Source organism: Cypionkella sp. PAMC25878, assembly GCF_058135695.1.
Window position 1 is genome coordinate 1155302 of record NZ_CM176871.1, and the last position, 53452, is coordinate 1208753.

A 53452-nucleotide genomic window follows, 5' to 3' on the forward strand; every position below is an offset into this window, starting at 1 on the left:
TTAGCATCGGAGAGTCTCATGCCCAACCCAGACCACATCTGCGTCGGCGCCATCGCAGGCTCTTTCGGCGTGCAAGGCGAAGTGCGGCTGAAAAGCTTCTGCACTGATCCTGAATCCATCGCCACCTACGGCCCACTCTACAGCGAAGACGGCCAAACCACCTATAAAATCAAACTGACCCGCCCCGTCGCAGGCGGTCTTGGTGCGCGCATCATAGGCGTGGAAACCAAAGAACAGGCCGATGCCCTGAAAGGCATAAGCCTATATGTTGACAAGAAAAAACTCCCCCACCTGCCCGATGATGAATTTTACCACGCCGATCTGATCGGCCTCGCCGCGTTCGACACTGGCGGCAAAGAACTTGGCCGCGTGCAAGCCGTACACAACCACGGCGCGGGCGATCTGTTGGAAATTGCAGGCCCCGGCCTGAAATCCGGCTTGCTGTTGCCCTTCACGCTCAAAGCAGTCCCCACGGTAGACCTCACCGCTGGCCGCATCATCGTCGATCCGCCAGAAGGTCTTGATTAAAAACCGCTTTAGGGCAAGCGACGTGTGATCAAATCAAAAACTGCTAGACTAAAATCCGCCACCACGCCACTCTGCGCAGGGCTGTAAGGGGGCGTGATGCACAACCGTATGCGATGGCTGATGGGCGCAACCGCTCTGCTTTACATCGGGCCGCTGATGGCGGGCTTGGGCGGCTATGGCTGGCCCTTGGTGCCTGTCTTCACCCTGCTGTTCGTACTCTGGCAATTCATCATTCGCCCGCAAAACTGGCCGCGTCAGTTCCACGACTGGACCCAGTATCAGGCTTGGGCCACCCTGTTCAGCAACGCCGCCATCCAACTGCTGTTCGTGGCCCTGCTGTTCGGCGTCGGTCGCGGCATCGGCGGAGCCTTGGGTTTCGTGCCACCCTATTCCGAAATGCTGCCCGTCGCGATTTCCTTCCTGTCGATCCCTCTGGCCCGGATGATCTGGGACCCGTGGAAGATCAATGAAACCAACGCATTTCTCGATCACGCCATTGATCAGATCGCCCACCCCGGCAATCCGGTGGAACGCAGCGAGTTGAACACCGCGCGCCGCATGATCGCTCCCTTGGCCGATCTGCCCGATGACACCACCCCTGCCACCGTGGCCCAACACCTGCTGGCGCTATCTGCCCATGCCGACCCCGCTTTTATCCGCACCGCTTTGTTTGAACGCGCCCGTACAGGTGCCGCCCGCGCCGAAATCATCGCCCTGATCCTGCACAGCACCGATCCGGCCCTGATCACCGATGTGCACGGCGACGGTCCAACGCTGGCACTGGCTCTGCTGCCCGAAGACCCCGAGTTGATCGGCCTGTTCGCCACCCGCCTCCGCGATGCCATGCCGCAAGACCCGGATATCTGGGGCAAGTCCCCCAGCTCCGATCTGCTGGCGGAATGGCTGGCGAAATACCTCAATTCCGCCGCCGAAACCCCGTTGCGCGATCTGATCGCCGCGACAAATGCCGCCCAACCCGAGGATGGTTTGGCCTAGCAGGGGTGCCCGCGACAGGCTAAAAGCCAGTATGACCGACACACCCGACACGCCCGCCAGTGACACCTCCCCCAGCAAATCGCATGGCCGCATTTCGATCCGCGCCAGCCTGAAGCCGCGCGATTTGATGGAGGAGCCTTTGCACGTCAAAGATGCATGGCGCGCCAAAATCATCACCCTGATGCCCGATGCCTTCCCCGGCATTTTGGGGATTTCGCTGACCGGCAAAGCGCTGGATTTGGGGTTGTGGGCGCTCGACGTGATCAACTTGCGCAGCTTCGGGCAGGGCAAGCACCTGAACGTTGATGACACCCCCGCAGGCGGCGGCGCGGGCATGGTTTTGCGCGCCGATGTGCTGGACGCGGCCCTAACCGATGCGGCCCAGCACACCCCGCGCGACCGCAATCACTGGCCTGTGATCTACCTTTCCCCACGCGGCAAGCCGTTCAACCAAGCCATGGCCCGCCGCTTTGCCGCCTGCGATGGCGTCACGCTGCTCTGCGGTCGATTTGAAGGCGTCGATCAGCGCCTGCTCGATCACCACGACATCGAAGAAGTCTCCCTTGGCGACTTCGTGCTGACCGGGGGCGAGATCGCGGCCACCGCCCTGATCGACGCCACCGTGCGCCTGCTGCCGAAAGTGCTGGGAAATCAAGAGTCGACGGTAGAGGAATCCTTTTCCGACGGCCTGCTGGAACACCCGCAATACACCCGCCCCGCCATCTGGAATGATCTGCCGATCCCCGAAGTGCTACAATCCGGCAACCACGCCGCCATCGCCAAATGGCGCCAAGCGCAGGCCGAGGAGATCACCAAGACCCGGCGGCCTGATCTGTGGCAGGCTTATTTGCGGCGGAAAGCCTAGTGGATCGGTTGTACGCTCCGCGGGGAGTATTTCAAAAAGAGCAAATTCTTTGGGTCATCCTCTCTGCTCAAATAACCCCGCCGGAGGCTTCGCGATTTCCGCACTCCAACCGTTAACAAATCCTTATCAACCCAATGCTAACCCATTGATTTTACATACACGCCACCCTTGTCCACGCGTGGACACCCAAGGCCTCTTGACCCATCCCCCCACAAACCCTATACGCCCGTAGTCCGGGGTCAAAAGCCTATCGGGCCCGATTCCTTTTGGCCGCAATGCTTGCCTTCTTCCGCAAGTTTGGCCCGAAATTCGGACTTCAAAAGCTAGCCGCATCTCTGGCGGGGTCACAAAATTCTGTGGCGACCCGATCGAAGACCAGAAGCTCTACGGCTGCATCACGTCGGGGAAAACCCTGCAAACAAAGGAACTGCGATGAATTTGATCGCCATCATTGAAGCCGAGCAGATCGCTGCGCTCGGCAAGAAAATCCCGGATTTCAAAGCCGGTGATACCGTGAAAGTCGGCTATAAAGTGACCGAAGGCACCCGCTCGCGCGTGCAGAACTACGAAGGCGTCTGCATCGCCCGTAAAGGCGGCTCGACCATCGCGGCTTCGTTCACCGTCCGCAAAATCTCGTTTGGTGAGGGCGTGGAGCGTGTGTTCCCGCTGTATTCGACCAACATCGACAGCATCGAGGTGGTCCGTCGTGGCCGCGTGCGTCGCGCCAAGCTGTATTACCTGCGCGATCGTCGCGGCAAATCGGCCCGGATCGTCGAAGACACCAATTACAAACCCAAAGCCGAGTAAGGAGCAGAGCGATGAAAGACGGAATTCACCCCGACTATCACACCATCACAGTCAAAATGACCGATGGCACCCTGTTCCAAGCCAAAACCACTTGGGGCAAAGAGGGCGACCAAATGGCGCTGGACATCGACCCGCTGGCACACCCGGCTTGGACCGGTGGCTCGGCCAAACTGATGGACACCGGTGGCCGCGTGTCGAAGTTCAAGAACAAATACGCCGGTCTGGGTTTCTGATCCCACACCGCTGCACAGATTGGGGCGTCTCTGCGGAGGCGCCCTTTTTCATTTGATGCTCCAAGATTTCGCCGCAATTTTGCGGTAAGGGGGCAGCATGTCTCGCGTTTTAGCCGCCTTGTTGTTATGCGCCACGCCCTGCGTCGCAAAAGCAGACGCGTTTCAGCGTCTGCCCGGACTATATGGCGATCCGCACCCTGTGATGGAAAGCTGCGAAGGGACGCGGCAACGATTGACCCTCTCGCAAGATAGCCAGCGCGGTGCGATTGAGGTGTTGGTCCTCGATGTGGATGGGCAATATTTTGTTGGCTCGGATATCGCGTTCACTATCCGGCGGACGACGCCGGATGGGGCTGAAATCCAGTTCGATGATGACGATGGCCGCACCCCCAGCGGCGCGCTTGTGGTCTGGGAGTTGCGCCTCCTGATCAACCCCGGCCGCTATTGCTGGCACCGCACCGACTGGCCTGCCGATCAGTGCATCAACATGGTGCAGCGTTGCGAAGGACCTGAGCCGATTTCATAAGCAACTTCCCGCTTCCCCTTTCCGCCGCTATCCGTATAGGAAGCCTGATAGACCAAAGGGGACAAGCGGCATGGCGCATATCATCGTTGTCGGCAATGAAAAGGGCGGCTCGGGTAAATCGACCACCTGTATGCATGTCGCAACCGCATTGTGCCGGATGGGGCATCGGGTTGGGGCTTTGGACCTTGATCTGCGGCAGAAATCCTTCGGTCGCTATGTCGAGAACCGCCGCGCCTTCCTTGCCCGCGCGGGTCTTGACCTGCCCACCCCCGATTATCGCGATCTGCCCGAGATTGAGGCCGGATCGCTGGCGCAAGGCGAGAACGCTTTTGACGCGCGGCTGTCAGCGGCGGTGGCGCAACTCGAAGCAGTGTCCGATTTCATCCTGATCGACTGCCCCGGCAGCCACACCCGGTTGTCTCAGGTGGCGCACTCTCTCGCCGATACGCTGATCACGCCTTTGAACGATAGTTTTATCGACTTCGATCTGCTCGCCCGCGTCGATGCCGAAACTGGCAAAGTCAAAGGCCCCTCTATCTATTCTGAAATGGTCTGGAATGCGCGGCAGTTGCGCGCACAGGCGGGCCTGAAGCCCATCGACTGGATCGTGCTGCGCAATCGGTTGGGCGCGCAACAGATGCACAACAAGAAGAAGGTCGGGGCGGCTCTGGAGGAACTTTCCAAGCGCATCGGCTTCCGCGTCTCGCCCGGTTTTTCCGAGCGGGTGATCTTCCGCGAACTGTTCCCGCGCGGTCTGACCCTGCTGGATCTGAAGGATACCGGGGTGGATCAGCTGAACCTGTCCAACATCGCAGCCCGGCAAGAACTGCGCGACCTGATGAAAGAGCTTAAGCTTCCAGGGGTGACAGTCTCGTTCTGAACAGCATCGGCTGGGCTTCACGCCGCGCCTCACGGGTGCGGGTGCGTTCTAACCGCATCTCGAACATGTCAGGACCAGCTTCGGCCTTGCGGGCGAACAGGCCAAAGCGGGCGAACAGGGCGTATCCGAATTTCATGGTGGTCTCCTGCGGCTTTCGTTTCGATGGGCCCAATCTGGAGTTGAATCGCGGCGGGAAAATGTCCGACTAGCGTTAGTTTCGGGCCGTTTTTACAACGAGGGAAACAGTGGGTTTCTTTTCCAGACTTGGCGCGCCTCGGTTTATGCGTGCCGTAAACATCAGATTACGCGGCGCAAGCCAGCGTAGTGCCGACGTCATGCCGCGCGTCAAAAGGGGGTATCGCAGATATTCCAACGTAAAATCAAAATACTAACCCTGCGTCTCGGCTTCGGCATCCGCTTCCGCCAATTCGCCCTCCAAAAACCGCTCGAAGGCGTCCAGATCAACCGGCTCGAATTGCCCGAAGCCCTGCATCCACACCGATGCATTGCGCATCGCGTCCGGCTCTAGCTTGCACCAGATCACCCGCCCGCGTTTTTCGCGGCTGATCAATCCAGCCTCGGCCAGTATGCCAAGATGCTTGGAAATCGCTGTCAGGCTGATCTGAAACGGCTCGGCCACATCGGTGACGGCCATGTCATCTTCCAGCAACATCGCCAGAATAGCCCGCCTTGTTGGGTCGGCGAGGGCGGAGAAAACGGTATCAAGATTTGCGACCATGCAGGGACTATCACAAGCCTTCACAGGATCGTCAACCAAATGGTTGAATATGCAAGGCGCTGCAAAGGCGAGCAAATCGCAAGGAGAGTTTCCAACTCACCCCTGGAACCTCAAGTAAAATCAACAGCTTACAGCAGACTTTCCGCGCTTGACTCAAAGCCCCCCAATCCGTAGGTATCCCCCAACCCTCTGGAGGCTTTTGCCGTGGTATCCGACGCAGATCGTGAGCGCCTTGCCGCCCTCGAAAAGCGGATTGAAACCGCCAAAGCCGCCGCCGCGCCCCGGCGCTCTGCGCAAGAGGATAACCATCGTCAGGCCCAGTTGGCATGGCGCATGGTGATAGAACTTGTGGCCGGTCTTCTGATCGGTTTCGGTATCGGATACGGACTGGATACCTTGTTTGGGACCATGCCGATATTCCTCGTGCTGTTCGTGTTGGCGGGGTTTGCGGCAGGGGTCAAAACCATGCTGCGCTCGGCAAAAGAGATGCAGGATAAAGCGACCGCTGCGGCGGTTGACCGGCAACAAAACGCCGCTCCGGTGGCCGACGATGAAGAGGAAGACTGACGTGGCAGCCGAAGCGCAAGAAGGTGGTTTGTCGTTCCATCCGCTCCAGCAGTTTGAGGTTCATCCGCTGTTTGGCGATGGCCCGATCCACTGGTACACCGTCACCAACGCGACCGTCTGGCTGCTGTTGGCCGCTGTAGCCGTGGTGATTTTCTTCGTTGTGGGCTCGGCTGGTCGCAAGCTGATCCCGTCGCGGATGCAGTCGGTGGGCGAGCTAGGCTATGATTTCGTGCATAACATGGTCGTCGATGTGACCGGCCAAGATGGCGCGAAATACTTCCCGATGGTGATGACCCTGTTCCTGACCATCGTGTTCTCGAACCTGCTCGGCCTGCTGCCCGGGTCGTTCTCACCAACCTCGCATATCGCGGTCACGGCAATCATGGGCGTGGGCGTGTTCCTGTTCGTCACCCTGCTGGGCTTCTGGAAGCACGGCTTCCACTTCCTTGGCCTGTTCTGGATGAAAGACGCGCCGCTGATCCTGCGCCCGATCATCGCGGTGATCGAGTTGATTTCCTACTTCGTGCGCCCAGTCAGCCATTCCATTCGTTTGGCGGGCAACATCATGGCAGGCCACGCAGTTATGAAAGTGTTCGCCGCCTTTGCGCCGATGATCCTGATTTCAGGGATCGGCGTGCTGGTGACCCCGGTGTCGGTTCTGGCGATCACCGCAATCTATGCGCTGGAGGTTCTCGTGGCCTTCATCCAAGCCTATGTCTTTACCATCCTGACCTGCGTTTACCTGAAAGATGCGCTGCATCCGGGCCACTAACCCCGAACTTAACGCAATGTCGTAACCTCATCTAACCTATTCCATCGTAAGGAGAATATCATGGATCTCGCAACCGCAGCCGCTCTCGGCAAATTCATCGGCGCTGGTCTGGCCGCTATCGGTTCCGGCGCTGCCGCAATCGGCGTTGGCAATGTTGCTGGCAACTTCCTGGCTGGCGCTCTGCGCAACCCTTCGGCAGCTGGATCGCAAACCGCGACCCTGTTCATCGGTCTGGCCTTCGCAGAAGCTTTGGGGATCTTCTCGTTCCTCGTCGCTCTGCTGTTGATGTTCGCAGTCTGATCTGACGCTCGCATCCTTACGGTCAGGGGTGCCGCGATTGCGCGGCGCCCTTGAACTTCAAAAAGGGTCCGACGGAGGGCAAAATGGCGACCACGACTACCACTGAAGCCGCAACGGAAGTTGCGCACGAGGCCGCTAAGGCAGGGATGCCGCAGCTGGACCCGACCCATTTCGTAAACCAGATCTTCTGGCTTGTCGTCACCCTGCTGGTGATCTTCTTCGTGCTGAAGCTGGTGGCTTTGCCACGCATCGGCGGCACTTTGGCCACCCGGCGCGGCACGATCATCAACGATCTTGCGGCAGCCGAAGAGTTGAAGCAGAAGGCTGTTGCAGCCGAGAAGGCCTATAACGATGCGTTGGTTTCGGCCCGCACCGAAGCAGGCAAGATCGTTACTGCGGCGAAGGCTGATATTCAGGCTGACCTGAACAAAGCCATTGCGAAAGCTGATGCCCAGATCGCGGCGAAAGCCACGGAATCGGCGGGCCGCATCGACGAAATCCGGGCTGGCGCGCAAGATGCCATCACGGAAGTGGCAAAAGATACCGCCAAAGAACTGGTGGCAGCTTTGGGCGGCACGGCAGATGCCCGGTCGATCACGGCGGCAGTCACTGCTCGGCTGAAAGGGTAACGCGATGAAAAATGTGTTTTTGCTCATCGCTCTGCTCGGCATCGTCGCGGTATTGACCGGCAACAATCATGGCGAACCGCTGATCAGCCTGCACAACACCAACTTCGTGGTGTTGCTGGCCTTCCTTATCTTCGTGGGCATCCTGCTGTACACCGGGGTTCCGGCCAAACTGGCCACCGCGCTGGATGCGCGGGCAACCCGCATCAAGGCTGAGTTGGACGAGGCGCGCGCCCTGCGTGACGAAGCCAAGGCGCTGCTGGCGTCCTACGATGCCAAGCACAAAGAGGTGCAGGAGCAATCCGCCCGCATCATCGCCTCCGCCAAAGAAGAAGCTGAGGCAGTTGCCAAGCAAGCCAAGGCTGATCTGAAAGACTCGATCGCGCGCCGTCTGGTAGCGGCAGAGGAGCAGATCGCTTCGGCAGAAGCTTCGGCTTTGCGCCAAATCCGTGAAAGCGCGATTTCGGTGGCGGTGGCTGCGGCGGGCGAAGTTCTGGCCAAGCAGGCAACTGCGGAAACTGCCTCGGCTTCGATTGACGCGGCGATTGCCACGGTTGACGCTAAGTTCCACTAAGCATCTGGAAGTATTGGGAAAGCCCGGTCTTTGCGCCGGGCTTTTTCATTTATACCGACCTATTTCGACTGCTCATGCTGCAAGCGCTGACGGGCAATCGCCTCATTCCGGTTGGCTTTGATCTGATCGGCCATCGCAGCCTCAACAAAGCCCAGATGTGTCGCCACCGCCTCGCGCGCTACCATTGGGTCACGGGCCTGAATGGCCGTGTTGATCGCGCGGTGTTGATCCAACAGGTGATCACGGGTCAGCCGATTTTTGAACATCACCTGACGGTTGTAGAACACACCCTGCCGCAGCAAATCATACATCGATCGCATCATATGCAGCATCACCACGTTATGGCTGGCCTCGATGATTGCCATGTGAAAATTCGCGTCTAACTCTGCTTCATCCGACGGGTCGCGCTTGGCGTGGGCTGCCTCCATCTTGGCGAAAATCGCGGCGATCACCGCCAAATCGGTGTCTGACCCCAGTCGCGCTGCACGCTCTGCCGCTAACCCCTCCATGTCACGGCGAAAGTCGAGGTAATCGAACACCGCTTCCTCATGCGCGGAAAACAAGCCAACGAGCGCTGGCGAGAAGGCTGACCCCAAAACTTCGGCCACAAAAATACCAGCATTGGGGCGACTGGAGAGCAACCCCCGCGCCTGCAAATCCGCCACGGCTTCCCGCAAACTGGGCCGTGAGACGCCCATACGTTCAGACAATTCTCGCTCGGACGGTAGACGCTCGCCAGGGCGCAAGATGCCACGCAGGATCAACAGTTCGATCTGCTGCACCACCGATTGCGACAGTTTCTCCGCGTCGATTTTGAGGAAGGGCATGAACGGCTCCAGCTGATTGGTGCAAATATATGACCAATCCGGCTGCGTCTCAATCACAAAGGCCGCAATGACAAAGGGCCGAGGTTTTCCCCGGCCCTTTGCGCCATAATCCGAAGCTTACTTGGTCGGGCGAATGATGATTTCGACGCGACGGTTTTGCGCGCGGCCCGATGCCGACAGGTTCGAGGCAATCGGTTGATCTTCGCCACGGCCATAGGCGGCGACGCGACGCGCAGGCACACCCGAACCGATCAGCACATTGGCCACAGCCGAGGCGCGACGCTGCGACAGGTCTTGGTTATACGCCGCCGATGCGGTGTTGTCGGTGTGACCGATCACTTCGATGGTCGAATTCGGATAACGGTTCAGCGACGAAGCCACGGCGCGCAGGTCCGAAGTAAGGTCAGGGCGCAAGGTGGCGCTGTCGCTGGCGAACAGCACGTCTTGCGGCATGTTTACAACCAGATACTGGCCGTTGTTGGTGACCGAAACATTGGAAGAAAGCGAACCGCGCAGGTCAGCCGCTTGCGCGTCCAAGCTGGAACCAATCGCACCACCAACGGCCGCACCCAAAGCGCCACCGATCACAGCTTTCGCTAGACGGTCGTCGCCTTTGCTGGTGCCGCCCGCGACAGCGCCCAACAGGCCGCCAACGATCGCGCCGTTTTTCGCGCGGGCATTTGGGTCATTTGGATAAGCATCAGGATTGACGCAGGCGGTCAGCGCCAACAGCGCGACGGTGGAGATGATAACCGGGGATTTGAACTTCATAGCTGCCTCTAATCTGCTGGGTGGGCCGCTTCGGCCTCAATCCCGTGTATACAGCAACGCGGATCGGGGGGCATGGTTCCCGCGCGTCACTGGCAATTTATCGCGCAAATGTGAAACAATGGCGTAAGGGCGAGATCAGACCCTTGCATCCTCACGCGCGGATTCCCATGCAAGGATCGCGCGTTTGACCGGAAGGCCCCAATGATAGCCGCCCAAGCCGCCCGATTTTCGCAAAGCGCGGTGGCAGGGCACCAGAAAGCTGATTGGATTGCGCCCAACAGCCGTACCCACCGCCCGCTGCGCCGTCGGGTGGCCGACAGCCCCCGCCAGTTCGGAATAGGTGGTGACATGGCCTGAGGGCACCTGCAACAAAGCCTCCCACACCTTCAGTTGGAAGGGTGCGCCGATGAGATGCAGGCGAGCCGCGCGGCCCGCCATGGCCTCGTTGACCAGCGGCGCAATGCTTTGATCCTCGATATAGCTCGCCTGCGGCCAGCGGGCAGTCAGATCATTCATTGACCAATCGCGGCCAAATTCCTCCGTAAATCCAAGGCCGCAGATGCCGCGATCTGTAGCCATCACCAAAGCCTCGCCGAACGGAGTTTGGAAATATCCCCAGCGGATCAGCAGACCCGCACCCCCGGTGGCGTAATCGCCGGGGCTCATCGCCTCCCATGTCAGGAACAGATCATGCAGGCGACTACCCCCAGAAAGGCCTGCCGCATGGGCGGTTTCCAGCACGGTGAAGCGGTCGGCGAGTAGGCGGCGGGCATGGTCAAGCGTCAGATATTGTTGGTAGCGTTTCGGGCTGACACCGACCCATTGCGAAAACGTGCGCTGAAAATGTGCAGCACTCATGCCCATCTGGGCGGCGAGATCATCAAGGCTTTGGCCGGGACCGCCCGCGTCAATGATCTTCAAGGCGCGGGCAATGACGGCGTAGTGATAGCTGGATTGATCGGTCATAACTGTCTCCTTGCGCCCAAGATAAGGCCACGGTGAGGTATTCGCGACCCGATTCCTGCGCTTATGCTTGCTCGGCTGTTTGGCATCGGGCATATCGGGGCGATGACACGCCAGCTTGATTACCCCGCCATGCAGCGCATTTTCACCCGGTTCCAAGCCTTGGAGGCCGAGCCGAAGGGGGAATTGGAGCATACCAATGCCTTTACCCTTGTCGTAGCCGTGGCCTTGTCGGCACAGGCGACCGATGTGGGGGTGAACAAGGCTACCCGAAAGCTGTTTGCCATTGCTGACACGCCCGCCAAAATGCTGGCTTTAGGCGAAGACGGCGTGATCGAACATATCAAGACCATTGGGCTGTATCGCAACAAAGCGAAGAACGTGATCAAGCTTTCGCAGCTTTTGATCGACAATTTTGGTGGCGAAGTGCCCTCTAGCCGCGCCGCATTGATGTCTTTGCCGGGGGTTGGGCGGAAAACCGCGAACGTGGTGTTGAACATGTGGTTCGGCCAGCCCTCGCAAGCGGTGGACACGCATATCTTCCGGCTGGGCAACCGATCCGGGATTGCTCCGGGGAAAGATGAGACCGCAGTCGAGCGCGCGATTGAAGACAACGTCCCTGCCGAATTTCAGCGCCACGCGCATCACTGGCTAATCTTGCACGGGCGGTATATCTGCATCGCGCGCAAACCCAAATGCGGCATCTGCCCGATTGCTGATGACTGCCTGTTCGAGGAAAAGATCCTATGAAACGCTATCAGGTTGTCGGCATCGGCAATGCTATTGTGGATGTGTTCGCGCAGGCGGACGACAGTTTTCTTGAGATGATGGGCATCGAAAAGGGTATCATGCAACTGGTCGAGCGCGAGCGCGGCGAGCTTTTGTATGCGGCAATGGCAGGACGGGTGCAGGCGCCGGGTGGGTCTGTGGCCAATACTTTGGCGGGTCTGGGCAATCTGGGGCTGACCACGGCGTTCATTGGCCGGGTACATGATGATGCGTTGGGGCGGTTCTATGCGACCTCGATGGCGGAAGGCGGCACCGATTTCGTCAACGCTCCGGTTCCGGGGGGGGAATTGCCGACCTCACGTTCCATGATTTTTGTGGCGCCGGATGGGGAGCGGTCAATGAACACCTATCTGGGGATTTCCTCGGAACTCGGGCCAGAGGATGTTTCGGATGAGGTCGCGGGCCAAGCGGCGGTGCTGTTCCTTGAGGGCTATCTCTACGACAAACCGAAGGGGATGCAGGCGTTTGAGCGGGCGGCGAAGCTGTGTCAGGCGGCGGGGGGGCAGGCGGGGATTGCGCTATCGGACCCGTTCTGTGTCGATCGGCATCGGGGAGATTTCCGCCGGTTGGTCAAGGATCTGGATTATGTGATCGGCAACGAGCATGAGTGGTCGAGCCTGTATCAGACCGATCTGGACGCGGCCTTGAAGTTGGCGGCTGGGGATGCCGGGCTGGTGGTTTGCACGCGGTCGGGGGACGAGGTGATCGTCATTCGGGGCGAGGAGCGGGCCATGGTTCCGGTGCGCCGGGTGGTGCCGGTTGATGCGACCGGGGCGGGCGATCAGTTCGCCGCTGGGTTCTTGTATGGGATGGCGACGGGGCGGTCACTTGAGACTTCCGGGCGGATGGGTTGCGTCGCGGCAGCGGAGGTGATCGGGCATTTCGGCGCGCGACCGGAGGCGAATTTGGCGGATTTGTTTGCGGGTGAGGGGCTGATCTGAGGGTGTGTCCACGCGTGGACAGGTTTTCAGTTATGTAAAATCAATGGGTTAGCATAGGGCGATTCAGGATTTGTTAACCTTTGCGCCTTGTCTGACCTAGTTCGCTCTGCGGGGAGTATTTGCGCCAAGATGAAGCCGTTTCGGCTTTGTTTCGGCGCAGATGTTCAAGTGGGCTTGAGATTTTCGCTGTGGGTTGCGGGATGCGGCAGATTCGGGCATGACCGGGGCAACACATGTTGGATATGAGGCTTTACGATGGATTACGGCAAATCGGGCAATCCCAAGGGCGACAAGAACGTGCCGAAGCACCGGGTTGGCAAGGGCCTCGGCGCTGAGAAATCGGCGACGGGCGGCAAGGCCAGCAAGGAAGAACTGGTGGCGCGGATGAAGGCGGCTGCCGCGGAGAAGAAAGCTGACGTGAAATGAAGAAGGACGACTGTCCTTTTTCGACTGAAGCTTTTCAGGTAAATTTCCAGCCCGGAAACAAGGCGGTTTAGCGCCGCCGGGCAGAGCCCGACCGCCCCCTCGGGCGGGCGCTTTGAGCTGTACCGCTTAGAACTTCTGTGGAATTGGTTGCTCTATAAATCGCCTAGAATGACTGTTGCTCGCCCACCCGGCCGCCGCGAGCGGCCCTCTGTGTGGTGGGATCGAAGGGCGTTTTACCGCACCGCCTCCAGCCCCGCATCTTTCAGCGTGCAGTCCTTGATCGTATCTGCACCGCAGCGCCTTGGCTCTAGGTCTTTCGTCAGGCAAATCCGCAGTTCTTGAATCATGCCTTGGGTGCAGGTGACGGTCATCTGATCGCGGGCGATCTGGGGATTGGCTTCGGCGAAGGCGTCTTCGATCACTGAGGCGGGGACATGCAAGTCTTTGCTGATTTTGGCGAAGATTGGTGGGATCACCACGGTTTTGTAGGCTTTGCGCATGGTGGAATAGTAGGATTTGGCGGAGAGGCCGGAGCAGCGGCCGTGTTTTTTCCATTCGTAGAACGCGAGGCCCGCGCCGCCCATGATGTCGGCCATTTGGGCGGAATCGCTGCCGTTGGGGTCGTTCTGGGCAGTGCGGCAGTCGGAGGGATAGCCGCTCTCGTATTGCGGCCAGAGGCCGTGCAGGGTCCATGTCAGGCCGCGGCCTTTGTCACATTGCGGATCGCCTCGGCCATCGCCCGTCAGCGCGCACCAGTTGGACGACCAGCCCAGCGACATGACGTAATAGTCGAAATCGCCCGCTTTTTCGCCTTGGGCCTGCGCCATTCCTGCGCAACAAATCGCCACGATCACCAAGGCCAGTTGACGCATTACCACTTTCCCTTTGTCAAAAACCGCAGTATATGGGCGAAGATTTCCCTGAAAACGAAAACTTCGCGGCCTCGGTCGCAGCCGTTTTCCCGGCTCGGGGAAGATTTGTAAAGCCCCGCCCGTTTGCGGGCGTAAGCTTGGGAGATTTCCGATGTCGAAGCCTTTGATGTCCAAAGCGACCGCCGTTTGGCTGGTGGACAACACCACTCTGACCTTCCGTCAGGTGGCAGAGTTCTGCGGGATGCATGAATTGGAAGTGCAGGGCATTGCCGATGGCGATGTGGCGACCGGGGTGAAGGGGTTCGATCCGGTTGGCAACAACCAGTTGGATGCGATTGAGATCGAGCGGGGCCAGAAGGATCCGCTGTACAAGCTGAAGCTGAAGTTCAATGCCTCGGCTGTGGGCGAAGAAAAACGCCGTGGTCCGCGCTATACGCCTTTGTCAAAGCGGCAGGACCGTCCGGCGTCGATCCTGTGGCTGGTGAAGTTCCACCCGGAATTGTCGGATGGCGCGATTGGCAAGCTGGTCGGCACCACCAAGCCGACGATTGCGGCGATCCGTGAACGGACGCATTGGAACATCAACAACATCACTGCGATTGATCCGGTTGCACTGGGGCTGTGCAAGCAGTCTGAATTGGATGCCGCCGTGCAGATTGCGGTGCGCAAGAAGGCGGCGGAAGGCTCGGTGATGAGCGATGACGAACGGCGCAAGCTGGTGTCAACCGAGCAGTCGCTGGGGATGGATACTGAGGCGAAAATGCCTTCCGGTCTGGCGCAGTTCACCCGCGAGGAGCAGGAAGAAAAGCCAGCTGATTTCTCGGATGCCGATAGCTTCTTCAATCTGCCGCATGGCGATGATGATGACGAGGATGAAGACGACGATGTGCGTCGTTGATCTTTAGGTGATGAAAAACCCCGGTCCTTGTGGCCGGGATTTTTGTTTGGGCTAGTGCGCCATCAGCACCGGGATTTCGGCACGTTCCAGCATGTAGCGGGTGGTGCCGCCCAAGATCGCCTCGCGCAGCCGCGAATGGCCGTAGGCACCCATCACCAGCATATCGGCGTTTTGGTCGATGGCGTGGCGGGTCAGCACGTCGCAGGTTTGCGGCAGGGTGCGGGCGAGGACTGAAACCTCGGCATGGACGCCGTGGCGGGTCAAAAGCTGGCAGAGCATGCCACCGGGATCGGAGCGTTCCTCGCCTTGCGTCGGCGGGTCGATCACCGTGATGTTGACGCTGTCGGCGCATTTCAGGAAGGGCAACGCGCGCCGGGCGGCGACCATGGCCTCGGCGCTTTGGTTCCAAGCCAACACGATGCGTTTGGGCTGGGTATATTTGCCTAAACCCGCGGCGGGCAGCACTAGAACCGGGGCTTTGCCGTCAAACAGCGCGGCTTCGACCACGGCCTCGGCGTCAGAGGTGGCACCGGGACCGTAAGGGCGCGGCTGCACCACCAGATCGGCGAAACGGGCGCGGCTGGAGACCAGATCGGTGAGTGCGCCAAGCTGGGTGATCACGGTTTCCAGACTGAAGCGCAGATCGGGGCCTTCGGCGGCGAGAGCGGCGCGGGCCTCAACTTCCAGCGCTTTGGCGTCGGCCTCGGCGCGGTCAATACCGACCTGCATCAGAACTGCCCCGGTGCCAATGTAGGAATAGCCCATCTGGGTGCGATCCACGCCCAGCACCAGCACATCAAGATGAGCGTCCTGCGCGCGGGCCAGCCTTGCTGCGGCGCTGATCGCCAGTTTGGCGTCGGTGGGGTTGGTCAGCACGGTCAGAATCGTTTTGTAGTCCATCACACGGTCTCCCCTTTGGGTGGTGTCATGGCGCGACTATGCCTTGCGGCACAGCGCACCGCCTTGACCTCGATCAACTTTAGATGGGGGTTTGTTGATATGGATCAAGGCCCACATCGGTCCGGACTGCCAGAAGCGGATCAGTCAAAAGCGTTGGCCGTGGTCTGAGTCTGGCTCTAAAAGCCGGATAAAGCAGCGGACCGGACCAAAGTCGAAGGGACGCAAAATGTGGGATTACGTTAAACTGATCGTGCTTGGCACGATCGCGGTTCTGGCCGCGATCGCGGCCAATTTCGCGCATGATCTGCCGTATATGGTGAACGCAATCGTCGTCATGCTGGCCGCCTCTCTCACCTTCCTGTGGGAGATCCGGCATGTGGGCGAGGTGCGGGTGCATCCGACAAATGAATATATGGACGGCGTGGTGCGCGCCGGGGTGATTGCAACGACCTTCTGGGGCGTGGTGGGGTTTCTGGTGGGTGTGGTCATTGCATTTCAGTTGGCGTTTCCGTCGCTGAACCTGGGCAACATCACCGATGGTGTGCTGAACTTTGGTCGTCTGCGTCCGCTGCACACCTCTGCGGTGATCTTCGCCTTTGGTGGTAACGCGCTGATTATGAGTTCGTTTTACATCGTGCAACGCACCAGTGGTGTGCGGCTTTGGGGCGGCAATCTGGGCTGGTTCGTGTTCTGGGGCTGGCAGTTGATGATCGTTCTGGCGGCAACCTCTTATGTCACGGGCGGCACGCAGGGCAAGGAATATGCCGAAACCGTCTGGTATATCGACATCTGGATCACGATTGTTTGGGTGGCTTTCCTTTTGGTGTTCATGGGAACGCTGTGGAAACGCCGTGAACCGCATATCTATGTCGCCAACTGGTTCTTGCTGTCGATGATCATCACGGTGGCGATGCTGCATTTGGTCAACAACATGGCTATTCCCGTAAGTATTCTGTCCTCGCAATCGGTCCCGGTGTTCTCGGGCGTGCAGGATGCGATGACGCAGTGGTGGTATGGCCACAACGCAGTGGGCTTCTTCCTGACCGCTGGCTTCCTTGGCATGATGTATTACTTCGTGCCGAAGCAAGCCGAGCGTCCGGTCTATAGCTACAAGCTGTCGATCATCCACTTTTGGGCACTGATTTTTCTTTATATCTGGGCCGGTCCGCACCACTTGCACTACACCGCTTTGCCGGAATGGGCGGGTACCTTGGGCATGGTGTTCTCGATCATCCTGTGGATGCCAAGCTGGGGCGGCATGATCAACGGCCTGATGACGCTTTCGGGTGCTTGGGACAAGTTGCGCACCGATCCGATCATTCGGATGATGGTGGTTTCCATCGGCTTCTACGGCATGAGCACGTTTGAAGGCCCGATGATGTCGATCAAGGCCGTCAACAGCCTGTCGCACTACACCGACTGGACCATCGGTCACGTCCATTCCGGCGCTTTGGGTTGGAACGGCATGATCACCTTTGGCGCGCTGTACTTCCTGACGCCGCGCTTGTGGAACCGTGAAAGCCTTTACAGCCTGAAACTCGTGTCTTGGCACTTCTGGTTGGCGACGATTGGCATCGTGCTTTACGCATCCTCGATGTGGGTGACCGGGATCATGGAAGGCCTGATGTGGCGCGAGGTGGATGCCAATGGCTTCCTTGTGAACGCTTTTGCCGACACGGTGGCCGCGAAGTTCCCGATGTATGTAGTGCGGGGTCTGGGCGGCGGGATGTTCCTGACCGGGGCGCTGATCATGGCCTTTAACCTGTGGATGACGGTGCGCGCACAGCCTGCAAGGGCAGTGATCAACGCGAACAACGCCGTTCCTGCTGAATAACCGGAGGGCATGGATATGGCTTTTCTCGACAAACACAAAAAGATCGAAACCCATGCGACCTTGCTGCTGGTGCTCAGCCTGTTGGTTGTGACCATCGGCGGCATCGTAGAGATCGCACCGCTGTTCTACTTGCAGAACACCATTGAAAAGGTGGAAGGGGTGCGCCCCTACACGCCCTTAGAACTCGCGGGGCGGGATATCTACATCCGCGAGGGTTGCTACAACTGCCACAGCCAGATGATCCGCCCGATGCGCGACGAGGTGGAGCGTTATGGACATTATAGTCTGGCTGCAGAGTCGATGTATGATCATCCGTTCCAATGGGGCAGCAAGCGCACCGGGCCGGATTTGGCGCGGGTGGGCGGCAAATACTCGGACGCTTGGCATGTCGATCACCTGATCGACCCGCAGGCGGTGGTGCCGGAATCGGTGATGCCGAAATACAGCTTCCTGATGGATGCCGAAATCGACGGCAAATATATCGGCGATATCATGGCGACGCATCGGATGGTGGGCGTGCCTTACACCGATGATGAGATGACCAACGCCAAGGCCGATTTCGCAGCCCAAGCCGATCCGAACGCGGATACGTCCGGCATCGAGGCGCGCTATGGCAAGGTGACGGTCGCGAACTTCGATGGTCAGCCTGCATTGACCGAGATGGATGCGCTGGTGGCCTATTTGCAGGTGTTGGGCACGATGGTCGATTTCTCGACCTTCATTCCTGACCCGAAACGCTAGGGGGGCGCGATGGAACTATATAGTCTCTTGCGCGAATTCGCCGACAGTTGGGTGCTGTTGTTCCTGACGATCTTCTTTCTGGGGGTGTTTCTCTGGGCGTGGCGTCCGGGCTCTCGCAAGACCCATGAGGATATTGCGAATTCGATCTTCCGCCATGATCAGAAACCTGCGGCCCCCGCGCCGCAAACCGAGGAGGCGTAAACCATGTGCGCCAAGCAAGTGAAGCAAGCCCCGCGTGAGGTGCCGACGACCGGGCACGTTTGGGACGGGATTCAGGAATATGACAACCCGATGCCGCGTTGGTGGCTGTGGGTTTTGTATCTGACGATCATCTGGGGGATCGGTTATACGATTGCCTATCCGGCGTGGCCACTGATCTCGGGCCATACGCAGGGGGTGATCGGATCGAACCAGAGGGCGGATGTTGAGGCCGATATCAAACGGTTTGACGATGCCAATGCGCCGATCAAGGCCAAGTTGGTGGCGGCGGATTTAGCGTCGATTCCCGCCAATGACGAATTGAAAACCTTTGCGGTGTCTGCCGGGGCGTCTTTGTTTAAAAACAACTGCGCGCAGTGCCATGGATCGGGTGCCGCGGGGGTTCAGGGCAAGGGCTATCCGAACCTCTTGGACAACGACTGGCTGTGGGGCGGCGATATGGCGGCGATCCACACCACGGTGACGCATGGTATCCGTAACACCACCGATGAGGATGCCCGGCTGTCGCAGATGCCTGCCTTTGGGGTGGATGGTATTCTGGAGAAACCGCAGATCGACCAAGTGGTGCAATATGTGCTGCAAATTTCGGGTCAGGATCATGATGCGGCGCTGGCAACAGCGGGGGCCACGGTGTTTGCCGAGAATTGCGTGGCCTGTCATGGCGAAGACGGCAAGGGCATGCGCGATTTCGGCGCGCCTAACTTGACGGATGCGATTTGGCTCTACGGTGGTGACGTGGCGACCTTGACCGATACTGTGACGAAAGCGCGCTATGGCGTGATGCCGGCTTGGACGGGCAAGCTGTCTGAGGATGAGATCCGCGCTGTGGCGACTTATGTTCATAGTCTGGGTGGCGGCGAGTAATTCCTCGACTGGCAGCCAAAACCGCCCTCGGTTCACGCCGGGGGCGGTTTCATTTCAGGCGGAGCATTTAGCGACCATGGCCATCGCCGGGGGTGCCGTTGCGGCCTTGCCAGAAGTACTCATCATCCCAGCGGCGCTGTGCCACTAGCTTTTCGCGGCTGGTGCGGTGGTCGAACTGCGGGGCGCTGGGGTGATCGGTACGGGTGGCGACGCCAAAGGCGGCTGCAAGAATTCCTAACATGGTGAGCCTCATAGGGGTTGCTTGATGTAAGTAATATCGCTCAAAGTGGCGCATGTTTCCACGCAGCAACAATGTTTCCATGTAAGGCAGGCTTTCATGACGGACTGGCGACATATGCCGCCCTTGTCGGCGTTGCGGGCGTTTTCGGCGTTTGCGCAGGCGAGCGGGTTGGAGGAGGCGGGCGCGCGGATTGGGGTGACCCATGCCGCGATCAGCCAGCAGATCAGGGCGTTGGAGGCGCATTTGGGGCTGGCGTTGGTCGAACGCGGTGGGCGGCGGTTGGGGTTGACGGTTGAGGGGCGCAGACTGGCCGAGACGCTGCAGACCAGCTTTGCCGCGATTGCCAGCACGATTGAAGACCTGACTGGGGCGGATGCGGCGCGGGTGTTGCGGATCACCACCACCTCAACCTTCGCGGGGGGATGGCTGTTGCCGCGGTTGGCGGATTTTCGAGCCAAGCATCCGGGGATTGATCTGGTGATCGACCCGACCGCCGAGGCGCGGGACATCGGGCGCGAGGCGGATTTGGGCATCCGCTATGGCAATGGCGGTTGGGCGGGGTTGGTGTCTAAGCTGGTGCTGCGGTCGGGCGTGGTGGTGGTGGCTTCGCCCAAGCTGGTGCCAGAGGGGGCGGCATCGACGCTGGCTGATTTGGCGAAACTGCCGTGGTTGCAGGAGTTGGGCACCTCAGAGGCGACGGCGTTTCTGGAGAAGCATGGGCTTCAGCGGGCGATGGGGGCGGGGATGACCTCGATGCCGGGCACGCTGCTGCTGGATGCGGCACGGGATGGGCAGGGGGTGGCGATCTCGGTTCGCGCGTTCATGGAGGCTGATCTGGCGGCGGGGCGGTTGCGGTTGTTGTATGAGGATCATGGCCGCGAGGGCTATTTTCTGGTGACGCGACCGGGAATTTTGCGGCCATCCTTGCAGGTGTTTTGCGATTGGGTGTTAAAGCAAGCAGCGGGTGGACGGGGACAAACGGTCGCAGGCTGAAGTTGTATTTCGGATGCGGGATTGATTCAGGTCAAAGTCCAGCGCGGCACCGGGGCGCATAGAGGGGCCAGCCTTAGCCACCGGAGAGTTCCGTGACAAATCCTGATACCCAGCCTCCCAGCCTTTATGCCGCGCGTGAGCCGATCTTTCCGCGCCGGGTCAAAGGTACCTTTCGCACGCTGAAATGGTGGCTGCTGGGGCTGATGCTGGGGGTTTACTACGTCACGCCTTGGTTGCGCTGGGATCGCGGGCCAAGTCTGCCGGACCAGGCGGTGCTGGTCGATATCGCCAACCGTCGGTTTTTCTTCTTCATGATCGAGATTTGGCCCTACGAGTTTTATTTCGTAGCCGGTCTGCTGATCATGGCGGGGCTGGGGTTGTTCCTGTTCACCAGCGCCGCAGGGCGGGTCTGGTGCGGCTATGCCTGCCCGCAAACGGTGTGGACGGATCTTTATATTTTGGTTGAGCGTTGGATTGAGGGCGACCGCAACGCGCGGCTGCGCTTGCATCGGCAAAACTGGAACCTGGAAAAGCTGCGCAAACGGCTGGTGAAGTGGAGCGTCTGGCTGCTGATCGGCCTCGCCACGGGGGGGGCTTGGGTGTTCTATTTCACCGACGCGCCGACGTTGTTGCAGAACCTGATCCATGGCACCGCGCATCCGGTGGCTTATACCACGATGGCGATCCTGACCGCGACGACCTTTGTGTTTGGCGGCTTCGCGCGGGAACAGATTTGCATCTATGCCTGCCCTTGGCCGCGGATTCAGGCGGCGATGGTGGATGAGGATACGCTGACCATTGGCTACCGCGACTGGCGGGGCGAGCCGCGCGGCAAGGCGAGCGTCGAGGGCAACGGCGATTGCATAGACTGCATGGCGTGTGTGAACGTCTGCCCGATGGGGATTGATATTCGCGATGGTCAGCAGATGGCCTGCATCACCTGCGGTCTGTGCATCGACGCCTGCAACGATACGATGGCGAAGATTGGCAAGCCGTTGAACCTGATCAGCTATATGGCTCTGACGGATGAGGTCCGCGAACGCGCGGGGCAACCGGCGAAGTCGGTCTGGAGCCATGTGTTTCGGCCCAGAACAATGATGTATACCGTACTTTGGGCAGGAATTGGCATTGCCTTGGTGGTGGCGTTGTTCCTGCGGGCGTCGATTGATGTCAGCGTGACCCCGGTGCGCAATCCGATGTTCGTGACGCTATCGGATGGTGCGATCCGCAACACTTACGATCTGCGGCTGCGCAATAAGCATGGCGAAGACCGTTGGTTCACCTTTGCCGCGACCTCGGATGCCGGGTTTCTGCTGACGTTGGATGGCGCGCCGGGCTTGAAGGTTCTGGTGCCCGCCAATGCCACCAAGACTCAACGGCTTTTTGTGACGGCTCCGGCACATTCGCTGGGGGCGGAGGCTGCACGGACTGATCTGCGGTTCTGGATTCAGGATTTGGGGACCGAGGCCGCGCCGGGCAATGATCGGGTGCATCATGACACCGTGTTCAACGGAAAGGGCGAATAAGATGGCCGAGGCGGGTGTACGCGAAATCAAGGGCTGGCATGTGCTGGCGTTTACCGTGGCGGCGTTTGGCGTGATCATCGCGGTCAATCTGGTGATGGCCTACAAGGCGATCAGCACGTTTCCGGGGCTGGAGGTGGAGAATTCCTACGTCGCTAGTCAGACGTTTGACGCGGATCGGCGGGCGCAGGAGGCGTTGGGTTGGACGGTTGCGCCCGGTTATGATAGCGCGAAGGGGGAGTTGGTGCTGGCCTTTACCGATGCTGCGGGCAAGCCGGTGGTGGTCGAGGGCTTGGATGTTCTGCTGGGCCGGGTGACCGAGGCGCGTGAGGATTCGACGCCTCGGTTTGTCTATGAGGGCGGGGTTTATGTGGCGAAAGCCGCTTTGCATCCGGGCAAATGGATGCTGCATGTCACGGCGCGCTCGGGCGATGGCGTGCTGTTTCAGCAGCGGCTGAACCTGTTTGTGAAAGGCTAGGCGGTGAGCGTGGTTGAGTTTGAGCAGGGCGGGATGGCGGCTTGTCCGGCCTGTGTTGTGGTGCCATTGGCGCAACAGCAGGCGCAGGTGGCGGCGCGGGGACGGCTGATGTTGTCGCTGCCGTCGGCGCATTGTGCGGCTTGTATTTCGACGGTGGAAACTGCGTTGGCGGCGGTGCCGGGGGTGGACTCGTCTCGGGTGAATCTGACGATGAAGCGGGTGTCGGTGGATGCTATGGCTGACGTGACCGCAGAGGCTTTGGTTGCGGTGCTGGCGGGCGTGGGGTTTGAGGCGCATGAGCTGGACGCGGGGCTGCTGAGCGCCACGGAGACGGATCGGCAGGGGCGCGAGTTGCTGATGCGGCTGGGGGTGGCGTTCTTTTCAATGATGAACGTGATGCTGTTGTCGGTGGCGGTGTGGTCGGGGGCCGAAGGGGCGACGCGCGACATGTTCCACTGGATCTCGGCAGCGATTGCGGTGCCGACGGTGATTTTCTGCGGCCAGCCGTTTTTCCGTTCGGCCTGGGCGGGAGTTAGGGTTGGGCGGCTTGGGATGGATTTCCCGATCTCGCTGGCCTTGGTGCTGGCGTCGTCGATTTCACTGTTTGAGACGATTAAATCCGGCCATCACGCTTATTTTGATGCGGCGGTGATGCTGTGCTTCTTCCTTTTGCTGGGGCGCTATCTGGATCATCGCACCCGGGCGGTGGCGCGTTCGGCTGCCGAGGAATTGGCGGCGTTGGAGGTGCCTCGGGCCTCGGTGCTGGAGGATGGCGTTGAGGTGGTGCGGGTGATTTCCGAGGTAGTGGTCGGTGATCTGGTGCGGGTGCGTCCGGGGGGGCGGATGCCGGTGGATGGGGTGGTGGAAAGCGGCGCGTCGGAGGTGGATCGCAGTTTGCTGACCGGGGAAAGCCTGCCGGTGTTTGTCGGGCCGGGGATGGTGGTGGCGGCGGGGGAGGTCAATCTGACCGGGCCTTTGACGTTGCGGGTGACGGCGGCGGGGCGGGATTCGAGCCTGCACCGGATGGCGGATTTGGTCGCAGTGGCGGAAAGTGCGAAGACAAAATACACCACTTTGGCCGAGAGGGCGGCGCGGTTTTACTCGCCCTTGGTGCATATCCTGTCGTTCTCGGCCTTTAGCTACTGGATGTGGGCGACGGGGGGGGATCTGCGGTTTGCGATCAACATCTCGGCAGCGGTGTTGATCATCACTTGCCCCTGTGCCTTGGGCCTCGCGGTGCCTGCGGTGGTGACGGCTGCCTCTGGCAAGCTGTTCCGTAAGGGACTGTTGATCAAGCATGGCACGGCGCTGGAGCGTTTGGCGCAGGTCGATACCGTGGTATTTGACAAGACCGGCACACTGACGATGGGCGCGCCGGAAATGGTGGATTTAGGCTCGCATCCGGCTGTCGCGCTGGAAGTGGCGGCGGCTTTGGCGGCAGGGTCATCGCATCCTTTGGCGCAGGCTTTGGCGGCGGCAGTGCGGGCGCAGGGGCTTACGGCGACGGAGGTTTCTGATCTGCGCGAGGTGCCGGGATATGGCGTGGAGGGCGTTTGGCAGGGCCAGCCCGTGCGGCTGGGCCGTGCGGATTGGTGCGGGGCGGCGGCACTGGCGGTGACGGCGACTTACCTGCGTGCGGGAGGCGAGACGCAGGCCTTTGCCTTTGCAGATCGGCTACGTCCGGGGGCAGAGGCGGCGATTGCGCAGCTTAAGGCGCAAGGGATGCGGATCAAGCTGATCTCGGGCGATGTGCCGGGGGCGGTCGCGGAACTCGCGGGGCGGTTGGGGATTGAGGACTGGGTGGCGGGGGCTTTGCCTGCTGAGAAGGTGGCGCTGGTGCGCGCTTTGACGGCGGAGGGGCGGCGGGTGTTGATGGTGGGGGATGGGCTGAACGACACGGCAGCGCTGGCTGTGGCGCATGTGTCGATCTCACCCGCGACGGCGCTGGATGCGGCGCGCACGGCTTCGGATATTGTGCTGCTTGGGCAGGATATGGCACCGATTGGCGATGCCACGCGGATTGCAAGGCAAGCAACGCGGCGGATGCTGGAGAATTTCGGGATTTCGGCGGCGTATAATGTGATCGCGGTGCCTTTGGCGTTGGTGGGGTTGGCGACACCTTTGGCGGCGGCCTTGGCGATGTCTTTGTCGTCGATTACCGTCTCTCTGAACGCGATGAGGCTGAAGTAGGGGGAGGTTGAAGTCATGGAAATCCTGTCGATCCTGATTCCGGTGTCATTGCTGCTGGGGGGAGTGGGTTTGCTGGCGTTTATTTGGGCGATGAAGACCAAGCAGTTTGATGATCCTTCGGGTGATGCCAATCGGATTTTGATGAAGGATTGGGACGACAAGCCGAAGCAGTAAGCCGAATTCCGAAACGGAATTCGTGCACGATTTTCGCGGCGAAAATCGGTTAGGCGCGGCCTGAAGTTGCCGATAAGCTAAGCGGTTCGATGCCCATGCCGCGCAAGGCGCCTGCCCATTTGGAGGCGTCGTTTTCGGCGAAGATCAGCGCTTCGGAGGGCTCTACCGTCAGCCAGTCATTGCGGGTGATTTCAGTCTCGAGCTGGCCCGGACCCCAGCCGGAATATCCCAATGCCAGCAGGGCTTTGTCGGGGCCTTGGCCTTGTGCCATCGCTTCCAGTACATCCAGCGTCGCGGTCATGCCAAAGCCGCCTTCGATCTTCAACGTCGCTGGGCCGCCGATGTAATCGGGAGAGTGCAGCACGAAGCCGCGCCCGCGTTCGACCGGGCCGCCGAAATGCACGGCGATCTTGCGGCTTTCCTCGCCCAGCGGGATTTTCAGATGTTCGAGCAGGCCAGAGAACGACATATCGGGCAGGGTTTTGTTGATGATCAGACCCATGGCACCTTCAGGTGTGTGGGCGCAGACGAGGATCACCGCATGTTCAAACCGAGGGTCGCCCATGCCGGGCATTGCAACCAATAGCTTTCCGCAGAGATCCATCGAATCGCGCCCCTATGTCTGGTTGGACTCAAGATGGGCAAAGCCGGATTTGGTTACAAGTCTCTCGCCGGATCGTGATTTCCCCGAAGGCGGCGCTTTGCTTATGACAGTCTCATGCTGAAAGTCCTGACATTCGCGCTCTGCGCCGCTTCGCCTGCCCTTGCGCTTTGTGCAGCGACGGCTGTTTTTGCCACCACGCAGGACGATGTCTTGCAGGCTGATCTTCTGCCGGGTTGGCAGATGCAGAATGGCCATCACATGGCGGGGTTGCGGCTGCGGCTTGCGCCGGATTGGAAGACCTATTGGCGCAGCCCCGGTGAGGCTGGGATTCCGCCATTGTTCAACTGGTCGGGTTCGGTGAACGTCAAATCGGTGCTTGTGCATTGGCCGAGCCCGGTGGTGTTTCACACCAATGGCATGCAGACGATTGGCTATCACGAAGGCGTGGTGCTGCCGCTGGAGGTGGTGCCGCTGGATGCGTCCAAGCCCGTGGAGTTGCGGGCCGGGGTTGATCTGGGGGTGTGCAATCAGATTTGCATGCCAGCGGAGGTGCAGCTTACCGCCGTTTTGGATGCGGGTGCGCCTGATGCGGCGATCAACGCGGCTTTGCGGGCGCAGCCTGTGGGCGGCAAGGCGGCGGGGTTGCGGGCGATTTCTTGCGAGGTGGCCCCGATTGTCGACGGGTTGCGGTTGACCGCAGTGCTGGATTTGCCGCAGCGTGGGGCCGAGACGGTGGTCTTTGAAACCTCGGATGCAAGCGTCTGGGTGGGTGAGGCGGAAAGCACGCGGGCTGGCGGGCGGTTGACGGCAGGCGTCGATCTGGTGGCCAGCAGCGGAGCACCCTTTGCGCTGGATCGCTCGGGCGTGGTGGTGACTGTGTTGGGGCCCGGTGGGTCAGTCGAGATCGCAGGTTGCCCCGCGCCGTGAGGGTCAAGGCGGAGGGGGCCTCCTGCGGGCATATTTGAGCAGAGAGGACGACCTTGGGGGCCATTTTCATCCGAGCGGGGCGGCTTTTTACCTGCGTAGTTTGGTCTGCAGCGACAGAAGGTCGGCCCAAGCTTCGCGTTTGGCGATGGGGTTGCGCAGCAGGTAAGCGGGGTGGGTCATCGGCAGCACGGGTTTGCCTAGTGCTTCGGTCCAGTTGCCCCGCGCGCGCAGGATGCCTTTGGTGTTCAGGAGGGTTTGCAGCGGCGTGTTGCCGACCAGCACGATGACATCGGGATTGATCAAGGCGATGTGACGTTCCACGAAGGGGCGCATCATGGCGATTTCATCCAGCGAGGGGTCGCGGTTTTGCGGCGGGCGCCATGGCAGGGTGTTGGTGATATAGAGCGCGGTTTCGGGGTCGGGCGAGGTGCGGGCAAGGCCGATGGCGGCGAACATGCGGTCGAGCAGTTGTCCGGCGCGGCCGACGAAGGGGCGGCCTTCGCGGTCTTCTTCCACACCGGGGGCTTCGCCGAGGATCAGCACGCGGGCCTTTGGGTTGCCGTCGGCGAAGACGAGGTTGCGCGCGCCGCGTTTGAGTTCGCAATGCTCGAAGGCGGCGACGGCTTCGCGCAGAGACTCTAGCGTTTCGCAATGGCTGGCCGCCGCGCGCGCCTCAAAGATCGCAGCCTCGGGGTTGGGGGCTTCTGGTTCTGGCGGCGGCGCTGGTTTGGGCGCGGCGACGATGGGCCCGGGAGGCGGGGCTTTGATCGGCTCGGGCAAGTCGTAGCGGTTCAGCGGGGATTCGACGCTGATGTCGGTCAGGCCGAGATCGACCTGCCAAGCCAAGGCTGCCAAGGCGGCGTGCCAGTCGCCTGCAATGTTGGAGTCGATTCCCATTGTGGCAAAGTAGGGGGCTTGCGACTGGGGAACAAGCCTTGCCGGGGGCGCTTGGGGTTTCTATAAGCGGCAAAACATGCCCTGGAGATGCCGATGAGCTTTCGCGCCCGCCACCTGCTTGGGATCGAGCAACTTTCGCCTTTGGAAATCACCACGATCTTGGATTTGGCGGATCGCTATGTCGATCTGAACCGCCGCACGGTGAAATCGTCGGATGCTTTGGCGGGGCTGACGCAGATCAACATGTTCTTTGAGAACTCCACCCGCACGCAGGCCAGTTTTGAGTTGGCCGGGAAACGGCTGGGCGCGGATGTGATGAATATGTCGGTTGGCTCGTCTTCGGTGAAGAAAGGCGAGACGCTGATTGATACCGCGATGACGCTGAACGCGATGCACCCGGATTTGCTGGTGGTGCGGCATGGTGCGTCTGGGGCGGTGAATTTGCTGGCCTCGAAGGTCAACTGCGCGGTGCTGAACGCGGGCGATGGGCGGCATGAGCATCCGACGCAGGCACTGCTCGATGCGCTGACCATCCGGCGGGCGAAGGGGCGGATTCAGCGGCTGACGATTGCGATTTGCGGCGATATTGCGCATTCGCGCGTCGCCCGCAGCAATTTGATTTTGCTGGGCAAGATGGAGAACCGGCTGCGGTTGATTGCGCCGCCAACCTTGATGCCAGCGGGGGTGGAGCATTTCGGCTGTGAGTTATACGACGACATGCGCAAGGGGCTTGAGGGCGCGGATGTGGTGATGATGCTGCGGCTTCAGAAGGAACGGATGGATGGCGGGTTTATTCCGTCCGAGCGGGAATATTACCACCGCTATGGGCTGGACGCCGAGAAGCTGTCGTTTGCAAAGCCGGATGCGATTGTGATGCATCCGGGGCCGATGAACCGGGGCGTCGAGATTGACGGCGAGTTGGCGGATGACATCAACCGCTCGGTGATCCAGGATCAGGTGGAGATGGGCGTGGCGGTGCGGATGGCCTGCATGGACCTCCTGGCGCGCAATCTGCGGGCGGAACGCGGGCGGGTGGCTGTGGGGGTGCTGGTATGAGCGAGAAGCCCAAGCGGAAATGGTCGGATGCCCGGATGAGCGGGATGGTGGCAACCGGGGTGCTGGTGTTTCTGGCGGTGTTTACAGTGGCGTTTGTTTGGATGGCGGGGTGAGGGGGATGATTGCTTCTCAGGCTTTGACTGCCACTGAATATCCGGATTTCTGGCGAGCTTTCGCCGCCAAGCTAGAACGGGAATCCATTTTTCCTCCCGCTCATCGGTCGACAAAGAAAAACTGGATTGGGTTTCCCATTGGCACCGCTGGAACTCACCTCCATGTTGCTGTCATTTCGCAGGAAGCGAAATTTCGTGTTGGCCTTACGCTGCAAAATCCAATGGCGACCGAGTGGTTCTTGGAACTCAAGCGCAGCAGAACTGCAATAGAGCGCGCGTTTGGCGAGCCACTGTTTTGGGACGAAAAGCCACTCGTGCAGCGATGCGCAATAACTTCTTCGATTTCTGCCCCAAATCTGGCTGATCGCTGCACTTGGGATGCGGCATTTGACTGGGCAGCGCCTCGCATAGCGAGGCTTGATCTCGTGTTCCGAGATCGGCTCGCAACAATTTCCAGTGAAACGAAAGGGGCAAAATGACCCTCCACTTCACCAACGCCCGCCTGATCAACCCGGAGTCCGGCACGGATGAGATCGGCTCTTTGACCATCGACAACGGTGTGATTGTGGCCCTCGATGGCGAGGCTCCGCTGGGGGCAGCGGAGGTGGATTGCGGCGGGCATTGTCTGGCTCCGGGGATCGTCGATATCGGCGTCAAGATCGGTGAACCCGGCGAGCGGCATAAGGAATCGTTCCGCTCGGCGGGGTTGGCGGCTTCGGCGGGCGGGATCACCACGATGGTGGTGCGGCCCGATACCACGCCGTCGATCGACACGCCGGAGGTGTTGGAATTTGTGACCCGGCGCGCGGGGGAGGCGCGGGTGCGGATCAGGCATATGGCGGCGCTGACCAAGGGCCGTTTGGGCCATGAGATGACCGAGATCGGGTTTCTGCTCGATGCGGGGGCTGTGGCGTTTACCGATGTGTTCAAGGTTTCCAGCGATACCAAGGCGTTAAGCCGGGCGTTCACCTATGCGCGATCCTTGGGGGCCTTGGTGATCGGACATCCGCAGGAACCGGGGTTGTCGGCGGGGGCGGCGGCGACTTCTGGGAAGTTTGCGTCTTTGCGCGGGTTGCCGGGGGTTTCGGCGATGGCGGAGCGGATTGGGCTCGACCGTGATCTGGGCTTGGTTGAGATGACCGGGGTGCGGTATCACGTCGATCAGATCACCACGGCGCGCAGTTTGCCTGCGTTGGAGCGCGCAAAAGCGAATGGGTTTGATGTGACGGCGGGGGTGTCGATCCATCATCTGACGCTGAATGAGATTGATGTCGGCGATTACCGGACGTTCTTCAAGTTCACCCCGCCGCTGCGCTCGGAAGAAGACCGGATGGCGATGGTGCAGGCGGTGGCGGAGGGGCTGATCGACGTGATCGGGTCATTTCATACTCCGGCGGATGAGGAGAGCAAGCGGCTGCCGTTTGAGGAAGCGGCTTCGGGGGCGGTGGGGTTGGAGACGTTGCTGCCTGCGGCGTTGCGGCTGTATCATGCGGGGCAGTTGGATTTGCCGACACTGTTCCGGGCGTTGTCTTTGAACCCCTCGAAACGGCTGGGGTTGCCGCAGGGGCGGCTTTCGGTGGGGGCTCCGGCGGATTTGGTGCTGTTCGACCCCTACGCGCCTTACCTGCTAGATCGGTTCAAATTGCACTCGAAATCCAAGAACACACCGTTTGACGGCTGCCGGATGGAGGGTAAGGTGCTGGCAACTTATGTCGCGGGCCAAGCGGTTTATCAGGGGTAAGATATGCCAGAGATTGTTTCTTCGCCGTTGGTTTTGGTAGCGGTCGCGGTGCTGGCCTATCTGCTTGGGTCGGTGCCGTTTGGCGTGGTGATCACGCGGGCGCTGGGTCTGGGGGATTTGCGTTCTATCGGCTCGGGGAACATTGGCGCGACCAATGTGCTGCGGACGGGGAACAAGGGTGCGGCCTTGGCGACACTGATCCTGGATGCGGCGAAGGGCGGTATCGCGGTGCTGATCGCGCGCTATGCGGTGGGAGAGGATGCGGCGCAACTGGCCGGGTTAGCGGCCTTTCTCGGGCATCTGTTCCCGGTTTGGCTGGGGTTTAAAGGCGGCAAAGGGGTGGCGACATTCCTTGGCACGTTGTTGGCTTTGGCTTGGCCGGTGGGGCTGGCGGCCTGTGCGACTTGGGCGTTGGCGGCGGCTGTGTGGCGGATATCGTCGCTGGCGGCACTGGTGGCGGCGGCCTTGTCCGGGCTGTGGCTGTTCATGTTCGATCAGGGCCAGATGCTGGCTCTGGTGTTCATTCTCACCGTGCTGGTCTACATCCGGCACTGGCCAAATTTGCAGCGCCTTAAAGCGGGAACGGAGCCGAGGATCGGGGCGAAGAAGGCCTAAAGGATTTGCTCTTTTTGAAATACTCCCGCCGGAGGCTTCTGGCATAAATGCAGTTAGCCTACGGCGGGGATATTTAGGCCAGAGTGAAACCTAGAGGCTCGACGCCTCATAGATCGGCGTCAGGCTTTTGCCCCATGCGCCGTTATAGAGATCCAGCCAGCGGTCGGCTTGGGTCTTCTCGGTGGCGAGGTTTTGCACGAGGGGGGCGAGGTAGCGCTGCTCATCAAGGCCACGGGCAGCGAGGCCTGCGTGCGACAGGCCGACGGCGGCGCGGGCGAGGTCTAGCAGTTTGATGCCGTTGGCTTCGGCTTGCAGGGCGCTGACAGACGCGTTGACGCGCAGGGCTTCGCGGGTCTCGGTGTCAAAACCTTTGACCAGATCCCATGCGGCGTCCAATGCAGCGTCGTCATACATTAGGCCGACCCAGAAAGCGGGTAGCGCGTCGATATGGGCTTGGTCGCCGCAATCTGCCCCGCGCATTTCGATGTATTTCTTCACGCGGGCTTCGGGGAACACGGTGGTCATATGGTCGGCCCAGTCGGACAGGGTGGGCTTTTCACCGGGCAAAGCGGGCAGGTTTCCAGCGAGGAAGTCGCGGAAGGATTGACCCAAAGCGTTGATATATTTGCCGTCGCGGTAGACGAAATACATCGGGGCGTCCAAGACCCAGTCTACATATTGTTGGAAGCCGAAACCTTGATCGAAGGCGAAGGGCAGCATTCCGGTGCGGGCATTGTCCAAGCCGCGCCAGATGCGGCTGCGCCATGATTTATGGGCATTGGGTTTTCCATCGAAGAACGGCGAGGAGGCGAACAGGGCGGTGGCGACGGGTTGTAAGGCGAGGGCGACGCGGAGTTTTTTCACCATATCGGCCTCCGACGCGTAGTCGAGGTTCACCTGCACGGTGCAGGTGCGATACATCATCTGGGTGCCATGAGTGCCGACGCGGCCCATATAATCGGTCATCAGACGGTAACGGCCTTTTGGCATCACCGGCATGGTCTGGGCCGACCATTCCGGCGCGGCCCCGATCCCCATGAATTTGATGCCCAGAGGATCGGCGATGGCGCGGACCTCGTCGAGGTGATTTTGCAATTCAGCCGCGCCTTGGTGCAAGTTTTCCAAGGGCGCACCGGAGAGTTCAAACTGGCCACCCGGCTCAAGGCTGATGTTCGCGCCGTTGCGCGTCATGCCGATGATGTTCTCGGCTTCCAGCACCGGGGTCCAGCCGAAGCCTTGCAGGCCCGCGAATAGGGCGGATACTGAACGGTCGCCAGCATAGGGCAGCGGCGCGCGGCTGTCGGTCAGCCAGCCGAATTTCTCATGCTCGGTGCCGATGCGCCAATCGGCTTTCGGTTTACTGCCGGACTCCATCAACTCGGCCAGTTGCGCGAAGTCTTCGATGGGGCCGCCGCCGGATTGAGGAATCGACATGGGGCAGAGCCCTTTCGCTTTGGAAATTTCAGGATGCAACTGGTGAAGCGGCGGCGTTGCTAAGTCAAGAGTGGCCGCACGCGCGTTACAATAGGTTCACTCGCGGGAAAGTGCGCCGATAGCGGGGCGGTGCCAGATGGTTTTGGTTTCCGCCGCCAGCGCCAGATGGCTGGAGCCGGTGCTGGGTTTGGCATCTAGGGCGGCGACAAGGGCGAGGGTGTTCATGCCGGGCAGACTGGCGAAGGCATCGAACAGTTTGTCGGCTCCGGTGGCGTCAACCGGGATCAGCAGGGCTTGGCCATCGGCTTGTTTGAGCCGCCAGACGCGGCGACCGCGCAGAGAGAGCAGGCGCAGCTCGGTCAGCTCGGGGATTGAGACATAGCCGCCGGTTTGTGGCCCGAGATAGCCGATCTGGCCTTCATCGACCTCGACAATGCCGGGGGCCTCGACGGTTTGGGCAAAGCGCTGGCGGCGCAGCGCAAGGATGGCCCAAGCCACGCCGAATGCACCGATGGCGGTGCCAACAGGGGTGAGCAGGTAGCCACCTAATAGGATCAGCCAGAGGCCGAAGCCTATGATGGCAGATGCCCAGATCACTTCGGAGAAGCGCCGCAGCATGGCGAGGAACTCGGGGCGGATCATGCCCAGTCGCCTAAGGTCGCTTGCCACAGGGTGAGGGCTGCGACGGCGGCGGTGTCAGCGCGCAGGATGCGGGGGCCGAGGGCGGTGGGGTGGATTTGCGGCAGCGCGCGCAGGCGGGTTTGTTCGTCTGCCGAGAAGCCGCCTTCGGGGCCGATCAGGATGGCCCATTTTCCGCCGCGTGGGCCACTTAGGGCCGGGGCTTGGCCGACCATCGCCTCATCACACCACAGCAGCTTGCGGTCTGCGGGGAGAGTGGTGAGGAATTTATCCAAGCTGGTCAGGTCGCTGACTTCGGGGACAAAGGTGGCGCCGCATTGCTCGGCCGCCTCCAAAGCGTGGGCTTGCAGGCGGTCTTGGCGGATGCGTTCGGCGTTGGTGTGGCGGGTTTGCACCGGGATGATGCGGGCGGCCCCGAGTTCGGTGGCTTTCTCGACGATGAAATCGGTGCGGGCTTTTTTGATCGGCGCGAAGGCGAGCCAGAGATCGGGGGGCAGGCGCAAAGGCGCGGTTTGATCGGTGCAGATCAGGATGCCGCCGCGTTTGCCAGCCTCGGCAATTTCCGCGCGCCATTCACCGTCGCGGCCATTGAACAGGGCCACAGGCGCGCCGCGCGCAAGCCGCATCACGTTGAAAAGATAGTGGGCCTGATCGGCGTTGACGGCCACGGCTTGCCCATGCGCCAGTGCCTGATCTACATAGAGGCGGATTTTTGCATCTGTCATGCTGGGGAATCTATGTCTGAGTTTGCGGAAAAACCAGAGGCCACGGTGGCGGATGCGCCGAAAGACAACTGGGTGGATCGCTTTGCGCCACAGGCGGCCCGGCCCTATCTGCGATTGAGCCGTGCGGATCGCCCAATTGGGACGTGGCTTTTACTGATCCCGTGCTGGTGGGGCATTGCGCTGGCGGGCTTGAGCGATGGCTTCAGTCGCTGGGATCTGTGGTTGGCGGTGTCTTCGGCCTTGGGCGCGTTTCTGATGCGCGGGGCGGGGTGCACCTGGAACGACATTGCGGATCGTGAGATTGACGCAAGCGTGGCGCGGACGCGCAGCAGGCCGCTGCCCTCGGGGGCGGTGACGGTTCGGGGCGCGCTGCTGTGGATGGCGGTGCAGGCGGCGCTCGCGGCGCTTATTTTGTTCACTTACAACTGGTTGGCGATTGGGTTGGGGGTGGCGTCGCTGGGGTTGGTGCTGATTTATCCGTTCGCCAAGCGATTTACCTGGTGGCCGCAGGCGTTTCTGGGGCTGGCGTTCAACTGGGGGGCGGTGCTGGTGTATGCCGCCCATGCCGGCGAGGTGCGGCTGCCTGCGGTGCTGTTGTATGGCGCGGGCATCGCTTGGACATTGTTCTATGACACGATTTATGCGCATCAGGACCGCGAGGATGACGCGCTGATCGGGGTGAAATCGACGGCGCGGCTGTTTGGTGACAACTCGCGGGCGTGGCTGCGCGGGTTTATGGTGGTGGCGGTGGTTTTGATGGCGGGCGCGGTGATCAGCATCCCGATTCCCCCCGGCAAAATGCTTGCGTTGATCCTTGCTTTGGCGGGGGTCTGGGGCTTTGGTTGGCATATGGCGTGGCAGCTGCGTGGCTTAAATATCGACGATCCGGCGCAATGTCGGCGATTGTTTCTATCCAACCGCGATGCTGGCCTCATTCCTGCGCTGTTTCTTGCCGTTGCGGTGTTCCTTTGATTGATCCGGGGGGACGCGCGCTTTATGCAGACCGGGACCGGGTGGCCTGCTGTCCTCCGGCGGCGTTTCTGACAGACCGAGTTGAATGACCCCGTGGTAACATTGCCGAAACTCAGCCTTACCCAGCTTCCTGCGAAGTATCTTGCCCCCTGCGCATTTATCGCGGCGGGGATGGTTTCGGTGCTGGTGGCCTGGGGTGCGGCTGTGCTGGTTGAGAATATTTCCGCCCGGGCGGTGAAATCCATGCTGCTGACCGAGGGCATCACCTTTGCCAGCGTCACCCCGGATGGCTTGCAAATTCACCTAAACGGGACAGCTCCGAATGAGGCCATGCGGTACAAAGTGGTCAATCTTGTGGGCGGCCTGATCGATTCGTCCCGCATACGCGACCGGCTGGAGGTGACTCCGGTGAAGGCGATTGAAGCGCCCCGGTTTTCGGTGGAAATGCTGCGCAACGATGATGGGATTCAGTTGATCGGTTTGTTGCCGGAAAGCGATGAGCTGCAGGGCGTCAAAGACACGGCGCAGGCGCTTTCCCCGGATATTCCACTGTCGGATATGTTGGAGACGGCGGCCTATCCGGCGCCGGAAGGCTGGGATGCGGCGCTGACCTATGGGTTGAACGCGCTGAGCATGTTGCCGCGATCAAAGATTTCGGTGGCGGCGGATCAGGTGGCGATCACCGCGATTGCTGGATCTGAGGCCGAAAAGCGCAGTTTTGAGAAGCAGTTGAACAGCGCGAAGCCTGCGGGGCTGGCGGTGAAGATTGAGATTTCGGCGCCGCGTCCGGTGCTGACGCCGTTCACGCTGCGCTTTGTGAAAGACGCCGAGGGCGCGCGGTTTGATGCCTGTTCGGCGGATACCGAGGTGGCGCGCGCGAAGATTTTGGCGGCGGCGGGGGCTGCGGGTGCCGTGGGACGCAATGCTTGCACCATCGGGCTGGGCGTGCCAACGCCGCGCTGGGCTGATGCCACCATCGCCGGGATCAAAGCGGTGGCGCAGTTGCAAAGCGCGACGCTGACCTTCGCGGATGCCGATGTGACGCTGTTGGCGGGTGCCGATGTGCCGCAGGCGGATTTTGACCGGGTGGTTGGAGAATTGGGTGCAGCGCTGCCGGATGTGTTCTCGCTGAAAGCAACGCTGGAGAAGAAGGCCACAGGTGGAGTTGCAGGCCCGGCTGAGTTCACCGCCAAGCTCGCGCCTGAGACGCATCGGTTGGAGATGCGCGGTCGTCTGACTGATGAGGTGTTGCGCAAAGCCGTTGACAGCTTTGCCAAGGCCGAGTTTGGCAGCAACACTTACCTTGCGACCCGGATGGACCCCGAACTGCCGACCGGCTGGCCGTTGCGGGTGCTGGCTGGGCTGCAGGCTTTGGGAGAGTTGGACAACGGCACCCTGCTGGTGCGGGCTGATACGGTGGAACTGAAGGGTATCACTGGGTCGCAATCCGCCAAGGTCCGAATCTCGCAGATTCTTTCCGAGAAACTCGGACAGGGCCAGACCTTTAAGGTCGATGTGAAATACGACAAGGCGCTTGATCCGTTGGCGGGGATCCCGACCTCGGAAGAATGTGCGCAGGACGTTGATGACGTGGTGGCGCGGCAGAAGATCACCTTCACGCCGGGGTCGGCCGAAATCGCCTCGGCTGCCAGTGGCGTGATGAAGGCGTTGGCGGATGTGCTGAAAGCCTGTCCGGGCGTCAAACTGGAAGTCGCTGGCTATACCGATTCGCAAGGCTCGGACGGCGGCAACCTTGCGCTGTCGCAAGCCCGGGCGGAAACCGTGGTGTTGGCTTTGCAGGGGCGGCAGATTGATGTTTCTGGCATGGTGGCGCGCGGCTATGGCGAGGCCGATCCCTTGGCCGACAATGGCACCGAAGCCGGGCGGGAGGCCAATCGGCGGATTGAATTCCGGTTGATCGGGGCGCCAAAGCCCGCCTCTCCCGATGCTGGTAAGGCGGCAGCGACAGCGGCGCAGGGTTCGGATGCGGCGCAGAGTACGGTCAAAGCCGCGCAGGAGGGCCCGGATTTTTCGGGCGATACCAGCCCTTCGGTGGCACCACATAAAAAAACCATCGCGCCAAAGCCGCGACCGAAGAAGTCAGAATGATGTTGGGGATGCAGCTATGAACCGCACCGAATTTATCGCGGCCACTGCCGTCATCCTGCTGTTGGCCTTCGCGGCGGGCTGGTTCACCTATTGGTTGCTGCACCGCTTTACCCGTGTGGCGGGCGGCGATATGGCGGAAATGGACCGGATGGCGCAATCTTTGCATGAAGCGGAGGAGATGCGCGATCAGGCGATTGTTTACCTCGAAAGCCGTGAGGGCGAGTTGATGAACCAGATCGCCCAGTCTGAGGCCGAATTGCGCGCTGCGATGGAAGGGTTGCGCGATGCGCGGCACGAGGCGGAAGAAATGCGCGCCTATATTGAGCGGATGCACGCGAATAGTTAGGCGGCTGCTATTTTTGGGAAAAATCAGGGGCATTCTGCCCCTCGGCGCGGCGCGCCTCACCCCTGAGGATATTTGAGCGCAGAGGATGGGCTTAGAGGCCTTTGAGGCAGGTTTGTATCAACGGTGAGTTCGGGTCTTCCAGTGCGTCAATCACGTTGTAGTGGTGGGTGCCGGGATCGACCGTCCACGGGCAGTTCCAGTTTTCCGACAGGGTGCGGGCTTGCCATAGGAAGGCGGGACGTTCTGCGCCTCCGACCCAGATATGGGCTTGGGTGGTCAGGGCGTGGCGGGCGGGGCTTTCGGCTTCGATTTCTTCGGGGTCGAGGAGCAGGTTGGTTTGCATGTCGGTTTGCGAGAGCGGCTCTAGGTCGGCGAGGGGCGAGATTGGTACGATGCGGGTGAGCCGGGCTTGTAGGGTGCCACTGCGGTCGGGGTTGCCCATCCGGGCGGTGAGATGACCGCCTGCGGAATGGCCGGTGATGACGAGCGGGCCTTCGACAAGCGCGCAGGCGGCGGTGATAGCGACGTCAACCTCGGCGGTGATTTGGGCGATGCGGCCTTCAGGAGCGAGGGTGTAGCCGGGCAGCGCACATGCCCAGCCTTGAGCGATGGCACCTGCGGCGAGGTGGGACCAGAGGCTTTTGTCGGTTTCCAGCCAGTAGCCGCCGTGGATGAACACCATCAGGCCTTTCGGTGTGGCTTCGGGCAGGTACAGATCGAAGCGGTTGCGCGGGGCGGGGCCGTAGGCGATGTCAAGGCGCGCGCGGGGGCCGAGGCTTTCGCGGAAAGCGGCGGCCTTGGCGGTCCACAGCGCAGGCAGCGCCTCGGACCCCGGAATGAAGGCGCCGTTCAGATATTCGCGGGTCATGTCCATCGGTATCACTCCAGTTTGACGCCAGCTTTAGGTCCAGCATTGGTGGAGGATGTGGACTTTTAAGTCCAGAGCGGGCAAGCAGGGGCAACCCGTGCTAATGGAGGCCCCCATGCTCGATTCCGTGACCGATCTGCGTTCGTTGTTGAAAGACCCCAGCTTGCTTCCGAACAAGGCCTATGTGGCGGGGCAATGGATTGAGGCCGCCGATGGTGCGACCTTTGCCGTCACCAACCCGGCGCGCGGCGATGTGATTGCCCATGTGCCTGACCTGACCCGTGCCGATGCCGCGCGCGCGATTGCCGCCGCCGATGTGGCCCGCAAGGAATGGGCTGCGCGCACCGGCAAAGAACGCGCGCAGGTGATGCGCAAATGGTTTGATCTGTGCATGGCGGCGCAGGAGGATCTGGCGACGATTCTGACCGCCGAGATGGGTAAGCCGTTGGCTGAAGCCAAGGGCGAGATCGCTTATGGTTCGGCCTATATCGAATGGTTCGGCGAAGAGGCCAAGCGCACTTACGGGCAGATCATTCCCGGCCATATGCGTGACAAGCGGATTTCTGTGCTGAAACAGCCGATTGGGGTGTGTGCCTCGATCACGCCGTGGAACTTCCCGAATGCGATGATCGCGCGCAAGGTGGCCCCAGCTTTGGCGGCGGGCTGTGGCTTTGTGGCGCGGCCTGCGGCGGAAACGCCATTGTCTGCGATTGCTTTGGCGGTGTTGGCGGAGCGGGCTGGCGTGCCGGGCGGTGTGTTCTCGGTGATCACTTCCTCGCGGTCTTCCGAGATCGGCAAGGAGTTCTGTGAGAATCCGGCTATTCGCAAGATCACCTTTACGGGTTCGACCGAAGTGGGTCGCATCCTGCTGCGGCAGGCGGCAGAGCAGGTGTTAAAATGCTCGATGGAATTGGGCGGCAACGCGCCGTTTATCGTGTTTGACGATGCCGATCTGGATGCGGCGGTCGAGGGTGCGATGATTTCCAAGTTCCGCAACAACGGCCAGACCTGCGTCTGTGCGAACCGGATTTATGTGCAGGCTGGGGTGTATGATGCCTTTGCTGAGAAGCTGGCGGCCGCGGTCAGCAAGTTGGCGATTGGCGATGGTTTGACGGCGGGCGTGACCACCGGGCCTTTGATCAACGAAGATGCGGTTGAGAAGGTGGAAGAACATATCGCTGATGTGTTGGCGGGTGGCGGCAAGGTGTTGACCGGCGGTGCGCGGCACGCTTTGGGCGGCACGTTCTTTCAGCCGACGGTGGTGACGGGGGTTACGCCTGCGATGAAGGTGGCCAATGAGGAAACCTTCGGCCCACTGGCGCCGTTGTTCAAGTTCGATACCGAGGAAGAAGTGATCCGCCGCGCCAATGATACGATCTTTGGTCTGGCCAGCTACTTCTATGCCAAGGATATCGGCCGGATCACGCGTGTGCAGGAACAGCTGGAATACGGCATGGTGGGTGTGAACACCGGGCTGATTTCCAATGAGATGGCACCGTTTGGCGGCGTGAAGCAGTCGGGCTTGGGCCGTGAAGGATCGAGCCACGGCATCGACGATTACATGGAGCTGAAATACGTCTGCTTGTCGGTTTAATTCGGGCAGACGAGCACTCAGATGAAAAGCGGCGCGTGGCAACCTGCGCCGTTTTTGTTTAGCCGCCCACTGCCCGGTTCGCGCCCGAGCCACCAAAGCCGCCGCGCGATTGCACTTGGGTTTTCGTCATCGGGGCCAAGCCCTTGGTGACCGGAGCCTTGTTGAACGCACTGGCATTGATAGTGCCGCCGCTGTTGAGATTGCTGATCCGGGTGCCGCCGTTCGGTGTGGAATAACCTCCGCCCGCCGTCTGCACCACCGGCTGCGACATCACCCGACCGCCGCCCAAGGCTTGCCCGATCATATAGCCCATCAACAAAGGCATGAACACCGAACCGCCACCGCCGCTGTTCGCCGCCGCATCGCCGCCACAGGCCCCCGCGCCATGCTCGGCCTCGCACAACTCGCGGCTTTCATAGCGGGGTGCGGTTTCGTCATGCAGCTTTTGCGCCTCGGCAAAGGCGGTTTCGCAATCGGCAGCGCTGAACCAACCGTCAGGGCTGGCCTCGGCCAGACAGCTTGCCTTGTCGGCAAAGGCGCTGGCTTCGGTCTTTTCCTCGGTGCAGGCGGCGACCCCGAAGGCGGCGGCCCCGAGCAAAGCCAATGCGACATGACGTGAGCGTTTCATTGGCTTAGCCCTCAATAAAATGCGGTTTGAACCGCGACAAATCCTGCGTGATCCGGCTGCGATCTTCGCGCAAACCCATGCCGACGCAAGTCTCTCCGACAATCCACGCGCCGATCACCGGGCGCATGTCGGCAAATATGGGCAGCGGGTGGTAGGCTTGGACGATCTTTGGGTGCTGGTCGTAGTCACGTGCGGTGGCGGCCTCTAGCACGGTGCCATTTTGATGGATGGTCACCGACTGGCCTTCGCGCGAGAATATCGGTTTCACCACATAGCCAGCGGCCAGCAAATCAGGCGCACGGTCCAAGGCGGCCTCATCCTCGAAAAAGGCGGGCAGCAGGTTGGGGTGGCCTTCAAACATCTGCCACAGCACGGGCAGAATCGCTTTGTTCGACAGGATCGCCTTCCATGCCGGTTCGATGAAACGACAGCCTGAGGCCGCGATCTTGTCGGCAAACGGGTCGCGCAGCAGGTCTTCCCAGGGGTAGAGCTTGAACAGCGCGCCGATCACCCGATCTTCGGCATCGGTGAACTGGCCGTCCGAGCTGATGCCGATTTTGTCGAGATCGGTGTAATGTGCGCCCAAACCTGCCTCTCGCGCGGCCCAAGCCATGGTTTCCACGGTGGCGTAATCTTCCGGCGCACCCGCGACGGCGGCGAAATGCAGATCGGTGTCGGGAGAAAACATTTCGGCAAGACGGGCGACCAAAGCCTCATGCACGCCGTTGAACTGATCGCTGCCTTGCGGCAGCACGCGGGCGGCCAGTTGCTGTTCAAACCACAGCCATTGGAACGAGGCGCTTTCATACAGCGATGTCGGGGTGTCGGCGTTATATTCCAGCAGCTTGGCTGGGCCATTGCCGTCGTATGCCAGATCGAAACGGCCATATAATTCCGGCTCGGCATCTTGCCAGCTTTGCGCCACCAGATCCCAATGCGCGCGCGGAATATTCATCCGTTGCATCAGGCTTTCCGAACCAATCACTCTTGCCACAGCCTCGCGGCACATCGCGTGGAGTTCGGTGCTGGGGTCTTCGATATCGTCTTCGATCTGGGCCAGCGTGAAACTATAGGCTGAGGTTTCGTCCCAGTAGGGCTCGCCATACATATCGGCGAAGGTGAAACCAAGCTTTTCGGCTTCGCTGCGCCAGTCGGGGCGTTCGGGCATGGCAATACGGTGCAACGGCATCTCCACATGGTTTGACGCAGATATCAGGGTTGCCTGCCCTCGACACAAGCCCCGCTTGCGCATTGTCGGGTCTGGCGGGGCGGATGTCGGGGATGGCTGGGACAATCTGGCGTCAATCGCCACACTGGACCTTGACCTAACAGGAGTATGCGCATGCAAACCGTCGTTAAACTGCCCGCTACCACCGGATCAGAACCCTCCACCGCCGATCTGGATGGTTGGATTGTCACCGAAGGTAGCCCGAAAATGAAGACTTGGGCGCTGCACACTTCGGCGGCGGGTGATATGGTTTCCGGCATCTGGGAATGCACCGTTGGCAGCTACCACGCCACCTACACGGCCTATGAATACGTCGTGCTGATTGAGGGCAAGATCACTATCACGCCGGATGGCGGCACGCCCGTGACCGTCAAAGCTGGCGATTCTTTCGTGGTGGAGCCAACTTTTAAGGGCATTTGGAAAATCGAAGAAAATGTGCGCAAGCATTTCGATTTCCGTATTAAATAAACTACTTACGGCGGGGGGCGTGCTGCATCCCGCCGCAAACACCGTATTGTTATCGCCTATCAAGGCAACGATTTTGCTTATCGCGCGTTCAATCCACATGTTGCTCTCATCGGCCCAACGAGACTGCTCTCGCTGGCCAACAACATGAAAGGATATGACATGCTGCCCGCTGTCTCAAACATCAAACGGAACACCATCGCCGCATTGCTCGCCCTTGCGGTTGCTTTGCCCGCAGCCCCTGCACTGGCTTGGGGCCAACGTGAGCAAGACGTGCTGAAAGGCGCTGCTGGCGTCATTCTGCTGCAAGGTATCATTCGTGAAACCAAGCCGAACAAGAAGCATTACGAGCCGCGCTACGAGCCTCGGTATGAACCCCGCTATGAACAGCCGCGCTATCAGCAGTACCAACCGCGCTATGAACCCCGCTATGAGCCACAGCGCGTCTCGGTTTACAGCACCGCGGCCGCACGGGCGTTTAACAACTATTCGTCGTCCGAGCGTCGGTTGATCCAGCGCCGCCTGTCGGCCTATGGCTACTATCGCGGCGGCATCGACGGCTCGTTTGGCCCCGGCACCTATAACGCTGTGGTGGCCTATGCCGATGCGCAGGGCCAGACCCGGCAACTGGCCTCGACCAACAGCGCTTATGGCGTCTATGACGGGCTGATCTATTAAGCCCAGTCCTGTTGAGCCCTGATTGCTCACTAGAGAAGCGCGCTCGGGATGTCCGGGCGCGCTTTTATTTTGCCGTCCTGCCAAGGATTGCGGGACCTGCTGCGTCTCATTAAAGTCATGCTGATGGAAACCCCAGATGAGACCCTCGCCTCTGCCGCCGCTGGCGGTGATCGGGATGCGTTCGCGCTGCTGGTGGAACGGCATTACGACCGGATTTACGGGCTGGCCTATCGCTTGATCGGACTACGGGCCGAGGCGCAGGATCTGGCGCAGGATATTTGCGCGGCATTGCCCGTGAAGCTACGGCATTGGCGTGGTGACGCACGGTTTACCACTTGGCTTTACCGGGTGGTGATGAACGCCGCCCACGATCTGCGCCGCCGTCAGGCCACCCATGCGAAGGCGGCGAGCGGTTGGGGCGATTGGGAAATTGCGCGGCAGGATGAGATTAAAGTGCAGACAGAGGCGCAGGATTGGCTGGCGCAGTCGATGGCGCGATTGTCGGTTGAGTTGCGCGATACGGTTGCACTGGTGCTGGGCGAGGAGATGACTCAGGCCGAGGCGGGCTTGGTACTGGGGGTGTCGGAAGGCACGGTGGCTTGGCGGATGTCCGAGGTGAAAAAACGCCTGCGCGCGATGGCGGAGGAAGCAAGATGAGTGATGAGCTTGACGCCCTGAAAGCTGCTTTGCGCGCTGTGCCCGCGCCCGATCCCGCTGCCAAAGCTGTCGCTATGCGGTTGGCGAGGGAAAATTTTGATCGGCTCCAAGGATCGACCGAGGTGATGCGTCCTAAGCAAGACCGCCCTGTGAAGGCGGGTATCTTGCAAAGGGGGCTCGCCATGCTGAACGCTTTGAAAATGAAACCTATTCTTGCCGCTACCACATCTGTCGCTGCCCTGTTGGTGGGGTTTGTGGTGATCCTGCCGTTGTCGGGGAAGGGGCCGATGGAGGAGGCGCGCGGCAACAAGCCCATCGCGCAAGTGGATGCGCCTGCTGAATTGACCGTGCCGGATGCGTTGCCAGAGCCTATGCTCCAAACGCAGAATGACACCACCGAGGCAAAGCCAGCGCCCCAAGTGTCCGAAGCCGAGGCTCCAGCCAAAGCGGAAGCCAAGGCGAAGGCAGATAAGCAAGCAAAGACTGATGCTGATGTCGCAGCGGATGCTGCCCAAACTGCAACGCTGGCAGAGCCTGAAGCGGTGATGCGTGATGAGCAGGCGATAGCACCCGCGCCGATGCCAACCGGGCGCGCCGTCGCCAAAATGGCGGCCGACAGCTATGCCGCTGAGCCCGCAGCGCCGATGCCCGTGATGGAACCCGCCCCATTGCCGCAGCCCAATACCGAAACCTTCGCCAATGCTGACGCCAATCCTGTGAAGGTGACGGCGGAAGAACCCGTCTCGACCTTTTCGATTGACGTAGATACGGCGTCTTATGCGACGTTGCGATCAGGTCTGAACGCGGGGTACCTGCCGGATCCGGCCGCGGTGCGGATCGAGGAGATGGTGAATTATTTCCCTTACGCCTATCCGAAACCCCAAGGCGATCAGGCGTTTCGGCCCACCATTACCGTGATGCCGACACCGTGGAACCCGAACACAAGGCTGGTGAATATCGCCATTCAGGGCGCGGTGCCGCAGGTGGAAAATCGGCCTCCGCTGAACTTGGTGTTTTTGGTGGATACCTCGGGCTCGATGGAGGATGCCAACAAGCTGCCGCTGTTGAAGCAATCGCTGGGGCTGATGTTGGGGCAGTTGCGGTCAGAGGATCAGGTGGCGATTGTGGCCTATGCGGGAAGTGCGGGCGAAGTGTTGCCGCCCACCAAGGCCAGTGATACGGCGGCGATCATGGCGGCGTTGGATCAACTTTCGGCGGGGGGATCGACTGCGGGCGCGCAGGGGTTGGAACTGGCCTATCAGGTGGCGGACAGCATGAAAGCCGAGGGCGAGGTTTCTCGAGTGCTGTTGGCGACCGATGGCGATTTCAACGTCGGCATTGATGACCCAGGGGCGTTGAAGGACTTCATCGCCAAGAAGCGCGAAAGCGGGGTGTATCTGTCGGTCTTAGGTTTTGGGCGCGGCAATCTCGATGACGCGACGATGCAAGCACTGGCGCAGAACGGCAATGGCACGGCGTCTTATATCGACACGCTGAATGAGGCGCGCAAAGTGTTGGTCGATCAGGTGACCGGGGCGCTATATCCGATTGCAGATAATGTGAAAATTCAGGTGGAATGGAACCCGGCACAGGTCGCGGAGTATCGGTTGATTGGCTATGAAACCCGCGCTTTGGCGCGTGAAGATTTCAACAATGACAAGGTGGATGCGGGCGATATTGGCGCGGGCACGGCGGTGACGGCGATTTATGAGGTGACCGCGCCGGGGAGTGCGGCGTTGCGGAATGATCCGCTGCGCTATGGTTCGGCTAAGGCGCCGGAGGGTTCCAGTGAACTGGGTTATCTGCGGCTGCGCTCGGTTGCGCCCGGCGGCAAAGACAGCACCCTACAGGAAACCCCAATTGTGCCGGGGATGCCGGTGACGGATGAAACCCGCTTTGCCGCCGCGATTGCGGGGTTTGGGCAGCTTTTGACCGATACCAAGTATCTCGGCGCTTGGGGCTGGGATCAGGCGATTGCTCTGGCCCTCGCCTCGCGCGGTGCGGACGAGTTCGGCTACCGGATTGAGGCGGTGAACCTGATGCGCACCGCCAAGGCTTTGTCCCAGCGTTAAATCGGGCGCATTAATCGGCCAGCGCGCGGTCCAGATCCTCGATCAGATCGCGTGCATCTTCCAAGCCGACCGATAGGCGGAACACGCCTTCGCCTGCGAAACGCTTGTAATCTGCAAGGCTTTCGCCTGTCATGCGGTAGGTCGAGGCCATGATATCATCGGTGCCGATATGGACGCAGATGCTGCGTTGGTGGCCGAGTGAAAAGGCGTAGTGCATCACACGGAACCGCGCGGCCATCTTTTGTGCCACCGCTTCGGGATCGGCGGTTTGGAAGGTGATCATGCCGCCGGGCAGCGCCATTTGGCGGGCGGCAAGGGCGTGTTGCGGATGGCTGGCAAGGCCGGGGTAGGTGACGGCCAAGACTTTGGGATGCGCTTCCAGATGCTTTGCGAGCACCATGGCGTTCTCGGAGGCGGTGCGCAGGCGGGGAAACAAAGTGTCGATGCCGCGCAGGATCAGCCACGCGTTTTGTGCCGACAGTGCCGCGCCGAGATAGACCCCAGACGAGGCGCGGATGCGGGAAATCAGCTCTTTGCGGCCAATCACAGCGCCGCCCAAGGCATCGCCATGGCCGTTCATAAACTTTGTTAATGAGTGGATGACCAGATCCATGCCATGGGTCAGTGGCTGGGTTATCACGGGGGTGGCGAGGGTGCTGTCCACCGAAGTCAACACGCCTGCGGCGCGGGCAATCTCGGCCAGCGCGGAAAGATCCGTCAAGCGCAGTAAGGGGTTACAGGGGCTTTCGGCATGGATCAGTTTGGTGTTCGGACGCAGGGCGGCCTTGAGGGCATCGAGGTTTGAGAGGTTCACTGGCGTGACCTCAATGCCAAAACCGGGCAAAATCCGGGTGGCGAGTTCGTAAGCCCCGGCATAGCACACGTCGGAAATGATCAGATGATCACCCGATTTCAGCAGCGCCAGAAAGGTTGCAGCAATCGCGGCGACTCCGGTGGCGGTGGCGAGGGCATCTTCGGCGGATTCGAGGCTGGCGAGGCGGCGTTCCAGATCGCGGACAGTCGGGTTGGTCCAGCGGGCGTAAAGGTAGGGCAGTTCGGTCAGATCCCCAATGCCATCGGCGGAAAATGCAGAGCCGCCGGGGGTGAAGACGTTGTTGACGGACATGGAAATGCTGGGGGCGATGGCCCCGGTGATCGGATCGGGACGCAGGCCGCCATCCAGCGCGCGGGTGGCGGGGTGCATCGGGTGCGGAGTTTCAACAGCCGTGATTTGTTTGGGGGGAAGGTGGGCTTTCATCTGCTCTCCATACGGCTGGTTGCCGCTGTGGCCCAGAGTATCGCAGAGCGTGAGGCAAAGCAAAAGGCCCGGCGCAGGGCCGGGCCTTTTGGGTCGGTGTGGTGTTTAGGCGTTGGCGGTTTCGACCTGTGCCTCAACCGCTTTCGTCTCAACATCGACGCGGCGACCGATCTCAATGCGGCGGGGTTTCAGCGCCTCCGGGGTTTCACGCACCAGATCAATATGCAGCATACCGTGTTCATGGGCTGCCCCGGCGACGCGGACATGATCGGCCAAAGCAAAGCGGCGATCAAAGGCGCGGGTGGCGATGCCACGGTGCAGATAGGCGCGGCCTTCAGTCTCAGGCGCTTTGCGGGCGGTGACGTGCAGCGCACCGTCTTTCACCTCTACCGATAGCTCATCGGGCGAGAAACCGGCGACGGCGATCGAGATGCGATAGGCATCATCGGCGGTTTTCTCAATGTTGTAAGGAGGATAGGTGGGCTGGGCCACATCGGCGTTCAGGGCACGATCAACCAGATCGGCCATACGGTCGAAGCCAACGGTGGCACGGTAGAGCGGAGCGAAATCAAAATTGCGCATAGTCATCCTCTTTCAAGCGATGGCCGTTTTGTGAACGGCGCGGAAGCCTTCCCAGAAGGGCAAGGCGGTTGACGCCCCCGAAGCCCGATTGCGGCACCTTGGGGACTACGCTGATTTGGGAAGCGCTTTGGCGGGTTTCAAGACCCAGCAAGAGTCGAGGAATCAGGGTTTGACGAATTTTGCGCCGCTGGCTTTGCCGCCGGAAAGGGTGTTGACCTTGGTGCCCGCCACTGAAACCGCCCGGCTTTCTTTCGCCAGTTCTGCCAGCACAACGGCCAAAGGCGCTTCAAGCGGGGTGCCGAGCGAGACCTTTTTGCCGTCCGATTCCGCCTTGGCCGAAACCACCGAGACAATCTGCGGCACGCCGTTTTTCACCGTGAAAATCGGCGCACCGGAGGAGCCGAAATCCACATCGCAGGACAGCACCAGCACTTTGTCCGAGCCATCAATCACATGGCATATCTGTTGCAGCGAAGGCGCTTCGGCGCGATCCTGCGCGTAAGACACCACTCCAACCTCATCGCCTAAGGAGGGCGGCGACGTGGTGCCGATCGGCTGGATCGAGGGCAGGCGGATCGGCTGATCCAGTTCTAGCACGGCGACATCAAAGGCAGTGCGATCCAGATCGTCCTCGCCGGAATAGGCGTAATCCGGGTGGGCGACGGCGCGGGCCACGTTGCGATAGGCCTCGGCGCGGCCATTGCGCAGACCGGCAAGGAAATGGATATCCCGGGCGTCAATCCGCGCCCCGGTTTCTTTGTCGAACAGGCAATGGGCGGCGGTCAGCACCAGATCGGGGGCGATCAGGGTGCCGGTGCAAAAACCACGGTCGCCTAGGTTCAATCGCCCAACCGCGTTCCAACCCTTTGAATCATCGCCGGTTTGCAGGCTGATGAGGGGGGATTCCTGTGCCGCAGCGGGCAGGCTGGCAAGGGCAAGCAGGGCGATGAGGGCAAAGCGCATGGGTTCTCCGGTCTGGTCGCCCGATCTAGCCAAAAAGTGAGGCAGATGTGAGGCAAATCACCCCAAGGCGCGCGGTTTCGGCCCACCTGTGGCCCAATCCAGCAGTTCAACCGTATGCACGATGGGGATGGCTGTCGCCGCGCCGATCTGCATCATGCAGCCGATATTACCGGCCGCGATGATATCGGGATGCTTGGCCTCTAGGGTTTGAACTTTGCGGCTTCGTAATGCCTGCGAAATCTCGGGTTGCAGCAGGTTGTAGGTGCCTGCTGATCCGCAGCACAGATGGCTGTCGGCAGGCTCGACCACGGTGAAGCCTACACGCTTCAGCAGGTCTTTTGGCGCAGTTTTGATTTGCTGGCCGTGTTGCAGGCTACAGGCGGCATGATAGGCGACGGTCAAGCCTTTGGGCGCACCTTCCGGCAGGGTAAGGCGTTGCAACAGCTCGGATATATCCAGCGTCAGGGCGGATACTTCAGCGGCCTCTGCCGTGCCGATCATATGGCCGTAATCCTTAACGGTGGTGCCGCACCCACTGGTATTGATCACAATCGCATCCAAGCCAGCACCACGCGTTTCAGCCATAACCGCGGCGATATTGGCGCGGGCGGCGGTATGGCTTTCGGCCTCGCGCCCCATGTGATGCGTCAGCGCACCGCAACAGCCCATGCCGCGCGGCACCACCACCTCGCAACCCAAACGCCGCAGCAGACGGATGGTGGCGTCGTTGATATCGGTGTTCAGTGCCTTTTGCGCGCATCCGGTCATCAAAGCCACGCGCATCCGCTTGGGCGCAGTGGGCGCAAAGCTTTGCGGATCATCGTTGCGGCTGACCGGGGGGATGGTTCTCGGAGCCATTGCCAGCATGGCCCTCAGCCTCGCATCCGGGATCAACCGTGCGAAGGGTCGGCCCAGTTTAGCGGCAAACAGCGCAAGCCGGAAGCGGGTGGGATGCGGGATCACTTTGGCGAGCACCCAGCGCAGTAGGCGATCTGAGAGCGGGCGTTTGTAGGTTTTCTCGACATAGGCCCGCGCCTGATCAATCAGATGCATATAGTCCACACCAGACGGACAGGTGGTGGTGCAGGCGAGGCACGACAGGCAGCGATCCAGATGTTTGACGGTGCGCGCATCGGCGGGCCGTCCGGTTTCCAGCATTTCCTTGATCAGATAAATCCGACCACGCGGGCTGTCTAACTCATCACCAAGCACTTGATAGGTCGGGCAAGTTGCGGTGCAAAACCCGCAATGCACGCAGGATCGCAGGATCTTGTTGGCTTCGGCCAGTTTTGGGTCTTGCAGTTGAGTTTCAGTGAAATGCGTCTGCATCAGCTCCTCATCCCCGGATTGAAAACGCTGCGTGGATCGAATTTTGCCCGCAGGCCAGCGGTGAGGGTGGCCACGGCGGGGGCTTCTGGTGGGAAGGCAGGAATGGTTTCCATCCCCGACGAGGCCCGTATCAGGGTGGCATGGCCGATCCCTGCCACTGCGCCACGCACATCCGCCGCAGCTGATGGATCGAGCAGCCAGACCAGCCCGCCGCCCCAATCGCAAATCGCCTCCAGCCCAAGGCGCTGGATCAGGGCTGCGGCTTCGGTTGGCTTGATTGACAGCTTCCAGACGGTTCCCGTCCGCCTAGCAAAAGCAGACACATCGCGGATCGCCGCCCAATCACTTGGCGCTTCTTCAAACCCGAGCAAATCCCGCAACTTCCCCGCACGGTATGCGACCGATCCGGCCATACCTTCCAGCCGGATCATCGCCCGGCCCTGTATCCAAGCCGCGCCCGAAATGTCATAGGGAGAGCTAAGTGCGGCCCGCAAATCCGCCAACCCCTGCGGTAAAGCCCGCTCGGCCACAAGCGTCACCTCGGCCTCTGGCACCGCCTGCACTTTGAACGACAGTTCGGTCAACACGCCCAAAGCACCATGTGCTCCGGCCATCAGCTTGACCAAATCATAGCCGGTGACATTCTTCATCACCCGCCCGCCGTTCTTGATCACATCGCCCCGGCCATCGACAAAGCGCACCCCGAGCAAGGCATCGCGGCAGGCCCCAACCTGCACACGGCGCGGGCCGGAGGCATTGGCGGCCACCACGCCGCCGATGGTTGAGACACCCTGACGACCTAAAACTGCGCGCATATCGGGCACTTCAAAAGCCAAGCGCTGCCGTTCAGAGGCCAGCAGTGCATTGATCTCGGCCAGCGGAGTCCCCGCCCGCGCCACCAAAGTCAAAGCGCCGGGTTCATACAATTCAACACCGCTCAACCCACTGGTATCCAACACCTCGCCCACCACGCACCCAACTCCACGCGTGCCCCCGCCTTGGATATGCAAAGCCTGCGCGGCTTGGATCATCTCGCTCAGTTCGCTTTCCGAAGCAGGTCGCATGGTCATCCTCTGTGCTCAAATATCCTTGGGGTAGTCCGTTGGTTTCGCTATTAGTTCAAGAAATCAATGGACTGGTGGGCAGACAGTCCCGGCGCTTCAACCCGCGCTCCGCCCCGCCGTTACATCTAAGGGAAACACCTTCGCCGGGTTCAACAGCCACGCCGGATCGAACACGTCCTTGACCCGCAACTGCGCCTCTAGGTCGACCGGATTGAACTGCACCGCCATCAGGTCGCGCTTCTCTATCCCCACGCCGTGCTCTCCTGTCAAACAACCACCAACCTCGACACAGAGCTTCAGGATATCCGCGCCAAACGCCTCGCAGCGTTCCAGATCGCCGGGTTTGTTGGCGTCGAACAGAATCAACGGGTGCATATTGCCGTCGCCTGCGTGAAACACATTGCCGACGTCCAGACCGCAAGCGGCGCTCATCTCGCCGATACGGCGCAGCACGTAGGGCAGAGCCGAGACCGGAATCGTGCCATCCAAGCACATGTAATCATTGATCTGTCCCATTGCTCCGAACGCCGATTTGCGGCCCAGCCAGATGCGTTTGGCTTGGTCTTCGTCGGCTGCTTCGCGAAATTCCACCGGATTGTGGGTCATCGCGATGGCCTTGATGCGGGAGAGTTGTTCGGCGATTTCAGACGGTGAACCTTCGACCTCGATGATCAGCAAAGCCTCGCAATCGGGATAGCCGGCTTTGGCGAAGGCCTCGGTCGCGCGGATGCAGGGGCGATCCATGAATTCAATGGCAACGGGCAGGATGCCGGCTTTGATGATGTCAGACACGCAGGTGCCTGCGACTTCGTTGGAGTTAAAGCCGACCAGAACGGGCCGCGCGCCTTCGGGTTTCGGCAGGATGCGCAGGGTGGCCTCTGTTACGACGCCAAGCTGCCCTTCCGAGCCGCAAATCACTCCCAAAAGGTCAATCCCACCAGAATCCAGCCATGGCCCGCCGACCTCGACCACTGTGCCATCCATTTGCACCAAGGTCACGCCCAGCAGGTTGTTGGTGGTGACGCCATATTTCAGGCAATGCGCGCCGCCCGAGTTCATCGCGATATTGCCCGCGATGGCGCAGGCGAGTTGACTGGAAGGATCGGGAGCATAGAACCAGCCATCGGCCTCAATCGCCCCCGTCACCGACAGGTTGGTGCGGCCCGATTGCACCCGGATGAAACGATTGTCGTAGTCGGTTTCCAGCACTGCGTTCATCCGCGACACGCCCAATATCACGCAATCGGCGGTGGGCAAAGCGCCCCCGGCCAGCGAAGTACCAGAGCCACGCGGCACCACAGGCACTTGTTCTTCATGGCAAATTCCCAAAACGGCGGCGACCTCGGCGGTGGTGCGGGGCAGGACGACGACGAGGGGAGCGCAGCGGTAGGCGGTCAGCGCATCACATTCATAGGCGCGGGTTTCCGCCGGATCGCTGATCACCGCATCCGCAGGCAGAACGCTGCGCAACCGTGCGACAATGGCAGATTTGCGCGCGACGATGGCGGCATTGGGGATCGGCATATCCATGACAGACTCCTTGCGTGGTCAAAAAATATAACCAATTTTTTGAAATGGCAAGATACTGTTGGCCCTTCCCAGATTTGCCGTGAAAGCATAGGTTTGTGGCATGCAAAGTATGATCAGTCTCGGCCCGTTCAGCACCATCGACGCGCTTTCTGTGGCGCTGGCTTTGATTGCGTGGGCAGGGATCGGCTGGTTGATCGAGCACCCGCCTGCCAGCCGTCCTTCGGTCACTGTGTTGATGAAAGAATATCGACGCGAATGGATGCGGCAGTTTCTGACCCGGCAGCCGCGGATTTTTGACGCTTCGATGATCGACAGTCTGCGGCAGGGCACGGCGTTTTTTGCCAGCGCCTCGCTGATCGCGATTGGCGGCGGCATCGCGCTGATCGGCAATCCGGCGGCGATTGTCGGGCTGGCAGAGGATCTGACCCTGCCCGCCGATGCCACCGGGTTGCAACTGCGGGTGCTGCTGGTGATTGTGTTTCTGGCCAATGCGGTGCTGAAGTTTATCTGGTCGAACCGGCTGTTTGGCTATTGTGCGATCATGATGGCGGCGGTTCCGAATGATCCCAGTGATCCAGCAGCGTCGCACCGGGCGCAGCAGGCGGCAGAGTTGAACATAACGGCGGCGAAAAGCTTTAACCGAGGCTTGCACTCGATCTATTTCGCACTGGGCAGTCTGGGTTGGCTGCTTGGCCCCTACCCTCTGATCGCGACGACGCTGCTGACCTCTGCGATGCTGATCCGCCGTGAGTTCGCCTCGGAATCACGCAAGGTCATGCTGCGCGGCGCTTGAATCGACCTTCCACCAACCAAGCTGCCACCGCCAGACCTGCGGCGAGGATCAACATTAGCCAACCGGGCACCAGCGGGCTGATGCGCAGATCTTCGGTCACAAACGCGCCGCGCGGGGTGACGCCGATCCAGCCGCGCCCTGCGGCAGGGCGACCTTCACGCACGGTGCGGATACCGGGCAGGCCAGCCTCAATCGGCAGGATGCCGCCCTGCATGGTGGCGACGACAGGGGTGAGACCTTCGGCGCTGGCCAAGGTTTCGACAAACTCCTTCGGGGCAGACGGGCCGACGGCCACCACCCGCACCAGATCATCCTGTTGCAGGCGATACAGGCCCAAGGCCGGGGCTTTCCAGTCGATACTGTATTTGCCCGGACCCATCGGCGGCAGGGTCAGGGTTTGGATTTTGCCATCCGGCCCGGTAATGGTCAGATCACCCAGCGGTTTGTCGGAAACCGTGCGGCGGGTGATGGTCAGAACGTCTGCCTTGTTGGTGGCGGTCAGCGCCTC

At 60.7% G+C, this 53452-nt stretch carries 62 protein-coding genes (1 of these 62 only partly in view); 39 read left to right on the plus strand and 23 right to left on the minus strand.

The window, feature by feature from the left end; translation table 11 throughout:
- Positions 1-18: 18 nt before the first annotated feature.
- The 7 genes from rimM (at position 19) to ACS5RD_RS05425 (ending at position 4835) form a co-directional block, all read left to right on the plus strand.
- Positions 19-528 carry a ribosome maturation factor RimM gene (gene rimM, locus ACS5RD_RS05395; protein WP_489930337.1) on the plus strand — a complete coding sequence of 170 codons (510 nt, stop codon included), beginning with the start codon at positions 19-21 and terminating at the stop codon, positions 526-528.
- A 96-nt stretch (positions 529-624) separates the two neighbouring features.
- Positions 625-1524 carry a hypothetical protein gene (locus ACS5RD_RS05400; protein WP_489930338.1) on the plus strand — a complete coding sequence of 300 codons (900 nt, stop codon included), beginning with the start codon at positions 625-627 and terminating at the stop codon, positions 1522-1524.
- Positions 1525-1555: 31 nt separating this feature from the next.
- Complete coding sequence (trmD, locus tag ACS5RD_RS05405) at positions 1556-2389, plus strand: tRNA (guanosine(37)-N1)-methyltransferase TrmD (RefSeq protein ID WP_489930339.1); 834 nt, start codon at positions 1556-1558, stop codon at positions 2387-2389.
- A 432-nt stretch (positions 2390-2821) separates the two neighbouring features.
- Positions 2822-3196 (plus strand): 50S ribosomal protein L19, encoded by a 375-nt coding sequence (gene rplS / locus ACS5RD_RS05410; protein ID WP_054005495.1) that lies wholly within the window; start codon positions 2822-2824, stop codon positions 3194-3196.
- A gap of 11 nt (positions 3197-3207) precedes the next feature.
- The gene (rpmE, locus tag ACS5RD_RS05415) at positions 3208-3429 is read left to right on the plus strand and encodes a 50S ribosomal protein L31 (protein ID WP_054005494.1); all 222 of its coding nucleotides are present in this window, start codon (positions 3208-3210) and stop codon (positions 3427-3429) included.
- Positions 3430-3526: 97 nt separating this feature from the next.
- The gene (locus ACS5RD_RS05420; RefSeq protein WP_489930340.1) at positions 3527-3955 is read left to right on the plus strand and encodes a hypothetical protein; all 429 of its coding nucleotides are present in this window, start codon (positions 3527-3529) and stop codon (positions 3953-3955) included.
- A 70-nt stretch (positions 3956-4025) separates the two neighbouring features.
- Complete coding sequence (locus ACS5RD_RS05425; protein WP_054005492.1) at positions 4026-4835, plus strand: division plane positioning ATPase MipZ; 810 nt, start codon at positions 4026-4028, stop codon at positions 4833-4835.
- On the opposite strand, the gene ACS5RD_RS05430 is transcribed toward ACS5RD_RS05425, so the two are convergent.
- The gene (locus tag ACS5RD_RS05430; protein ID WP_156317391.1) at positions 4804-4971 is read right to left on the minus strand and encodes a hypothetical protein; all 168 of its coding nucleotides are present in this window, start codon (positions 4969-4971) and stop codon (positions 4804-4806) included. The genes ACS5RD_RS05425 and ACS5RD_RS05430 overlap by 32 nt on opposite strands.
- Before the next feature lie 252 nt (positions 4972-5223).
- Positions 5224-5574, minus strand: a complete 351-nt coding sequence (locus ACS5RD_RS05435) for an ArsR/SmtB family transcription factor (protein WP_489930341.1) — start codon at positions 5572-5574, stop codon at positions 5224-5226.
- A gap of 204 nt (positions 5575-5778) precedes the next feature.
- Between ACS5RD_RS05435 and ACS5RD_RS05440 the strand changes: the two genes are divergently transcribed.
- The 5 genes from ACS5RD_RS05440 (at position 5779) to ACS5RD_RS05460 (ending at position 8413) form a co-directional block, all read left to right on the plus strand.
- Entirely contained in the window at positions 5779-6141 is a 363-nt protein-coding gene (locus ACS5RD_RS05440; protein WP_489930342.1) for an AtpZ/AtpI family protein, read from the plus strand.
- Positions 6125-6913, plus strand: a complete 789-nt coding sequence (locus tag ACS5RD_RS05445) for a F0F1 ATP synthase subunit A (protein WP_054005489.1) — start codon at positions 6125-6127, stop codon at positions 6911-6913. Before ACS5RD_RS05440 ends, ACS5RD_RS05445 begins: the two co-directional genes overlap by 17 nt.
- 60 nt (positions 6914-6973) lie before the next feature.
- Positions 6974-7213, plus strand: a complete 240-nt coding sequence (locus ACS5RD_RS05450) for a F0F1 ATP synthase subunit C (protein ID WP_054005488.1) — start codon at positions 6974-6976, stop codon at positions 7211-7213.
- 83 nt (positions 7214-7296) lie between these two features.
- On the plus strand, positions 7297-7842 hold the full coding sequence (locus tag ACS5RD_RS05455) for a F0F1 ATP synthase subunit B' (protein WP_489930343.1): 546 nt from the start codon (positions 7297-7299) through the stop codon (positions 7840-7842).
- Between the two features lie 4 nt (positions 7843-7846).
- The gene (locus tag ACS5RD_RS05460; protein ID WP_489930344.1) at positions 7847-8413 is read left to right on the plus strand and encodes a F0F1 ATP synthase subunit B family protein; all 567 of its coding nucleotides are present in this window, start codon (positions 7847-7849) and stop codon (positions 8411-8413) included.
- A 59-nt stretch (positions 8414-8472) separates the two neighbouring features.
- Here the strand turns inward: ACS5RD_RS05460 and ACS5RD_RS05465 are convergent, their stop codons facing one another.
- From ACS5RD_RS05465 to ACS5RD_RS05475, 3 genes are all read right to left on the minus strand, one after another.
- Entirely contained in the window at positions 8473-9240 is a 768-nt protein-coding gene (locus ACS5RD_RS05465; RefSeq protein WP_054005600.1) for a FadR/GntR family transcriptional regulator, read from the minus strand.
- Between the two features lie 117 nt (positions 9241-9357).
- Positions 9358-10011 carry a YiaD family glycine zipper/OmpA-like lipoprotein gene (locus ACS5RD_RS05470; protein WP_054005485.1) on the minus strand — a complete coding sequence of 218 codons (654 nt, stop codon included), beginning with the start codon at positions 10009-10011 and terminating at the stop codon, positions 9358-9360.
- 135 nt (positions 10012-10146) lie between these two features.
- Positions 10147-10977 carry a methylated-DNA--[protein]-cysteine S-methyltransferase gene (locus ACS5RD_RS05475; RefSeq protein WP_489930345.1) on the minus strand — a complete coding sequence of 277 codons (831 nt, stop codon included), beginning with the start codon at positions 10975-10977 and terminating at the stop codon, positions 10147-10149.
- 102 nt (positions 10978-11079) lie between these two features.
- Between ACS5RD_RS05475 and nth the strand changes: the two genes are divergently transcribed.
- The 3 genes from nth to ACS5RD_RS05490 all read left to right on the plus strand — a co-directional run bounded on the left by nth (position 11080) and on the right by ACS5RD_RS05490 (position 13130).
- Positions 11080-11724: an endonuclease III gene (nth, locus tag ACS5RD_RS05480; RefSeq protein ID WP_489930346.1), complete on the plus strand. Its 645-nt coding sequence runs from the start codon at positions 11080-11082 to the stop codon at positions 11722-11724.
- Positions 11721-12704, plus strand: coding sequence for an adenosine kinase (locus tag ACS5RD_RS05485; RefSeq protein ID WP_489930347.1), 984 nt, complete (start codon positions 11721-11723; stop codon positions 12702-12704). The genes nth and ACS5RD_RS05485 overlap by 4 nt, the downstream gene beginning before the upstream one ends.
- A gap of 255 nt (positions 12705-12959) precedes the next feature.
- A complete protein-coding gene (locus ACS5RD_RS05490) occupies positions 12960-13130 on the plus strand; it encodes a hypothetical protein (RefSeq protein WP_489930348.1) in 171 nt (56 codons plus the stop codon).
- A gap of 233 nt (positions 13131-13363) precedes the next feature.
- Here ACS5RD_RS05490 and ACS5RD_RS05495 read toward each other — a convergent pair whose 3' ends face one another.
- The gene (locus tag ACS5RD_RS05495; RefSeq protein WP_489930349.1) at positions 13364-14002 is read right to left on the minus strand and encodes a ribonuclease T2 family protein; all 639 of its coding nucleotides are present in this window, start codon (positions 14000-14002) and stop codon (positions 13364-13366) included.
- Between the two features lie 151 nt (positions 14003-14153).
- On the opposite strand from ACS5RD_RS05495, the gene ACS5RD_RS05500 reads away from it, so the two are divergent.
- Positions 14154-14900 (plus strand): DUF1013 domain-containing protein, encoded by a 747-nt coding sequence (locus ACS5RD_RS05500; protein ID WP_054005481.1) that lies wholly within the window; start codon positions 14154-14156, stop codon positions 14898-14900.
- A 51-nt stretch (positions 14901-14951) separates the two neighbouring features.
- Here the strand turns inward: ACS5RD_RS05500 and ACS5RD_RS05505 are convergent, their stop codons facing one another.
- Positions 14952-15800 (minus strand): universal stress protein, encoded by an 849-nt coding sequence (locus ACS5RD_RS05505; RefSeq protein ID WP_054005480.1) that lies wholly within the window; start codon positions 15798-15800, stop codon positions 14952-14954.
- Between the two features lie 226 nt (positions 15801-16026).
- Here ACS5RD_RS05505 and ccoN point away from each other — a divergent pair, with 226 nt between their 5' ends.
- Genes ccoN through ccoP form a run of 4 tightly spaced genes read left to right on the plus strand, consistent with a single transcriptional unit; the run spans position 16027 to position 19458 of the window.
- Positions 16027-17634: a cytochrome-c oxidase, cbb3-type subunit I gene (ccoN, locus tag ACS5RD_RS05510; RefSeq protein ID WP_489930350.1), complete on the plus strand. Its 1608-nt coding sequence runs from the start codon at positions 16027-16029 to the stop codon at positions 17632-17634.
- 15 nt (positions 17635-17649) lie between these two features.
- A complete protein-coding gene (ccoO, locus tag ACS5RD_RS05515; RefSeq protein WP_489930351.1) occupies positions 17650-18375 on the plus strand; it encodes a cytochrome-c oxidase, cbb3-type subunit II in 726 nt (241 codons plus the stop codon).
- Between the two features lie 9 nt (positions 18376-18384).
- Positions 18385-18576, plus strand: coding sequence for a cbb3-type cytochrome c oxidase subunit 3 (locus tag ACS5RD_RS05520; RefSeq protein WP_489930352.1), 192 nt, complete (start codon positions 18385-18387; stop codon positions 18574-18576).
- 3 nt (positions 18577-18579) lie between these two features.
- On the plus strand, positions 18580-19458 hold the full coding sequence (ccoP, locus tag ACS5RD_RS05525) for a cytochrome-c oxidase, cbb3-type subunit III (RefSeq protein ID WP_489930353.1): 879 nt from the start codon (positions 18580-18582) through the stop codon (positions 19456-19458).
- 67 nt (positions 19459-19525) lie between these two features.
- Here the strand turns inward: ccoP and ACS5RD_RS05530 are convergent, their stop codons facing one another.
- On the minus strand, positions 19526-19699 hold the full coding sequence (locus ACS5RD_RS05530; protein WP_489930354.1) for a hypothetical protein: 174 nt from the start codon (positions 19697-19699) through the stop codon (positions 19526-19528).
- A gap of 96 nt (positions 19700-19795) precedes the next feature.
- Here ACS5RD_RS05530 and ACS5RD_RS05535 point away from each other — a divergent pair, with 96 nt between their 5' ends.
- The 5 genes from ACS5RD_RS05535 (at position 19796) to ccoS (ending at position 25057) form a co-directional block, all read left to right on the plus strand.
- The gene (locus ACS5RD_RS05535; RefSeq protein ID WP_489930355.1) at positions 19796-20692 is read left to right on the plus strand and encodes a LysR family transcriptional regulator; all 897 of its coding nucleotides are present in this window, start codon (positions 19796-19798) and stop codon (positions 20690-20692) included.
- A 92-nt stretch (positions 20693-20784) separates the two neighbouring features.
- On the plus strand, positions 20785-22218 hold the full coding sequence (ccoG, locus tag ACS5RD_RS05540; RefSeq protein WP_054005475.1) for a cytochrome c oxidase accessory protein CcoG: 1434 nt from the start codon (positions 20785-20787) through the stop codon (positions 22216-22218).
- A gap of 1 nt (position 22219) precedes the next feature.
- Positions 22220-22693 (plus strand): FixH family protein, encoded by a 474-nt coding sequence (locus ACS5RD_RS05545; RefSeq protein WP_054005474.1) that lies wholly within the window; start codon positions 22220-22222, stop codon positions 22691-22693.
- 33 nt (positions 22694-22726) lie between these two features.
- The gene (locus tag ACS5RD_RS05550; protein ID WP_489931336.1) at positions 22727-24883 is read left to right on the plus strand and encodes a heavy metal translocating P-type ATPase; all 2157 of its coding nucleotides are present in this window, start codon (positions 22727-22729) and stop codon (positions 24881-24883) included.
- A 15-nt stretch (positions 24884-24898) separates the two neighbouring features.
- Positions 24899-25057, plus strand: a complete 159-nt coding sequence (ccoS, locus tag ACS5RD_RS05555) for a cbb3-type cytochrome oxidase assembly protein CcoS (RefSeq protein ID WP_054005472.1) — start codon at positions 24899-24901, stop codon at positions 25055-25057.
- A gap of 49 nt (positions 25058-25106) precedes the next feature.
- Here ccoS and ACS5RD_RS05560 read toward each other — a convergent pair whose 3' ends face one another.
- A complete protein-coding gene (locus ACS5RD_RS05560) occupies positions 25107-25661 on the minus strand; it encodes a YqgE/AlgH family protein (protein ID WP_489930356.1) in 555 nt (184 codons plus the stop codon).
- A 114-nt stretch (positions 25662-25775) separates the two neighbouring features.
- Between ACS5RD_RS05560 and ACS5RD_RS05565 the strand changes: the two genes are divergently transcribed.
- On the plus strand, positions 25776-26588 hold the full coding sequence (locus tag ACS5RD_RS05565) for a protein-disulfide reductase DsbD domain-containing protein (RefSeq protein WP_489930357.1): 813 nt from the start codon (positions 25776-25778) through the stop codon (positions 26586-26588).
- An 87-nt stretch (positions 26589-26675) separates the two neighbouring features.
- Here ACS5RD_RS05565 and ACS5RD_RS05570 read toward each other — a convergent pair whose 3' ends face one another.
- Positions 26676-27485: a uracil-DNA glycosylase gene (locus ACS5RD_RS05570; RefSeq protein WP_489930358.1), complete on the minus strand. Its 810-nt coding sequence runs from the start codon at positions 27483-27485 to the stop codon at positions 26676-26678.
- A 93-nt stretch (positions 27486-27578) separates the two neighbouring features.
- Between ACS5RD_RS05570 and ACS5RD_RS05575 the strand changes: the two genes are divergently transcribed.
- From ACS5RD_RS05575 to plsY, 4 genes are all read left to right on the plus strand, one after another.
- Entirely contained in the window at positions 27579-28541 is a 963-nt protein-coding gene (locus ACS5RD_RS05575) for an aspartate carbamoyltransferase catalytic subunit (RefSeq protein WP_489930359.1), read from the plus strand.
- Positions 28542-28659: 118 nt separating this feature from the next.
- Positions 28660-29133, plus strand: coding sequence for a DUF4268 domain-containing protein (locus ACS5RD_RS05580; RefSeq protein ID WP_489930360.1), 474 nt, complete (start codon positions 28660-28662; stop codon positions 29131-29133).
- A complete protein-coding gene (gene pyrC / locus ACS5RD_RS05585; RefSeq protein WP_489930361.1) occupies positions 29130-30395 on the plus strand; it encodes a dihydroorotase in 1266 nt (421 codons plus the stop codon). Before ACS5RD_RS05580 ends, pyrC begins: the two co-directional genes overlap by 4 nt.
- A 3-nt stretch (positions 30396-30398) precedes the next feature.
- Positions 30399-31010 (plus strand): glycerol-3-phosphate 1-O-acyltransferase PlsY, encoded by a 612-nt coding sequence (gene plsY / locus ACS5RD_RS05590; protein WP_054005467.1) that lies wholly within the window; start codon positions 30399-30401, stop codon positions 31008-31010.
- A 90-nt stretch (positions 31011-31100) separates the two neighbouring features.
- Here plsY and ACS5RD_RS05595 read toward each other — a convergent pair whose 3' ends face one another.
- The 3 genes from ACS5RD_RS05595 to ACS5RD_RS05605 all read right to left on the minus strand — a co-directional run bounded on the left by ACS5RD_RS05595 (position 31101) and on the right by ACS5RD_RS05605 (position 33808).
- Positions 31101-32444, minus strand: a complete 1344-nt coding sequence (locus ACS5RD_RS05595) for a glutamate--cysteine ligase (RefSeq protein ID WP_489930362.1) — start codon at positions 32442-32444, stop codon at positions 31101-31103.
- A gap of 96 nt (positions 32445-32540) precedes the next feature.
- Complete coding sequence (locus ACS5RD_RS05600; protein ID WP_489930363.1) at positions 32541-33086, minus strand: hypothetical protein; 546 nt, start codon at positions 33084-33086, stop codon at positions 32541-32543.
- Positions 33083-33808, minus strand: a complete 726-nt coding sequence (locus ACS5RD_RS05605; RefSeq protein WP_489930364.1) for a 16S rRNA (uracil(1498)-N(3))-methyltransferase — start codon at positions 33806-33808, stop codon at positions 33083-33085. Before ACS5RD_RS05605 ends, ACS5RD_RS05600 begins: the two co-directional genes overlap by 4 nt.
- A gap of 12 nt (positions 33809-33820) precedes the next feature.
- Here ACS5RD_RS05605 and ubiA point away from each other — a divergent pair, with 12 nt between their 5' ends.
- From ubiA to ACS5RD_RS05620, 3 genes are all read left to right on the plus strand, one after another.
- Entirely contained in the window at positions 33821-34780 is a 960-nt protein-coding gene (ubiA, locus tag ACS5RD_RS05610) for a 4-hydroxybenzoate octaprenyltransferase (protein ID WP_489930365.1), read from the plus strand.
- Positions 34781-34861: 81 nt separating this feature from the next.
- A complete protein-coding gene (locus ACS5RD_RS05615; protein WP_489930366.1) occupies positions 34862-36889 on the plus strand; it encodes an OmpA family protein in 2028 nt (675 codons plus the stop codon).
- A 16-nt stretch (positions 36890-36905) separates the two neighbouring features.
- A complete protein-coding gene (locus tag ACS5RD_RS05620; RefSeq protein WP_054005461.1) occupies positions 36906-37235 on the plus strand; it encodes a hypothetical protein in 330 nt (109 codons plus the stop codon).
- Positions 37236-37326: 91 nt separating this feature from the next.
- Here ACS5RD_RS05620 and ACS5RD_RS05625 read toward each other — a convergent pair whose 3' ends face one another.
- Positions 37327-38109, minus strand: coding sequence for an alpha/beta hydrolase (locus ACS5RD_RS05625; protein ID WP_489930367.1), 783 nt, complete (start codon positions 38107-38109; stop codon positions 37327-37329).
- 109 nt (positions 38110-38218) lie between these two features.
- Here ACS5RD_RS05625 and ACS5RD_RS05630 point away from each other — a divergent pair, with 109 nt between their 5' ends.
- Complete coding sequence (locus ACS5RD_RS05630; RefSeq protein ID WP_489930368.1) at positions 38219-39697, plus strand: NAD-dependent succinate-semialdehyde dehydrogenase; 1479 nt, start codon at positions 38219-38221, stop codon at positions 39695-39697.
- Between the two features lie 58 nt (positions 39698-39755).
- Here the strand turns inward: ACS5RD_RS05630 and ACS5RD_RS05635 are convergent, their stop codons facing one another.
- A complete protein-coding gene (locus tag ACS5RD_RS05635; RefSeq protein ID WP_489930369.1) occupies positions 39756-40325 on the minus strand; it encodes a DUF1190 domain-containing protein in 570 nt (189 codons plus the stop codon).
- Between the two features lie 4 nt (positions 40326-40329).
- A complete protein-coding gene (locus tag ACS5RD_RS05640; protein WP_489930370.1) occupies positions 40330-41508 on the minus strand; it encodes a glutathionylspermidine synthase family protein in 1179 nt (392 codons plus the stop codon).
- Between the two features lie 159 nt (positions 41509-41667).
- Here ACS5RD_RS05640 and ACS5RD_RS05645 point away from each other — a divergent pair, with 159 nt between their 5' ends.
- The 4 genes from ACS5RD_RS05645 to ACS5RD_RS05660 all read left to right on the plus strand — a co-directional run bounded on the left by ACS5RD_RS05645 (position 41668) and on the right by ACS5RD_RS05660 (position 45425).
- Positions 41668-42021 carry a cupin domain-containing protein gene (locus ACS5RD_RS05645; protein WP_202905571.1) on the plus strand — a complete coding sequence of 118 codons (354 nt, stop codon included), beginning with the start codon at positions 41668-41670 and terminating at the stop codon, positions 42019-42021.
- A 159-nt stretch (positions 42022-42180) separates the two neighbouring features.
- Entirely contained in the window at positions 42181-42696 is a 516-nt protein-coding gene (locus tag ACS5RD_RS05650) for a peptidoglycan-binding protein (RefSeq protein WP_156317389.1), read from the plus strand.
- A gap of 123 nt (positions 42697-42819) precedes the next feature.
- Positions 42820-43353 (plus strand): RNA polymerase sigma factor, encoded by a 534-nt coding sequence (locus ACS5RD_RS05655; RefSeq protein WP_489930371.1) that lies wholly within the window; start codon positions 42820-42822, stop codon positions 43351-43353.
- The gene (locus ACS5RD_RS05660; RefSeq protein WP_489930372.1) at positions 43350-45425 is read left to right on the plus strand and encodes a vWA domain-containing protein; all 2076 of its coding nucleotides are present in this window, start codon (positions 43350-43352) and stop codon (positions 45423-45425) included. The genes ACS5RD_RS05655 and ACS5RD_RS05660 overlap by 4 nt, the downstream gene beginning before the upstream one ends.
- A gap of 10 nt (positions 45426-45435) precedes the next feature.
- Here ACS5RD_RS05660 and ACS5RD_RS05665 read toward each other — a convergent pair whose 3' ends face one another.
- The 6 genes from ACS5RD_RS05665 to ACS5RD_RS05690 form a co-directional block, all read right to left on the minus strand.
- A complete protein-coding gene (locus ACS5RD_RS05665) occupies positions 45436-46683 on the minus strand; it encodes a trans-sulfuration enzyme family protein (protein ID WP_489930373.1) in 1248 nt (415 codons plus the stop codon).
- 105 nt (positions 46684-46788) lie between these two features.
- Positions 46789-47265: an Hsp20 family protein gene (locus tag ACS5RD_RS05670; RefSeq protein WP_054005454.1), complete on the minus strand. Its 477-nt coding sequence runs from the start codon at positions 47263-47265 to the stop codon at positions 46789-46791.
- A gap of 162 nt (positions 47266-47427) precedes the next feature.
- Entirely contained in the window at positions 47428-48228 is an 801-nt protein-coding gene (locus ACS5RD_RS05675; protein ID WP_489930374.1) for a trypsin-like serine peptidase, read from the minus strand.
- Between the two features lie 57 nt (positions 48229-48285).
- On the minus strand, positions 48286-49557 hold the full coding sequence (gene glcF, locus ACS5RD_RS05680) for a glycolate oxidase subunit GlcF (protein ID WP_054005452.1): 1272 nt from the start codon (positions 49555-49557) through the stop codon (positions 48286-48288).
- Positions 49557-50621 (minus strand): FAD-binding protein, encoded by a 1065-nt coding sequence (locus ACS5RD_RS05685; RefSeq protein WP_489931337.1) that lies wholly within the window; start codon positions 50619-50621, stop codon positions 49557-49559. Before ACS5RD_RS05685 ends, glcF begins: the two co-directional genes overlap by 1 nt.
- 96 nt (positions 50622-50717) lie before the next feature.
- A complete protein-coding gene (locus ACS5RD_RS05690; RefSeq protein ID WP_489930375.1) occupies positions 50718-52151 on the minus strand; it encodes an FAD-linked oxidase C-terminal domain-containing protein in 1434 nt (477 codons plus the stop codon).
- Between the two features lie 100 nt (positions 52152-52251).
- Here ACS5RD_RS05690 and ACS5RD_RS05695 point away from each other — a divergent pair, with 100 nt between their 5' ends.
- The gene (locus tag ACS5RD_RS05695) at positions 52252-52944 is read left to right on the plus strand and encodes a DUF599 domain-containing protein (protein ID WP_235815548.1); all 693 of its coding nucleotides are present in this window, start codon (positions 52252-52254) and stop codon (positions 52942-52944) included.
- Here ACS5RD_RS05695 and ACS5RD_RS05700 read toward each other — a convergent pair.
- A protein-coding gene (locus ACS5RD_RS05700; RefSeq protein ID WP_489930376.1) for a hypothetical protein crosses the window boundary here: on the minus strand, positions 52925-53452 show its 3' portion. It continues 1542 nt past the right edge of the window; only the last 528 of its 2070 coding nucleotides appear in the window; its start codon lies off the right edge, out of view; it ends in the stop codon at positions 52925-52927. The genes ACS5RD_RS05695 and ACS5RD_RS05700 overlap by 20 nt on opposite strands.

Bases quoted from the DNA above. Each gene is read 5' to 3' on its own strand.
- nth (WP_489930346.1), top strand. From the start codon at position 11,080: ATGACACGCCAGCTTGATTACCCCGCCATGCAGCGCATTTTCACCCGG.
- pyrC (WP_489930361.1), top strand. From the start codon at position 29,130: ATGACCCTCCACTTCACCAACGCCCGCCTGATCAACCCGGAGTCCGGC.
- ACS5RD_RS05535 (WP_489930355.1), top strand. From the start codon at position 19,796: ATGACGGACTGGCGACATATGCCGCCCTTGTCGGCGTTGCGGGCGTTT.
- ACS5RD_RS05595 (WP_489930362.1), bottom strand. From the start codon at position 32,444: ATGTCGATTCCTCAATCCGGCGGCGGCCCCATCGAAGACTTCGCGCAA.
- ACS5RD_RS05605 (WP_489930364.1), bottom strand. From the start codon at position 33,808: ATGACAGATGCAAAAATCCGCCTCTATGTAGATCAGGCACTGGCGCAT.
- glcF (WP_054005452.1), bottom strand. From the start codon at position 49,557: ATGCAGACGCATTTCACTGAAACTCAACTGCAAGACCCAAAACTGGCC.
- ACS5RD_RS05505 (WP_054005480.1), bottom strand. From the start codon at position 15,800: ATGGACTACAAAACGATTCTGACCGTGCTGACCAACCCCACCGACGCC.
- rplS (WP_054005495.1), top strand. From the start codon at position 2,822: ATGAATTTGATCGCCATCATTGAAGCCGAGCAGATCGCTGCGCTCGGC.
- ACS5RD_RS05660 (WP_489930372.1), top strand. From the start codon at position 43,350: ATGAGTGATGAGCTTGACGCCCTGAAAGCTGCTTTGCGCGCTGTGCCC.
- ACS5RD_RS05635 (WP_489930369.1), bottom strand. From the start codon at position 40,325: ATGAAACGCTCACGTCATGTCGCATTGGCTTTGCTCGGGGCCGCCGCC.
- ACS5RD_RS05560 (WP_489930356.1), bottom strand. From the start codon at position 25,661: ATGGATCTCTGCGGAAAGCTATTGGTTGCAATGCCCGGCATGGGCGAC.
- ACS5RD_RS05430 (WP_156317391.1), bottom strand. From the start codon at position 4,971: ATGAAATTCGGATACGCCCTGTTCGCCCGCTTTGGCCTGTTCGCCCGC.
- ACS5RD_RS05450 (WP_054005488.1), top strand. From the start codon at position 6,974: ATGGATCTCGCAACCGCAGCCGCTCTCGGCAAATTCATCGGCGCTGGT.
- trmD (WP_489930339.1), top strand. From the start codon at position 1,556: ATGACCGACACACCCGACACGCCCGCCAGTGACACCTCCCCCAGCAAA.
- ACS5RD_RS05650 (WP_156317389.1), top strand. From the start codon at position 42,181: ATGCTGCCCGCTGTCTCAAACATCAAACGGAACACCATCGCCGCATTG.
- ACS5RD_RS05685 (WP_489931337.1), bottom strand. From the start codon at position 50,621: ATGCGACCTGCTTCGGAAAGCGAACTGAGCGAGATGATCCAAGCCGCG.
- ACS5RD_RS05690 (WP_489930375.1), bottom strand. From the start codon at position 52,151: ATGGATATGCCGATCCCCAATGCCGCCATCGTCGCGCGCAAATCTGCC.
- ACS5RD_RS05420 (WP_489930340.1), top strand. From the start codon at position 3,527: ATGTCTCGCGTTTTAGCCGCCTTGTTGTTATGCGCCACGCCCTGCGTC.
- ACS5RD_RS05520 (WP_489930352.1), top strand. From the start codon at position 18,385: ATGGAACTATATAGTCTCTTGCGCGAATTCGCCGACAGTTGGGTGCTG.
- ACS5RD_RS05460 (WP_489930344.1), top strand. From the start codon at position 7,847: ATGAAAAATGTGTTTTTGCTCATCGCTCTGCTCGGCATCGTCGCGGTA.
- ACS5RD_RS05695 (WP_235815548.1), top strand. From the start codon at position 52,252: ATGCAAAGTATGATCAGTCTCGGCCCGTTCAGCACCATCGACGCGCTT.
- ACS5RD_RS05470 (WP_054005485.1), bottom strand. From the start codon at position 10,011: ATGAAGTTCAAATCCCCGGTTATCATCTCCACCGTCGCGCTGTTGGCG.
- ccoS (WP_054005472.1), top strand. From the start codon at position 24,899: ATGGAAATCCTGTCGATCCTGATTCCGGTGTCATTGCTGCTGGGGGGA.
- ACS5RD_RS05475 (WP_489930345.1), bottom strand. From the start codon at position 10,977: ATGACCGATCAATCCAGCTATCACTACGCCGTCATTGCCCGCGCCTTG.
- rimM (WP_489930337.1), top strand. From the start codon at position 19: ATGCCCAACCCAGACCACATCTGCGTCGGCGCCATCGCAGGCTCTTTC.
- ACS5RD_RS05500 (WP_054005481.1), top strand. From the start codon at position 14,154: ATGTCGAAGCCTTTGATGTCCAAAGCGACCGCCGTTTGGCTGGTGGAC.
- ACS5RD_RS05625 (WP_489930367.1), bottom strand. From the start codon at position 38,109: ATGGACATGACCCGCGAATATCTGAACGGCGCCTTCATTCCGGGGTCC.
- ACS5RD_RS05675 (WP_489930374.1), bottom strand. From the start codon at position 48,228: ATGCGCTTTGCCCTCATCGCCCTGCTTGCCCTTGCCAGCCTGCCCGCT.
- ACS5RD_RS05435 (WP_489930341.1), bottom strand. From the start codon at position 5,574: ATGGTCGCAAATCTTGATACCGTTTTCTCCGCCCTCGCCGACCCAACA.
- ACS5RD_RS05655 (WP_489930371.1), top strand. From the start codon at position 42,820: ATGGAAACCCCAGATGAGACCCTCGCCTCTGCCGCCGCTGGCGGTGAT.
- ACS5RD_RS05445 (WP_054005489.1), top strand. From the start codon at position 6,125: ATGAAGAGGAAGACTGACGTGGCAGCCGAAGCGCAAGAAGGTGGTTTG.
- ubiA (WP_489930365.1), top strand. From the start codon at position 33,821: ATGTCTGAGTTTGCGGAAAAACCAGAGGCCACGGTGGCGGATGCGCCG.
- ccoO (WP_489930351.1), top strand. From the start codon at position 17,650: ATGGCTTTTCTCGACAAACACAAAAAGATCGAAACCCATGCGACCTTG.
- ACS5RD_RS05465 (WP_054005600.1), bottom strand. From the start codon at position 9,240: ATGCCCTTCCTCAAAATCGACGCGGAGAAACTGTCGCAATCGGTGGTG.
- ACS5RD_RS05565 (WP_489930357.1), top strand. From the start codon at position 25,776: ATGCTGAAAGTCCTGACATTCGCGCTCTGCGCCGCTTCGCCTGCCCTT.
- ACS5RD_RS05570 (WP_489930358.1), bottom strand. From the start codon at position 27,485: ATGGGAATCGACTCCAACATTGCAGGCGACTGGCACGCCGCCTTGGCA.
- ACS5RD_RS05550 (WP_489931336.1), top strand. From the start codon at position 22,727: ATGGCGGCTTGTCCGGCCTGTGTTGTGGTGCCATTGGCGCAACAGCAG.
- ACS5RD_RS05620 (WP_054005461.1), top strand. From the start codon at position 36,906: ATGAACCGCACCGAATTTATCGCGGCCACTGCCGTCATCCTGCTGTTG.
- ACS5RD_RS05485 (WP_489930347.1), top strand. From the start codon at position 11,721: ATGAAACGCTATCAGGTTGTCGGCATCGGCAATGCTATTGTGGATGTG.
- ACS5RD_RS05455 (WP_489930343.1), top strand. From the start codon at position 7,297: ATGGCGACCACGACTACCACTGAAGCCGCAACGGAAGTTGCGCACGAG.
- ACS5RD_RS05630 (WP_489930368.1), top strand. From the start codon at position 38,219: ATGCTCGATTCCGTGACCGATCTGCGTTCGTTGTTGAAAGACCCCAGC.
- ACS5RD_RS05545 (WP_054005474.1), top strand. From the start codon at position 22,220: ATGGCCGAGGCGGGTGTACGCGAAATCAAGGGCTGGCATGTGCTGGCG.
- ACS5RD_RS05490 (WP_489930348.1), top strand. From the start codon at position 12,960: ATGGATTACGGCAAATCGGGCAATCCCAAGGGCGACAAGAACGTGCCG.
- ccoP (WP_489930353.1), top strand. From the start codon at position 18,580: ATGTGCGCCAAGCAAGTGAAGCAAGCCCCGCGTGAGGTGCCGACGACC.
- ACS5RD_RS05670 (WP_054005454.1), bottom strand. From the start codon at position 47,265: ATGCGCAATTTTGATTTCGCTCCGCTCTACCGTGCCACCGTTGGCTTC.
- plsY (WP_054005467.1), top strand. From the start codon at position 30,399: ATGCCAGAGATTGTTTCTTCGCCGTTGGTTTTGGTAGCGGTCGCGGTG.
- ACS5RD_RS05425 (WP_054005492.1), top strand. From the start codon at position 4,026: ATGGCGCATATCATCGTTGTCGGCAATGAAAAGGGCGGCTCGGGTAAA.
- ACS5RD_RS05495 (WP_489930349.1), bottom strand. From the start codon at position 14,002: ATGCGTCAACTGGCCTTGGTGATCGTGGCGATTTGTTGCGCAGGAATG.
- ACS5RD_RS05600 (WP_489930363.1), bottom strand. From the start codon at position 33,086: ATGATCCGCCCCGAGTTCCTCGCCATGCTGCGGCGCTTCTCCGAAGTG.
- ACS5RD_RS05400 (WP_489930338.1), top strand. From the start codon at position 625: ATGCACAACCGTATGCGATGGCTGATGGGCGCAACCGCTCTGCTTTAC.
- ACS5RD_RS05665 (WP_489930373.1), bottom strand. From the start codon at position 46,683: ATGAAAGCCCACCTTCCCCCCAAACAAATCACGGCTGTTGAAACTCCG.
- ACS5RD_RS05530 (WP_489930354.1), bottom strand. From the start codon at position 19,699: ATGTTAGGAATTCTTGCAGCCGCCTTTGGCGTCGCCACCCGTACCGAT.
- ACS5RD_RS05580 (WP_489930360.1), top strand. From the start codon at position 28,660: ATGATTGCTTCTCAGGCTTTGACTGCCACTGAATATCCGGATTTCTGG.
- ACS5RD_RS05645 (WP_202905571.1), top strand. From the start codon at position 41,668: ATGCAAACCGTCGTTAAACTGCCCGCTACCACCGGATCAGAACCCTCC.
- ccoN (WP_489930350.1), top strand. From the start codon at position 16,027: ATGTGGGATTACGTTAAACTGATCGTGCTTGGCACGATCGCGGTTCTG.
- ACS5RD_RS05575 (WP_489930359.1), top strand. From the start codon at position 27,579: ATGAGCTTTCGCGCCCGCCACCTGCTTGGGATCGAGCAACTTTCGCCT.
- rpmE (WP_054005494.1), top strand. From the start codon at position 3,208: ATGAAAGACGGAATTCACCCCGACTATCACACCATCACAGTCAAAATG.